Origin of the sequence: Pseudomonas sp. N-137 (genome assembly GCF_034555295.1) — a bacterium.
Taxonomy (GTDB): Bacteria; Pseudomonadota; Gammaproteobacteria; order Pseudomonadales; family Pseudomonadaceae; genus Aquipseudomonas; species Aquipseudomonas rhizophila.
In genome coordinates this window covers 513,293-569,147 of the sequence record NZ_JAXUDQ010000010.1, presented here as the reverse complement: position 1 = coordinate 569,147, position 55,855 = coordinate 513,293, and the positions used below count along the sequence as shown (strand labels likewise).

General features: G+C 61.0%; 51 protein-coding genes and 1 pseudogene (2 of these 52 cut by a window edge). 25 read left to right on the top strand and 27 right to left on the bottom strand.

All coding sequences use genetic code 11. From position 1 onward, the window contains the following. From recG to exbB, 5 genes are all read right to left on the bottom strand, one after another. Window positions 1–1,716, bottom strand: the 5' portion of a protein-coding gene (recG, locus tag T3A99_RS12160) for an ATP-dependent DNA helicase RecG (RefSeq protein ID WP_047226182.1). The gene continues 360 nt to the left of window position 1, outside the view; the window shows 1,716 of its 2,076 coding nt (coding positions 1–1,716); the start codon lies at window positions 1,714–1,716; the stop codon falls past the left edge of the window. Between the two features lie 9 nt (window positions 1,717–1,725). After that, a complete protein-coding gene (locus T3A99_RS12155) occupies window positions 1,726–2,646 on the bottom strand; it encodes a hydrogen peroxide-inducible genes activator (RefSeq protein ID WP_047226181.1) in 921 nt (306 codons plus the stop codon). Between the two features lie 295 nt (window positions 2,647–2,941). Further along, window positions 2,942–3,697 (bottom strand): energy transducer TonB family protein, encoded by a 756-nt coding sequence (locus T3A99_RS12150; protein WP_076383095.1) that lies wholly within the window; start codon window positions 3,695–3,697, stop codon window positions 2,942–2,944. Further along, window positions 3,694–4,122 (bottom strand): TonB system transport protein ExbD, encoded by a 429-nt coding sequence (gene exbD / locus T3A99_RS12145; RefSeq protein ID WP_047226179.1) that lies wholly within the window; start codon window positions 4,120–4,122, stop codon window positions 3,694–3,696. Before exbD ends, T3A99_RS12150 begins: the two co-directional genes overlap by 4 nt. A 6-nt stretch (window positions 4,123–4,128) precedes the next feature. Continuing rightward, the gene (gene exbB / locus T3A99_RS12140) at window positions 4,129–5,109 is read right to left on the bottom strand and encodes a tonB-system energizer ExbB (RefSeq protein WP_047226197.1); all 981 of its coding nucleotides are present in this window, start codon (window positions 5,107–5,109) and stop codon (window positions 4,129–4,131) included. 188 nt (window positions 5,110–5,297) lie between these two features. Here exbB and T3A99_RS12135 point away from each other — a divergent pair, with 188 nt between their 5' ends. Then, on the top strand, window positions 5,298–6,155 hold the full coding sequence (locus T3A99_RS12135; protein WP_274091376.1) for an SDR family oxidoreductase: 858 nt from the start codon (window positions 5,298–5,300) through the stop codon (window positions 6,153–6,155). A gap of 156 nt (window positions 6,156–6,311) precedes the next feature. On the opposite strand, the gene T3A99_RS12130 is transcribed toward T3A99_RS12135, so the two are convergent. The 6 genes from T3A99_RS12130 to T3A99_RS12105 all read right to left on the bottom strand — a co-directional run bounded on the left by T3A99_RS12130 (window position 6,312) and on the right by T3A99_RS12105 (window position 11,607). Beyond that, window positions 6,312–7,052: a hypothetical protein gene (locus tag T3A99_RS12130; RefSeq protein WP_076383093.1), complete on the bottom strand. Its 741-nt coding sequence runs from the start codon at window positions 7,050–7,052 to the stop codon at window positions 6,312–6,314. A gap of 54 nt (window positions 7,053–7,106) precedes the next feature. Beyond that, the gene (locus T3A99_RS12125; RefSeq protein WP_003229509.1) at window positions 7,107–7,487 is read right to left on the bottom strand and encodes a RidA family protein; all 381 of its coding nucleotides are present in this window, start codon (window positions 7,485–7,487) and stop codon (window positions 7,107–7,109) included. A 27-nt stretch (window positions 7,488–7,514) separates the two neighbouring features. Beyond that, window positions 7,515–9,620: a bifunctional GTP diphosphokinase/guanosine-3',5'-bis pyrophosphate 3'-pyrophosphohydrolase gene (spoT, locus tag T3A99_RS12120; RefSeq protein ID WP_047226172.1), complete on the bottom strand. Its 2,106-nt coding sequence runs from the start codon at window positions 9,618–9,620 to the stop codon at window positions 7,515–7,517. Between the two features lie 60 nt (window positions 9,621–9,680). After that, entirely contained in the window at window positions 9,681–9,944 is a 264-nt protein-coding gene (gene rpoZ, locus T3A99_RS12115; RefSeq protein ID WP_003177259.1) for a DNA-directed RNA polymerase subunit omega, read from the bottom strand. 166 nt (window positions 9,945–10,110) lie between these two features. Beyond that, window positions 10,111–10,731 (bottom strand): guanylate kinase, encoded by a 621-nt coding sequence (gene gmk / locus T3A99_RS12110; protein WP_047226171.1) that lies wholly within the window; start codon window positions 10,729–10,731, stop codon window positions 10,111–10,113. A 12-nt stretch (window positions 10,732–10,743) separates the two neighbouring features. Next, the gene (locus tag T3A99_RS12105; protein WP_047226170.1) at window positions 10,744–11,607 is read right to left on the bottom strand and encodes a YicC/YloC family endoribonuclease; all 864 of its coding nucleotides are present in this window, start codon (window positions 11,605–11,607) and stop codon (window positions 10,744–10,746) included. 280 nt (window positions 11,608–11,887) lie between these two features. Here T3A99_RS12105 and rph point away from each other — a divergent pair, with 280 nt between their 5' ends. Next, a complete protein-coding gene (gene rph / locus T3A99_RS12100) occupies window positions 11,888–12,610 on the top strand; it encodes a ribonuclease PH (protein ID WP_047226169.1) in 723 nt (240 codons plus the stop codon). Window positions 12,611–12,640: 30 nt separating this feature from the next. Next, complete coding sequence (locus T3A99_RS12095) at window positions 12,641–13,009, top strand: DUF4870 domain-containing protein (protein WP_047226168.1); 369 nt, start codon at window positions 12,641–12,643, stop codon at window positions 13,007–13,009. Between the two features lie 175 nt (window positions 13,010–13,184). On the opposite strand, the gene T3A99_RS12090 is transcribed toward T3A99_RS12095, so the two are convergent. Then, a complete protein-coding gene (locus T3A99_RS12090; protein ID WP_003177265.1) occupies window positions 13,185–13,964 on the bottom strand; it encodes an exodeoxyribonuclease III in 780 nt (259 codons plus the stop codon). 82 nt (window positions 13,965–14,046) lie between these two features. Here T3A99_RS12090 and pyrE point away from each other — a divergent pair, with 82 nt between their 5' ends. Then, the gene (gene pyrE, locus T3A99_RS12085; protein WP_322834324.1) at window positions 14,047–14,691 is read left to right on the top strand and encodes an orotate phosphoribosyltransferase; all 645 of its coding nucleotides are present in this window, start codon (window positions 14,047–14,049) and stop codon (window positions 14,689–14,691) included. Between the two features lie 158 nt (window positions 14,692–14,849). On the opposite strand, the gene argB is transcribed toward pyrE, so the two are convergent. The 4 genes and pseudogenes from argB to coaBC all read right to left on the bottom strand — a co-directional run bounded on the left by argB (window position 14,850) and on the right by coaBC (window position 19,106). Then, on the bottom strand, window positions 14,850–15,755 hold the full coding sequence (argB, locus tag T3A99_RS12080; protein WP_047226166.1) for an acetylglutamate kinase: 906 nt from the start codon (window positions 15,753–15,755) through the stop codon (window positions 14,850–14,852). 26 nt (window positions 15,756–15,781) lie between these two features. Continuing rightward, window positions 15,782–17,185 (bottom strand): annotated as a pseudogene (locus T3A99_RS12075) (phosphomannomutase/phosphoglucomutase); the annotation flags it as partial. 251 nt (window positions 17,186–17,436) lie between these two features. Then, window positions 17,437–17,892, bottom strand: coding sequence for a dUTP diphosphatase (dut, locus tag T3A99_RS12070; RefSeq protein ID WP_274091378.1), 456 nt, complete (start codon window positions 17,890–17,892; stop codon window positions 17,437–17,439). Between the two features lie 5 nt (window positions 17,893–17,897). Further along, on the bottom strand, window positions 17,898–19,106 hold the full coding sequence (gene coaBC, locus T3A99_RS12065; protein ID WP_047226163.1) for a bifunctional phosphopantothenoylcysteine decarboxylase/phosphopantothenate--cysteine ligase CoaBC: 1,209 nt from the start codon (window positions 19,104–19,106) through the stop codon (window positions 17,898–17,900). A 145-nt stretch (window positions 19,107–19,251) separates the two neighbouring features. Between coaBC and radC the strand changes: the two genes are divergently transcribed. Then, window positions 19,252–19,926: a RadC family protein gene (gene radC, locus T3A99_RS12060; RefSeq protein WP_047226162.1), complete on the top strand. Its 675-nt coding sequence runs from the start codon at window positions 19,252–19,254 to the stop codon at window positions 19,924–19,926. A gap of 133 nt (window positions 19,927–20,059) precedes the next feature. Here radC and T3A99_RS12055 read toward each other — a convergent pair whose 3' ends face one another. Further along, window positions 20,060–21,646: an ABC transporter substrate-binding protein gene (locus tag T3A99_RS12055; protein WP_322834323.1), complete on the bottom strand. Its 1,587-nt coding sequence runs from the start codon at window positions 21,644–21,646 to the stop codon at window positions 20,060–20,062. Window positions 21,647–22,083: 437 nt separating this feature from the next. On the opposite strand from T3A99_RS12055, the gene rpmB reads away from it, so the two are divergent. Both rpmB and rpmG read left to right on the top strand, forming a co-directional pair. Next, window positions 22,084–22,317, top strand: a complete 234-nt coding sequence (gene rpmB, locus T3A99_RS12050; protein ID WP_003229474.1) for a 50S ribosomal protein L28 — start codon at window positions 22,084–22,086, stop codon at window positions 22,315–22,317. An 11-nt stretch (window positions 22,318–22,328) separates the two neighbouring features. Next, window positions 22,329–22,484: a 50S ribosomal protein L33 gene (gene rpmG, locus T3A99_RS12045; RefSeq protein ID WP_003177274.1), complete on the top strand. Its 156-nt coding sequence runs from the start codon at window positions 22,329–22,331 to the stop codon at window positions 22,482–22,484. A 204-nt stretch (window positions 22,485–22,688) separates the two neighbouring features. Here rpmG and T3A99_RS12040 read toward each other — a convergent pair whose 3' ends face one another. Next, a complete protein-coding gene (locus T3A99_RS12040) occupies window positions 22,689–23,051 on the bottom strand; it encodes a cupin domain-containing protein (RefSeq protein ID WP_076383089.1) in 363 nt (120 codons plus the stop codon). Window positions 23,052–23,283: 232 nt separating this feature from the next. Here T3A99_RS12040 and T3A99_RS12035 point away from each other — a divergent pair, with 232 nt between their 5' ends. Both T3A99_RS12035 and T3A99_RS12030 read left to right on the top strand, forming a co-directional pair. After that, a complete protein-coding gene (locus tag T3A99_RS12035; RefSeq protein ID WP_047226159.1) occupies window positions 23,284–24,777 on the top strand; it encodes an aldehyde dehydrogenase in 1,494 nt (497 codons plus the stop codon). Between the two features lie 187 nt (window positions 24,778–24,964). Beyond that, entirely contained in the window at window positions 24,965–26,107 is a 1,143-nt protein-coding gene (locus T3A99_RS12030; protein ID WP_047226158.1) for an MFS transporter, read from the top strand. A 40-nt stretch (window positions 26,108–26,147) separates the two neighbouring features. Here the strand turns inward: T3A99_RS12030 and T3A99_RS12025 are convergent, their stop codons facing one another. Then, window positions 26,148–27,713, bottom strand: coding sequence for a phospholipase D family protein (locus T3A99_RS12025; RefSeq protein WP_047226157.1), 1,566 nt, complete (start codon window positions 27,711–27,713; stop codon window positions 26,148–26,150). Window positions 27,714–27,774: 61 nt separating this feature from the next. Further along, a complete protein-coding gene (locus T3A99_RS12020; RefSeq protein WP_047226156.1) occupies window positions 27,775–29,208 on the bottom strand; it encodes a PLP-dependent aminotransferase family protein in 1,434 nt (477 codons plus the stop codon). Window positions 29,209–29,387: 179 nt separating this feature from the next. On the opposite strand from T3A99_RS12020, the gene T3A99_RS12015 reads away from it, so the two are divergent. Then, on the top strand, window positions 29,388–29,633 hold the full coding sequence (locus tag T3A99_RS12015; RefSeq protein WP_047226155.1) for a DUF1127 domain-containing protein: 246 nt from the start codon (window positions 29,388–29,390) through the stop codon (window positions 29,631–29,633). 113 nt (window positions 29,634–29,746) lie between these two features. Here T3A99_RS12015 and T3A99_RS12010 read toward each other — a convergent pair whose 3' ends face one another. Beyond that, a complete protein-coding gene (locus tag T3A99_RS12010; RefSeq protein ID WP_047226154.1) occupies window positions 29,747–31,060 on the bottom strand; it encodes an NAD(P)/FAD-dependent oxidoreductase in 1,314 nt (437 codons plus the stop codon). 146 nt (window positions 31,061–31,206) lie between these two features. On the opposite strand from T3A99_RS12010, the gene T3A99_RS12005 reads away from it, so the two are divergent. Further along, window positions 31,207–31,560, top strand: coding sequence for a YkgJ family cysteine cluster protein (locus T3A99_RS12005; protein ID WP_003206850.1), 354 nt, complete (start codon window positions 31,207–31,209; stop codon window positions 31,558–31,560). Between the two features lie 13 nt (window positions 31,561–31,573). On the opposite strand, the gene T3A99_RS12000 is transcribed toward T3A99_RS12005, so the two are convergent. Beyond that, window positions 31,574–32,062, bottom strand: a complete 489-nt coding sequence (locus T3A99_RS12000; RefSeq protein WP_003206849.1) for an Lrp/AsnC ligand binding domain-containing protein — start codon at window positions 32,060–32,062, stop codon at window positions 31,574–31,576. Window positions 32,063–32,217: 155 nt separating this feature from the next. On the opposite strand from T3A99_RS12000, the gene dadA reads away from it, so the two are divergent. The 6 genes from dadA to T3A99_RS11970 all read left to right on the top strand — a co-directional run bounded on the left by dadA (window position 32,218) and on the right by T3A99_RS11970 (window position 38,345). Further along, window positions 32,218–33,522, top strand: coding sequence for a D-amino acid dehydrogenase (dadA, locus tag T3A99_RS11995; protein ID WP_047226153.1), 1,305 nt, complete (start codon window positions 32,218–32,220; stop codon window positions 33,520–33,522). Continuing rightward, window positions 33,494–33,847 carry a RidA family protein gene (locus T3A99_RS11990; protein WP_047226152.1) on the top strand — a complete coding sequence of 118 codons (354 nt, stop codon included), beginning with the start codon at window positions 33,494–33,496 and terminating at the stop codon, window positions 33,845–33,847. The genes dadA and T3A99_RS11990 overlap by 29 nt, the downstream gene beginning before the upstream one ends. Window positions 33,848–33,941: 94 nt before the next feature. Continuing rightward, complete coding sequence (gene alr, locus T3A99_RS11985) at window positions 33,942–35,015, top strand: alanine racemase (protein WP_139048882.1); 1,074 nt, start codon at window positions 33,942–33,944, stop codon at window positions 35,013–35,015. A gap of 128 nt (window positions 35,016–35,143) precedes the next feature. Next, window positions 35,144–35,692 (top strand): cupin domain-containing protein, encoded by a 549-nt coding sequence (locus T3A99_RS11980; RefSeq protein WP_047226150.1) that lies wholly within the window; start codon window positions 35,144–35,146, stop codon window positions 35,690–35,692. A 183-nt stretch (window positions 35,693–35,875) separates the two neighbouring features. Next, complete coding sequence (locus tag T3A99_RS11975; protein WP_047226149.1) at window positions 35,876–36,286, top strand: c-type cytochrome; 411 nt, start codon at window positions 35,876–35,878, stop codon at window positions 36,284–36,286. Window positions 36,287–36,422: 136 nt separating this feature from the next. Continuing rightward, window positions 36,423–38,345, top strand: a complete 1,923-nt coding sequence (locus T3A99_RS11970; protein WP_322834322.1) for an acetyl-CoA hydrolase/transferase C-terminal domain-containing protein — start codon at window positions 36,423–36,425, stop codon at window positions 38,343–38,345. 122 nt (window positions 38,346–38,467) lie between these two features. Here the strand turns inward: T3A99_RS11970 and T3A99_RS11965 are convergent, their stop codons facing one another. Both T3A99_RS11965 and rep read right to left on the bottom strand, forming a co-directional pair. Beyond that, entirely contained in the window at window positions 38,468–39,040 is a 573-nt protein-coding gene (locus T3A99_RS11965; protein WP_047226147.1) for a xanthine phosphoribosyltransferase, read from the bottom strand. A gap of 69 nt (window positions 39,041–39,109) precedes the next feature. Continuing rightward, window positions 39,110–41,119 carry a DNA helicase Rep gene (gene rep / locus T3A99_RS11960; protein ID WP_047226146.1) on the bottom strand — a complete coding sequence of 670 codons (2,010 nt, stop codon included), beginning with the start codon at window positions 41,117–41,119 and terminating at the stop codon, window positions 39,110–39,112. Between the two features lie 276 nt (window positions 41,120–41,395). On the opposite strand from rep, the gene T3A99_RS11955 reads away from it, so the two are divergent. Then, a complete protein-coding gene (locus T3A99_RS11955; protein WP_047226145.1) occupies window positions 41,396–43,066 on the top strand; it encodes a putative bifunctional diguanylate cyclase/phosphodiesterase in 1,671 nt (556 codons plus the stop codon). A gap of 41 nt (window positions 43,067–43,107) precedes the next feature. Here the strand turns inward: T3A99_RS11955 and T3A99_RS11950 are convergent, their stop codons facing one another. After that, a complete protein-coding gene (locus tag T3A99_RS11950; protein WP_047226196.1) occupies window positions 43,108–44,505 on the bottom strand; it encodes a NorM family multidrug efflux MATE transporter in 1,398 nt (465 codons plus the stop codon). Window positions 44,506–44,664: 159 nt separating this feature from the next. On the opposite strand from T3A99_RS11950, the gene T3A99_RS11945 reads away from it, so the two are divergent. The 3 genes from T3A99_RS11945 (at window position 44,665) to T3A99_RS11935 (ending at window position 49,744) form a co-directional block, all read left to right on the top strand. Further along, entirely contained in the window at window positions 44,665–45,585 is a 921-nt protein-coding gene (locus T3A99_RS11945; RefSeq protein WP_047226144.1) for a LysR substrate-binding domain-containing protein, read from the top strand. Window positions 45,586–45,773: 188 nt separating this feature from the next. Continuing rightward, window positions 45,774–47,750, top strand: a complete 1,977-nt coding sequence (locus tag T3A99_RS11940) for a methyl-accepting chemotaxis protein (RefSeq protein ID WP_322834321.1) — start codon at window positions 45,774–45,776, stop codon at window positions 47,748–47,750. A gap of 779 nt (window positions 47,751–48,529) precedes the next feature. Continuing rightward, entirely contained in the window at window positions 48,530–49,744 is a 1,215-nt protein-coding gene (locus T3A99_RS11935; protein ID WP_160893879.1) for an aldose 1-epimerase family protein, read from the top strand. A gap of 6 nt (window positions 49,745–49,750) precedes the next feature. Here the strand turns inward: T3A99_RS11935 and T3A99_RS11930 are convergent, their stop codons facing one another. After that, a complete protein-coding gene (locus T3A99_RS11930) occupies window positions 49,751–51,244 on the bottom strand; it encodes a YifB family Mg chelatase-like AAA ATPase (RefSeq protein ID WP_047226141.1) in 1,494 nt (497 codons plus the stop codon). 274 nt (window positions 51,245–51,518) lie between these two features. On the opposite strand from T3A99_RS11930, the gene T3A99_RS11925 reads away from it, so the two are divergent. Further along, a complete protein-coding gene (locus T3A99_RS11925) occupies window positions 51,519–52,796 on the top strand; it encodes a sensor histidine kinase (RefSeq protein WP_047226140.1) in 1,278 nt (425 codons plus the stop codon). Window positions 52,797–52,889: 93 nt separating this feature from the next. On the opposite strand, the gene T3A99_RS11920 is transcribed toward T3A99_RS11925, so the two are convergent. Beyond that, a complete protein-coding gene (locus T3A99_RS11920; RefSeq protein ID WP_047226139.1) occupies window positions 52,890–53,150 on the bottom strand; it encodes an accessory factor UbiK family protein in 261 nt (86 codons plus the stop codon). Window positions 53,151–53,562: 412 nt separating this feature from the next. Here T3A99_RS11920 and glnK point away from each other — a divergent pair, with 412 nt between their 5' ends. From glnK to T3A99_RS11905, 3 genes are all read left to right on the top strand, one after another. After that, complete coding sequence (glnK, locus tag T3A99_RS11915; protein WP_002555808.1) at window positions 53,563–53,901, top strand: P-II family nitrogen regulator; 339 nt, start codon at window positions 53,563–53,565, stop codon at window positions 53,899–53,901. Between the two features lie 33 nt (window positions 53,902–53,934). Continuing rightward, window positions 53,935–55,260 carry an ammonium transporter gene (locus T3A99_RS11910; RefSeq protein ID WP_047226138.1) on the top strand — a complete coding sequence of 442 codons (1,326 nt, stop codon included), beginning with the start codon at window positions 53,935–53,937 and terminating at the stop codon, window positions 55,258–55,260. Between the two features lie 212 nt (window positions 55,261–55,472). Then, on the top strand, window positions 55,473–55,855 hold the 5' portion of the coding sequence (locus T3A99_RS11905) for a secondary thiamine-phosphate synthase enzyme YjbQ (RefSeq protein WP_274091177.1). Its footprint extends 43 nt past the window's final position; the window shows 383 of its 426 coding nt (coding positions 1–383); its start codon is at window positions 55,473–55,475; the stop codon falls past the right edge of the window.

Genomic DNA, 55,855 nt, shown 5'->3' with positions numbered 1-55,855 from the left:
ACCCAGGCGCTCGGGGTTCTCGATGATCATCAAGCTGGCATTGGGCACATCGACCCCGACTTCGATCACCGTGGTGGCGACCAGCAATTGCAGCGCCCCGGCCTTGAATTCGGCCATGACGGCGGCTTTCTCGGCGGGTTTCATGCGCCCGTGGATCAGCCCGACTTTCAGTTCGCCGAGGGCGGCAGTGAGGTCTTCATAGGTGGTTTCGGCCGCCTGGCAGGTCAGCTCTTCCGACTCTTCGATCAACGTACATACCCAATAGGCCTGCCGCCCTTCGGCGCAGGCACCGCGCACGCGCTCGATCACTTCGACGCGCCGGGTGTCGGTGACCAGCACGGTATTGACTGGTGTGCGTCCGGGAGGCAGTTCGTCGAGGATCGAGGTGTCGAGGTCGGCATAGGCGCTCATGGCCAGGGTCCGCGGAATCGGCGTGGCGGTCATGATCAATTGGTGAGGGCACATCCGCCCGCCCACGCCTTTCTGCCGTAGCGCCAGGCGCTGCTGCACGCCGAAGCGGTGCTGTTCGTCGATGATCACCAGCGCCAGGTTCTTGAACTGCACTTCGTCCTGGAACAACGCATGGGTGCCGACCACCATCGGTGCACCTTCGGCGATCTGCGCCAGGGCGGCTGCGCGATTCTTGCCCTTTAGCTTGCCGGCCAGCCAGGCGACTTCGATCCCCAGGGGTTCGAGCCAGCGCTGGAAGGTGATGAAATGTTGTTCGGCGAGAATCTCGGTGGGCGCCATCAACGCCACTTGATAGCCGGCTTCCAGGGCCTGGAGCGCGGCGAGGGCGGCGACCACGGTCTTGCCGGCACCCACATCGCCCTGGATCAGCCGCAGCATCGGTTCGGGCTGGCTCAGGTCGTAGGCGATTTCGTTGCCGACCCGCTGCTGGGCCCCTGTGGGTTTAAAGCCGAGGTTAGCCAGGTAACGGGCGGGCAGATCCTTGGCCTTGGGCATGGCCGGGGCGCGCAGGGAACGCAGGCTTTCGCGCAGGCGTTGCTGGGACAGTTGATGGGTCAGCAGCTCTTCAAAGGCCAGCCGGTGCTGGGCCCAGTGATGCCCCAGGGCCAGTTCGTCGACATCGGCATCGGCCGGCGGATGGTGCAGGTAGCGAATCGCATCCGCCAGCGGCGCCAGTTGATAATCCCGGGCCAGTTCGTTGGGCAGCCAGTCGGGCAGGCTGCTGGGGCCGAGCAGGGTCAGGGTTTGCTGGCAGAGCTGGCGCAGACGCTGTTGGGTCAGGCCTTCGGTGAGCGGGTAGACCGGGGTCAGGGTTTCATCCACCGGGGGCGGCTCGTCGCCGGTGATGGCGCGGTATTCCGGGTGATAGATCTCCAGCCCGGACGCACCGGGCCGCGCTTCACCGTAGCAACGCACGCGGGTGCCACGCTTGAGGCCCTCCTTTTGCGCATTGCTGAAGTGATAGAAGCGCAGGCTCAGCCCGCCGGTGCCGTCCTGCAGGCGCACCACCAGGCTACGGCGCCGCCCCATGACCACATCGGCGCCGCTGACGGTGCCTTCGATCACGGCGTCCTGGCCCGGACGTAAATGCCCGATGGGCACGACGCGGGTGCGGTCCTGGTAACGCAGCGGCAGGTGGAACAGCACGTCCTGAAGGTTTTCCAGGCCAACCTTGGCCAGCTTCTCGGCCATGGCTTCACCGACACCCTTGAGTGCCGTGACCGGCACTTTCGACAGCTCAGTCATGGCCGGGGCTTACTTGGCAGTGGGCGGCTTGGCCACGGAACACAGGCGGATCGAGTCAGCGAGGATCTCGATGGCCTTGGGTCGCGGAAAGCTGGCGCGCCAGGCGATGGCAACGGTGCGGAACGGCACGGGCGGCGTCAGTGGGCGAACCTCGATCACGCCAGGGGCGTAATGATGGCTGTCCACCGCCGAGAGCGGCAAAATCGAAATGCCCAGGCCCGAGGCGACCATGTGGCGAATGGTTTCCAGGGAGCTGGATTCCACCGTGGTGTGCTTGGCGCCTTCGCTGCCTTTGGTCAGGGTCGGGCAGGCTTCCAGCACCTGGTCGCGGAAGCAGTGGCCTTCGCCGAGCAGCAGCAGGCTCTTGTCGTTGAGCAGGCCGGCGTCGATGGATTTTTTCTGGGTCCACGGATGCTGGGCCGGCATCAACACGTAGAACGGCTCGTCGTAGAGCGGCAGGGTCAGGACATCGGCTTCGTTAAACGGCAGGGCGATGATGATCGCGTCCAGTTCGCCGTTGCGCAGTTTGTCGCGCAGCACATGGGTGAAGTTTTCTTCGATGTACAACGGCATCTGCGGGGCGACCCGGTGCAGTTGCGGAATCAGGTGCGGGAACAGGTACGGGCCGACGGTGTAGATGGCGCCGACTTTCAGTGGGGCGGTCAGCTGGTTTTTGCCGGCCTGGGCCAGTTCACGGATGCCCTGAGCCTGTTCCAGGACTTTCTGTGCCTGGGCAACGATGCCTTCGCCCACTGGGGTCAGGCGCACGGCGCTTTTGCTGCGCTCGAAAATCAGCACGCCGAGCTCGTCTTCAAGCTTTTTCACGCCCACCGAAAGCGTCGGCTGGCTGACATGGCAACGCTCGGCGGCGTGGCCGAAATGTTGCTCCTGGGCGAGGGTGACGATGTAGCGTAATTCTGTGAGGGTCATGGCGAGCGTCCGTGAAGTTGCGAGCCAAGCATACCGGCTGCAATCGATAGACGCACGTTATCAGACTGGGGGTGCGGTGTGACACTGCCTAATGTGGGTATGGTGAGGGGATTTAACGACGCATATGGATTATTTGTGGGAGCAAGGCTTGCCCGCGATGAAGCGAGCGCGGTCCTCTCCGGAACCGAGGTGCCTGTATCGCGAGCAAGTTTTGCTCACACAGGCCCCCTTGCTCTACAGATACATTCCCTTCACCAGAAACAATAAGCCCCTGTAACAGGGGCTTGCCAATGGGTTAACGCCGACGCTTGTCGATGGAGTACACGAACGGCGCGACGATTTCGATGGAGCCGTTAACTAGCATGTCGGCCGGAGGCTTGGGCAGCGGTTGGGCGCGGCGAATCATTTCCAGGGTCGCCCGGTCCAGGGCGGCGTTGCCGGATTTGCTCACCAGCTCGAAGGACAACACATTGCCTTCGGCGTCCACCACGAACCGTAAACGGTTCAAGCCTTCCTTGCCGCGCGACTGGGCGCTGGCGGGGTATTTCTTGTACTTGCCCAAGTGCGCAAGCAAGGTGCCTTGCCAACTGGCCTTGGCCGCCATTTGCGCGGGGGATGGGCCAGGCGCCGGTTGCGCGGATTTCTCGGTCGGAGCCTTGGTCGGTTGAGTATCGCTGGGCTTTTGCTCCGACGGTTCTTCCTTGGGCGGTTCCGGTTTTTTCTCCACGGGCTTGGGTTTGGGCTTGGGCGGTTTAGGCTTGGGCTTGACCGGCTTGGGCACCGAAATCTCCGGTTTCTCGGCTTCGGCGATTTTAGGCAGCGGCAGTTCTTCGACCGGCTCCGGAGGCTGCGGTGGCGTGACGACTTTAGGCGGTGCGGGCGGTGGTGGGGCCGGAACCGGCGCCAGCTCGACCATCATTGCCTGGGGCGGCAATTCAATGGGCGGGTTTGACGTCCAGTTCAGGGCCAGGGCAATGGCGAGCGCATGCACGCCCAGCACCACGGCCAGGCTACCGCTGTAACGCGTCAGCTTTTGGCGCGTCGTGATCATTTCTTGGGCGCCGTCTCAAGTCCGACCAGGCCGACCTTCAGGTATCCGGCGGCGCGCAGGGCGTCCATCACGCTCATCAAGTCGCCGTAATCCACGCCTTTATCCGCCTGGAAGAAGATCGTCGTGTCCTTTTTGCCTTGGGTCTTGGCGTCGAGGGTCGCGCCGAGGCTATCGGCCTTGACCTCGTCTTCGCCCAAGAACAGGCGTTGGTCAGCCTTGACGCTGAGGAATACCGGTTTTTCCGGCCGCGGCGAAGGCTTGGCCGTCGAAGCCGGAAGGTCGACCTTGATGTCCACGGTGGCGAGCGGAGCGGCCACCATGAAGATGATCAACAGCACCAGCATCACGTCGATGAACGGCGTGACGTTGATTTCGTGGTTCTCGGCCAGATCGTCGTCTGCGCCTTCTTTCAAATGCAGGCCCATGGCCGATTACCCCACTTTCACCATGTGCGGTTGCGAGCCACGCTCGGGTGGCAGGTGGTCGAGGTCGCGGCTGACCAGCAACAGGACTTCGGCCGAAGCGTCCGAGACCTGGGCCTTGTAACCGGCAATGGAGCGGGCGAACACGTTGTAGATGACCACCGCCGGGATCGCCGCGACCAGACCCAGAGCCGTCGCGAGCAGGGCTTCGGCGATGCCAGGCGCCACGACAGCGAGGTTGGTGGTCTGGGTCTTGGCGATGCCGATGAAGCTGTTCATGATGCCCCACACGGTGCCGAACAGGCCGACGAACGGCGCGGTGGAACCGATAGTGGCGAGCACGCCGGTGCCGCTGCTCATGTTGCGACCGCAGGCTGCGACCAGGCGCTCGAGGCGGAAACTCACGCGCTCCTTGATGCCTTCCTTCTCACGACTGTTGGCCGACAGGCGCATCTCTTCGAGGGCGTCGTGAACCAGCAGATTGGCCAGGGTGCCCTCTTTGGCCGCAGAGGCGCTGGCCTCTTTGAGGGTGGTGGCTTTTTTCAGGTTGGCGATTTCACCGCGCAAGCGGCGCTTGGCGCCCATCAGCTCGAAGCCCTTGGCGATCCAGATGGTCCAGGTGATGATCGAGGCGATGGCCAGGCCGATCATGACGATTTTCACGATAATGTCGGCGTTCTGGTACATGCCCCATGGCGACAGATCGTGGGCCATGCCCAAGGTATTGTCGGCTTCGAGCATTTGAGGTGCGTCTGCGGCGTCGGCTTCGACGGCCTGGGCCGGCTCGCTGGCCTGAGGAGCCGCTACAGGCTCGGCTGCATCGACCGGCGCCTGGCTGGCGGCGGGTGCGGTGGCCGGGGTCGTGGCTGGCGCTTGGGCATCGGCGAACGCGGCGGCGGGTGCTAGCAGCAGGCTGAGCAGCAGGGCTGCCATGGCACTCCAGGCGCGAGGTCGGTTGGTTGGCGAAGCGGAGGGGAGATAGCGTGTCATGCTGGCCGGACCTGAGAGAAAAAGAAGGTTGATGTTCTTCCAGGCCTCGTGGGCCGAGAACAAAACTGGCTCGCATTATTGCAAGTAATTCTTGTTAACAAAAGTAATACAGTATCTTTTTTTTCCTGCATTGCTAGCCGCTCGTCCCCTCTGGCAGCTAGTCTGCGGCTTTACGAGAGGAGATTTTGATGTCCGCGCCTTCTGTTTTGATCGCCGGCTGCGGTGATATCGGTGGCCGCCTGGCGAGTCAGTTGCGGGCCGAGCAGTGGCAGGTCTACGGCTTGCGCCGTACGGTTTCGCAGCTGCCGGCCGGGGTTGTCGGGGTAGCGGGGGACTTGTTCAACGAGCAATGTCCCGCTGATTGGCCCACCGGTCCACTGGATTACGTGGTGTACAGCGTCGCCGCCACCGAGCATGACGAGGCGGGTTACCGCGCGGCTTATGTCCAAGGCTTACAGCATGTGTTGAGCTGGCTGAAGCAGCATGGACAGCAGCCAAAACGACTGCTTTTTGTCTCCAGCAGCAGCGTCTACGGACAGAAGGGTGGCGAGTGGGTCGATGAAACCTCGCCCACCGTGGCCGGTGGCTATTCCGGTCGACTGATGCTCGAAGCGGAACAGGTGGCGCTCGACAGCAGCATCCCGGCCAGCCGCGTGCGTCTGACCGGTATCTATGGTCCGGGCCGTGAATGGTTGCTGAGCCAGGTGCGCCAGGGCTATAGCGTGGTGGAAGACCCGCCCCTGTACGCCAACCGCATCCATGCCGACGACGCCGCGGGCCTGCTGGCCTTCCTGCTGGAAGCCGACCGCCAGGGCAAGCCCCTGGAAGACTGCTACATCGGCGTCGACGACACTCCCGCCGCGCTGGCCGAGGTGGTGGGTTGGCTGCGTGATTACATGGGCGTCACCCAATGGGCCGAAAACGCCAGCGTCCGCCGCGCCGGCAGCAAGCGCTGCAGCAATGCACGGGCGAAGGCCCTGGGCTGGACACCGAGGTATCCGAGTTTTCGTGAGGGGTATGCGGCGATTCTGGAGGGGCGCTGCTGATCTTTTAAACACCCCAAAAACAAACGGTGGGAGCGGGCTTGTGGGAGCAAATCTTGCTCGCGATAGCGGTTTTACAGCCAACAGAGGTGTTGTCTGTGACGACGTCATCGCGAGCAAGCTTTGCTCCCACAGGCTCGCTCCCACAGGGAGTCCGACTTACTGCTTCTCCAACACCCACTGCCGGTCACCCGGCGTGAACGAAGGCATTTCATCCGCCAGTGCCGCATTCACGGTCTGGAAAATTTCCAGCTTCTTGCCGTCGCGAGAGAAGATCCAGGTATTGCCCTGGCCGTTCTGTTGCAGCCAGATGTTGTCGTTGCCGCCGCTCATGGACGCGCAGTCGCCGGCCAGGCACAGGGCGTAGCGGTCGGCGCCTGGTAGTCCGCTGACCTGGCCGTCGGGTTGGAACTGCACGCTGGCGCCCTGGCCAGGGCCGTTGACGATGTTCCAGGTGCCGCCCAGATAAGCGGTATACAGCGCCCGTTCGAAACTGGCGCCCAGCGGCGCCCCCTCGGGCACCTGGACCTGGGCGCGCTCGAACACTTGCTGCGGCTCGTTCTCGGTGGCGGATTGGTTCAACTGGTCGCCGTCGCGTTGCAGTTCGCTGGCGGAGCTGCCGTAGAAATCGACTTTCCACGCACCGTCTTCTTCGCCCAGCAGCTTGCCTTCGACATTCTCGAAACCGTTGGTGTAACGCGCCTGGCCGGCCCGGGTGTTGACGTCCCATTCCAGGTTCGGGCCATAGGCCTGCAGCGCCTCGCGCAGCGGGCCGCCCTTGGCGGCGGCGTCGATTGCCGCCTGGTTGATCCAGGTGCCGCTGATATCACGGTCGGCAGGGTCGCTGGCGCAGCCGCCCAACAGCAGGGCAGCCAGCGAAAGAGCAAGCGCTTTGCGCATGGTGGAATCCTTAAACGAAAACGGCGCAGCCGGGGGGAGGCTGCGCCGGGCGTGTTACTCGATGACCAGGATGGCGTCCATCTCAACCTGCGAACCCTTCGGCAGGGCTGCTACGCCGATGGCGGCGCGGGCAGGGTAAGGCTGGTCGAAGTACTTGCCCATGATCTCGTTGACCTTGGCGAAGTGGCTCAGGTCGGTGAGGAAGATGTTGAGCTTGACGATGTCCTTGAACGAACCGCCGGCAGCCTCGGCCACGGCCTTGAGGTTCTCGAACACCTGCACGGTCTGGGCTTCGAAGCCTTCTACCAGTTCCATGGTTTTCGGGTCCAGCGGGATCTGGCCCGACATGTACACGGTGTTGCCCGCCTTGATTGCCTGGGAATACGTACCGATGGCGGCCGGGGCTTTGTCGCTGGTGATAACGGTCTTGGTCATTTATGACTCCTTGTAATGGATGGGGAGCTATGCACGCATACGAGTGATACGGATGACGCCAGTCAGGGCGCGCAGCTTCTTGATCACGCGGGCCAGGTGCACGCGGTCGTGCACGCTGACCACCAGTTGGACGACGCTGATGCGGCCATCGCGCTCGTCCATGCTGATTTTTTCGATATTGCCGTCGGCGGCGTTGACGCTGCTGGCCAGCAAGGCGATCAGGCCACGCTGGTGCTCCAGTTCGACCCGCAGCTCGACATTGAATTCGCCGGTGACATCCTTGGCCCAGGAGAGCTGGATGCATTTTTCCGGGTTGTGGCGGATTTCGCTGATGTTGCGGCAGTTATCCAGGTGCACCACCATCCCTTTGCCTGCGGACAGATGGCCGACAATCGGATCGCCAGGAATCGGCGTGCAGCACTTGGCATAGCTGAGCACCAGGCCTTCGGTACCACGAATGGCCAGGGGACCTTCGGGGCTAGGCAGCTGTTCGCCTTCGCCGAGCAGGCGGCGGGCGACGACGTAGGCCATGCGATTGCCCAGGCCGATGTCTTCCAGCAGGTCTTCGATCAGTTCCAGGCGGTACTCGCTGAGCATGATCTGCACGCGTTCAGCCGGGATCTTGTCCAGGGAGCTGTCGAAACCGTTGAGGACTTTGTTGAGCAAGCGTTCGCCCAGGCTGATGGATTCAGAGCGGCGTTGTAGCTTCAAGGCGTGGCGGATGTGTGTGCGGGCTTTGCCGGTGACCACGAAATTGAGCCATGCCGGATTTGGCCGCGCGCCGGCGGCGCTGACGATTTCCACCGTGGAGCCGCTTTGCAGCGGTTCGGACAACGGCGCCAGGCGGCGGTTGATCCGGCACGCGATGCAGCTGTTGCCGACGTCGGTGTGTACTGCATAGGCAAAGTCCACCGCCGTGGAGCCTTTGGGCAGCTCCATGATCCGGCCTTTGGGCGTGAAAACGTAGACCTCGTCCGGAAACAGGTCGATCTTCACGCTTTCGATGAATTCCAGGGAGTTGCCGGCCCGCTGCTGCATTTCCAGCACGCCTTTGACCCACTGGCGGGCCCGGGCGTGGGTGCTCTTGGGTTGTTCGTCGCCGCTGGACTTGTACAGCCAGTGCGCAGCGATGCCATTATTGGCCATCTCTTCCATTTCACGGGTGCGGATCTGGATTTCGATCGGTACGCCGTGCATGCCGAAGAGCGTGGTGTGCAGCGACTGGTAGCCGTTGGCCTTGGGAATCGCGATGTAGTCCTTGAAGCGCCCAGGCAATGGCTTGTACAAATTATGTACAGCGCCCAGTACGCGGTAGCAGGTATCGACCTTGTCGACGATGATCCGGAACGCGTAGACGTCCATGATCTCGTTGAAGGCCCGACGCTTGCCGCGCATCTTCTTGTAGATGCCGTAGAGGTGTTTCTGTCGGCCGCTGACCTCGCCTTCGATGCCGTCGATGGTCAGGCAATGGCTCAAGGATTCTTCGATCTTGTTGACGATTTCCTTGCGGTTGCCCCGGGCGCGCTTGACGGCCTGGTTGATCCGCGCCGAACGCATCGGGTGCATGGCCTTGAAACCGAGGTCTTCGAACTCGATGCGGATCGCGTGCATACCCAGGCGATTGGCGATGGGCGCATAGATTTCCAGGGTTTCCTTGGCGATTCGCCGGCGTTTTTCACCGGACAACACTTCCAGGGTTCGCATGTTGTGCAGGCGGTCGGCGAGCTTGACCAGGATCACGCGAATGTCGCGCGCCATGGCCATGGCCATTTTCTGGAAGTTTTCGGCCTGGGCCTCGGCCTTGGTCTCGAAGTTCATCTGGGTCAGTTTGCTGACCCCGTCGACCAGTTCGGCCACGGTTTCGCCGAACTGCGCCTGCAGCGCTTCCTTGGCGATGCCGGTGTCTTCGATCACGTCATGCAGCATCGCCGCCATCAGGCTCTGATGGTCCATGTGCATGTCGGCAAGAATGTTCGCCACCGCAAGCGGGTGCGTGACGTACGCCTCGCCGCTGCGGCGGCGCTGGCCGTCGTGGGCTTGTTCGGCGTAGAAATAGGCTCGGCGGACCAGGTTGACCTGGTCCGTGCCGAGGTAGGCCGATAAGCGATCGGCGAGGGCGTCTATGCTCGGCATGATAATGACTCCTGCCGTTTGCTGTGACCCCGCGCCGTGCTACGTCGACCAGGCATAGGCTTAGACCGCCTCGTTGGACTCGTCCTCGAACGCTGCGAACAGCGGTTCGTCTTCAACGATTTCAGCGTTGGCGATGAACTCGTAGCTCATCAGGCCTTCGGCGATTTCACGCAGCGCTACCACGGTAGGCTTGTCGTTTTCCCACTGGACCAACGGCTCTTTGCCACCGGTGGCCAGTTGACGGGCACGCTTGGTAGAGAGCATGACCAGCTCAAAGCGGTTTTCCACGTGTTCTAGGCAGTCTTCAACGGTTACGCGGGCCATGGTATTCCTCGGAGCGAATGCAATATGCGCGCTGCCCGGTTGGGCGAGCGGACTCAACAGTTTAAAAAAACGCCAGCGTTTAGGGAAGCGCTGATTTTTTGACCAGCCCCTCGACCCGCTACAAGCTCCAATGTAAAGCCGTCGCAGCGGTTTTGGGAAGGGCTGTTCAGCCCAGCAGTTCGGCCAATAATTTACCGAAACGTTGCTGCTGGCGTTTCTGCTGCAGCTGGCTGGCGCGGAAAATCGCCTTCAGATCGTCTAGCGCATGGGCGAAATCGTCGTTGATGATCAGGTAATCGTAGTCGACGTAGTGGCTCATTTCGCTGACCGCTTCGCGCATCCGGCCTTCGATGATGTCGTCGCTGTCCTGTCCGCGATTGGTCAGGCGCTGGCGCAAGGCCTGCTGGCTCGGTGGCAGGATAAAGATCGAACGGGCCTGGGGCATCAGCTTGCGGACCTGCTCGGCACCCTGCCAGTCGATTTCCAGGATCAGGTCGTGGCCTTCGTCCAGGGTTTGCTGCAGATAGCTTTGCGAGGTGCCATAGAGGTTGCCGAAGACTTCGGCGCGCTCGAGGAAGTCCCCGTGCTCGGCCATTTTCACGAACTGTTCGCGGTCGACGAAGTGATAGTTCACCCCGTCCACTTCGCCCGGGCGCATGGCGCGGGTGGTGTGCGAGACCGAGACGCGGATCTGCGGCTCGGCGTCGATCAGCGCCTTGACCAGGCTGGTCTTGCCGGCGCCAGAGGGCGCGGAAATGATGTAGAGAGTGCCGGTGCTGTGGGTCATGTCGGGTTAGCCTTACTCAATGTTCTGCACTTGTTCGCGCATTTGCTCGATCAACACCTTGAGGTTGACCGCAGCCTGGGTGCTGCGCGGGTCGAAGGCTTTGGAGCCCAGTGTGTTGGCTTCGCGGTTGAGTTCCTGCATCAGGAAGTCCAGGCGGCGACCGGCCGCACCACCGGATTTGAGTACCCGGCGAACTTCAATGATGTGGGTGCTCAGGCGATCCAGTTCTTCGGCCACGTCGCTTTTTTGCGCGAGCATGACCATTTCCTGTTCCAGGCGCTGCGGGTCCAGCTCGGCCTTCATGTCGACGAAGCGGTCGAGCACTTTCTGACGTTGGGTGGCGAGCATTTGCGGGACCAGTTCGCGCAGGGTGACGACGTCTTCCTCTATGGAAGTCAGGCGCTCGTCGATCAACCGGGCCAGTTCCGCGCCTTCGCGCTCGCGACCGGCCTTGAGTTCTTTCAGGCCTTGATTGAACAACGCCAGCGCTTCGGCATTCAGGGCCTGCGGGTCGCTCGCATCACCTACCAGCACGCCGGGCCAGGCCAGGACTTCCAGCGGGTTCAGAGGCGCGGGGTGCTTGATCAGGCTGGCGACGGTTTCGGCGGCAGCCACCAGTTGCGCGGCGCGCTCGCGGTCCACCTGCAAGGCCTTGCCGGTGCTTTCTTCGGTGAAGCGCAGGGTGCATTCCAGCTTGCCCCGGGACAGGCCCTGGCGCAGGGCCTCACGCACGCTGCCTTCAAGGTCGCGAAAGGATTCGGGCAGGCGCAGGTGCGGCTCCAGGTAGCGGCTGTTGACCGAGCGCAGTTCCCAGCTCAGCGTGCCTTGGATGCCGGCTTTCTCGACGCGGGCGAAGGCGGTCATGCTGTGCACCATGGAGATTCCTCGCAATGCAGGCGGACGCAACGGGTAGTCGTAGCGCCTGGTATCTGTGGATAAAAGCCGAAGGGCAGCAAAGGCGCAGGATTGTAGCGCAGTGAGGTGCATGCCCCCAAACCGTGCATGTGACAAAGCGCTGCGGCTCGTCGGTCAGAGGTCAAGGGGGCTTGGCTCGTTGCAGCGGTTTTTTGGAACCGCGCGACGTTTAAACTGCCCTATGGCGGCCCACGGCTCTATAATGCTCGGCAGTTTTCCGTCCTCTGTACAGGTGTTCCCTATGAAACGTCCAAGTGGTCGCGCTGCCGATCAGCTTCGCTCGATCCGCATTACCCGCAACTACACCAAACACGCCGAGGGATCTGTACTGGTCGAATTCGGTGATACCAAAGTCATCTGCACCGTCAGCGTCGAAAACGGTGTGCCACGGTTCCTCAAGGGCCAGGGTCAAGGCTGGCTGACCGCCGAATACGGCATGCTGCCGCGCTCCACTGGTGAGCGCAACCAGCGTGAAGCCAGCCGCGGCAAGCAGGGCGGACGTACCCTGGAAATCCAGCGTCTGATTGGCCGTTCGCTGCGCGCCGCGCTGGACATGTCCAAGCTCGGTGACGTGACGTTGTATGTCGATTGCGACGTGATCCAGGCTGACGGCGGCACTCGCACCGCGTCCATCACCGGCGCCATGGTCGCACTGGCCGATGCCTTGAAAGTGATCAAGAAGCGTGGCGGCCTCAAGGGCGGCGATCCGCTCAAGCAGATGATCGCTGCGGTCTCCGTGGGCATGTACCAGGGCGAGCCGGTGCTGGACCTGGACTACCTGGAAGACTCCGCCGCCGAGACCGACCTGAACGTGGTCATGACCAGCGCCGGCGGCTTCATCGAAATCCAGGGCACCGCCGAAGGCGCGCCGTTCCAGCCGGAAGAATTGAGCGCTATGCTGGAATTGGCAAAGAAAGGCATGAACGAGATTTTCGAACTGCAAAAAGCCGCACTGGCTGACTGATCGTTTCGCGCTTCAGACAAGGAGAACGTCATGAGTGATGAGCAAACCCTACTGCCCCAGCCCAGCAAGGAGGCGCGCCAATGGGCGATGTTCTGTCACTTGTCCGCCTTGTTGGGCATCTGGATTCCGTTCGGTACGCTGATCGGTCCGTTGGTGCTCTGGCAGCTCAAGCGCGAGACTGACCCGTTCATCGATGCACAAGGCAAGGAAGCGCTGAACTTCCAGATCACTGTGGCAATTGCCTCGGCGATCAGCCTGCTCCTGATGATCGTGGTGATCGGCTTCTTCCTGTTCGGGCTGGTGGCTATCGGTGCGCTGGTGCTGACCATCATCGGTGGGGTGAAGGCCAATGAGGGGCAGCCGTATCGGTATCCGTTTACCTGGCGGCTGGTCAAATAACGATCAACGAGTAACCACTTGTGGGAGCGAGCCTGCTCGCGATAGCGGTTCATCATTCAACACAAATGTTGGCTGACCCACCGCCATCGCGAGCAGGCTCGCTCCCACAGTAGAAAGGGTTGCTCACAAAAAAACCGACATGGCTGTCGGTTTTTTTGTGGCTGCGAAACGACACTCAGATCGTCAGCGTCCAGTCGTAATCCACGATCAGTGGCGCATGCTGCGAGAAGCGTGGCTGGCGCGGCAGGCGAGCGCTGCGCACGAAGCGGCGCAGACCAGGCGTCAGCAACTGGTAGTCGAAACGCCAGCCGAGGTTGAGCATCTCGGCCTGTTCGTTGTCTGGCCACCAGCTGTATTGGTCGCCTTCACGGCTGACTTCCCGCAGGGCGTCAACATAGCCCATGTTGCCGACAATCTCGTCCATCCAGGCCCGTTCCGGCGCCAGGAAACCCGGGGATTGCTGGCTGTCGCGCCAGTTCTTGATATCCAGCTTCTGTTGCGCCACGTACAGCGAGCCACAATAGATGTACTCGCGACGTTTGCGCCGCTGTTTATCCAGATAACGGGCGAAGTCGTCCATCAACTTGAATTTCTGATTCAAATCTTCATCGCCGTTCTGCCCCGAAGGGAGCAGTAAGGTCGCGATGCTGACCTTGTCGAAATCGGCCTGCAGGTAGCGCCCGTAGCGGTCCGCCGTCTCGAAACCGAGACCGTTGATGACAGCCTTCGGTTGCAGCCGCGAGTACAAAGCCACGCCACCCTGGGCGGGGACTTCGGCATCGCAGGCATAAAGGAAGTAACCATCCAGTTGGAAGGCTGCATCGTCCAGTTCAAAGGCGGAGGCGCGGGTGTCCTGCAGGCAGATGACGTCGGCATTCTGTGCTTGCAGCCAACTGAGCAACCCTCGCTCCACTGCAGCCTGAATACCATTGACGTTCACACTGATGATCCGCATAAATGGCCCCAAAAATCACGTGCGTGTATGATACACGGCGTGTACCTATTTAGCTAAATCCGTGGTATTTGGGGCTTTTTTCATGCAGGCGTATCAGCGCGATTTCATTCGTTTTGCCATCGATCGCGGCGTTTTGCGCTTCGGTGAGTTCACCCTCAAGTCCGGCCGCACGAGCCCGTACTTCTTCAATGCCGGCCTGTTCAACACCGGTACCGCCCTGGCGCAACTGGGCCGTTTCTATGCGGCGGCCATTGTCGAGAGCGGCATTCCGTTCGACGTGCTGTTCGGCCCGGCCTACAAAGGCATTCCTCTGGCCGCCACCACTGCGGTCGCCCTGGCCGAACACCACGGCCGCGACCTGCCCTGGTGCTTCAACCGCAAGGAAGCCAAGGCTCATGGTGAAGGGGGCAGCCTGGTGGGCGCGCCGCTGACCGGTGAAGTGCTGATCATCGACGACGTGATCACCGCCGGCACCGCCATTCGTGAAGTGATGCAGATCATCGGTTCCCAGGAAGGCGCCAAGGCCGCCGGTGTGCTGATCGCCCTGAATCGCCAAGAGCGCGGCAACGGTGAGTTGTCTGCGATCCAGGAAGTGGAGCGTGACTTCAACATTCCGGTGGTCAGCATCGTGTCGCTGACCCAGGTGCTGGAGTTTTTGGCCGACGACCCGCAGCTCAAGCAGCATTTGCCGGCGGTTGAGGCTTATCGGGCGCAGTTCGGCGTTTAAAGATTTGCACATTCCCTGGTGGGAGCGAGCCTGCTCGCGATAGCCATTCAACATTCATGTTGGCTGAATCACCGCTATCGCGAGCAAGCTCGCTCCTACAGTGCGTAAAAAAAGACCCCGCTCAGTCTGGCTGAGCGGGGTCTTTTTATGGGTGTCGCTTACGGACGCTTGCGATTGCTGATCAACGTGCCCACGCCGGTATCGGTGAAGATCTCCAGCAGGATCGCATTCGGTACCCGGCCGTCGATGATCAAGGAGCTGCCAACGCCGCCCTGGACCGCTTCCAGTGCGCAGCGGATCTTCGGCAGCATGCCGCCGTAGATGGTGCCGTCGGCGATCAGTTCATCGACCTGTTGAGTCGACAATCCGGTCAGGACCTTGCCGGTCTTGTCCATCAGGCCGGCGATGTTGGTCAGCAGCATCAGCTTTTCCGCTTTCAGTGCTTCGGCAACCTTGCCTGCCACCAGGTCGGCGTTGATGTTGTAGGACTCACCGTTGGCGCCGACGCCGATGGGCGCGATTACCGGGATGAAGTCGCCCTTGACCAGCAGGTTCAGCAAGTCGGTGTTGATGCCGACCACTTCGCCCACATGGCCGATGTCGATGATTTCCGGCTGGGTCATCTCCGGCGTCTGGCGGGTGACGGTGAGTTTCTTCGCCCGGATCAGCTCGGCGTCTTTACCTGTCAGGCCGATGGCGCTGCCGCCATGCCGGTTGATCAGGTTGACGATGTCCTTGTTGACCTGGCCGCCGAGGACCATCTCCACCACATCCATGGTCTGCGCGTCGGTGACGCGCATGCCGTCGATGAAGTGGCTCTCGATCGACAGGCGCTTGAGCAGGTCGCCGATCTGCGGGCCACCACCGTGAACGACCACCGGGTTGATGCCCACAGCCTTCATCAGCACGATGTCGCGAGCGAAGCCGGTTTTCAGCTCCTCGCTTTCCATCGCGTTGCCGCCGTATTTGATCACCAGGGTCTTGCCGACATAGCGTCGGATATAAGGCAACGCTTCGGACAGGACCTTGGCGGTATTGGCGGCGGCTTCGCGTTCGAGGGTCATTCAGGGCTCCGGTGGTGCTTCAAAAATCAGAACGGTAGTTGAAGATCAGGTGCAACACGTTTGAGTTGGGTGTGGAACACATCCTTGATGCGCTGCAGTTCGGCTTCGTTGTCGGCTTCGAAACGCAGCACCAGCACCGGCGTGGTGTTGGATGCGCGAACCAGGCCCCAGCCTTGGGGATAGTCGACCCGCACACCATCGATGGTGGTCAGTTCGGCCCCTTCGCCCCATTGAGCGTCGTGCAGTGCATCAATGATGCTGAATTTGCTCTCTTCGGTCACATGGATATTGATTTCCGGCGTAGAAATATCGTTCGGGAAGGTCGCGAAGAGCTCTTCGGCCGTGGATTTCTCTTTGCTGAGGATCTCCAGCAGGCGTGCGGCGCTGTAGATGCCGTCGTCGAAACCGAACCAGCGCTCCTTGAAGAAGATGTGGCCGCTCATTTCGCCGGCCAGCAGGGCGCCACTCTCTTTCATTTTCTTCTTGATCAACGAGTGGCCGGTTTTCCACATCAGTGGGCGACCGCCGTATTCCTTGATCAGCGGCACCAGGCGGCGGGTGCATTTAACGTCGAAAATGATTTCGGCGTTCGGATTGCGCGCCACCACGTCACGGGCGAACAGCATCAGCAGACGGTCCGGGAACACGACGCTGCCGGTGTTGGTGACCACGCCCACGCGGTCGCCGTCGCCGTCGAAGGCCAGGCCCAGGTCGGCGTTGGTTTCCTCGACCTTGGCGATCAGGTCTTGCAGGTTTTCCAGCTTGCCCGGGTCCGGGTGATGGTTGGGGAAGTTGCCGTCCACTTCGCAGAACAGCGGGATGACTTCGCAGTTCAGGGCTTCAATCAGTTGTGGGGCGATCACGCCGGCCGCGCCGTTGCCGCAATCGACCACCACTTTCAGGCGGCGGGCGAGCTTCACATCCTTGACGATTTCATCGTTGTAGCGCTCCAGGATGTCCACCTTGGTGACGCTGCCCTGGCCGCTGCTCAGGTCATTGGTCTTGAGGCGGGTGTGCAAGGCCTGGATCTGCTCGTTGGCGAGGGTGTCGCCGGCGATGACGATCTTGAAGCCGTTGTAGTTCGACGGGTTGTGGCTGCCAGTGAGCATCACGCCGGATTTACCGGCCAGCACGTTGGCGGCGTAGTACAGCGCTGGCGTCGGCACCAGGCCCACGTCGCTGACATGGCAACCACTGTCGGCAACCCCTTTGATCAATTGTTCAACCAGCTCGGGGCCGGACAAGCGACCATCGCGACCGACGCACACGTTCGGTTCACCCTGGGCCAGGCTCTGGGAGCCGATGGCGCGGCCGATCCAATAGGCGGTTTCGGCGGTGAGGGTCTCCGGTACCACGCCACGGATGTCGTAGGCGCGGAAGATGCTGTCAGGAAAAATTGGGGCGATTGCGGCTGGGGTGTTCATGGGCGGGGCGCTCTATCAGGAAGATGACTGGACAGGCCGACGGTTCGCGTCGGCAGGCTCAAACTGAAGGGTATGACGGCGTTTTTGGCAGAGAGTTCGTGGTGGGAAAGTGCCATGAGACAGCGTTACCTCGCCTCTATCGCCTAATACATTGATTCCAAGTGGGAAACCTTGTAGCCAGCCTGTGGGCATTTTTCGTCCTGAAACAGAAGCTTAATAAAGGGGCCGGGCAAGGCGCCCGGCCTGAAACAGCTGGATCAGTGGCTGCCGGAATGCCCGAAGCCACCAGCGCCGCGCTGGCTCTCGTCGAATTCTTCCACCAGTTCGAAGTGCGCCTGGACCACCGGTACCAGCACCAGTTGGGCGATGCGCTCGCCCACGGCGATGTTGAATGCCGTTTGACCACGGTTCCAGCACGACACCATCAGTTCGCCTTGGTAATCGGAGTCGATCAGGCCCACCAGGTTGCCCAGTACGATGCCATGCTTATGGCCCAGGCCCGAGCGCGGCAGGATCAACGCAGCCAGGCCCGGGTCGCCGATGTACACCGACAGGCCGGTTGGGATCAGCAGGGTCTGGCCGGGCTCCAGGACGGTGTCCTGCTTGAGCATGGCCCGCAGGTCGAGGCCGGCGGAACCCGGTGTGGCGTATTGCGGCAGCGGGAATTCGGCGCCGATGCGAGGGTCAAGGATCTTGGCTTGTAGAGCGTGCATGTCAATTAAACCTGGTTCAGCCGTTCGGCGATAAAAGTGATCAGCTGGCGGGCAATCTTGCTCTTGCTGGTCTGGGCGAAAAGGGTGGCGTGCAACTGGCGGTCGATCACGCTGCAGGCGTTTTCCTCGCTGTTGAAGCCAATGCTCGGGTTGGCGACGTCGTTGGCGACGATCAAGTCCAGGTTCTTGTCCTTGAGCTTGCGCGCGGCGTAGTCGAGCAGGTGCTCGGTTTCGGCGGCGAAGCCGACACTGAACGGACGGTCCGGGCGGGTGGCGATGGTCGCGAGGATGTCCGGGTTGCGCACCATTTGTAGTAGCAGGCCGTCGCCGCTCGTAGGGTCTTTCTTAAGTTTTTGCGGGGCGACTACTTCGGGGCGGTAGTCCGCCACCGCCGCCGAGGCGATGAACAGGTCGCACGGGATAGCCGCTTCGCAGGCCGCCAGCATGTCCCGGGCGCTGACCACGTCGATGCGGGTCACCCGATCAGGGGTCGGCAAATGCACGGGGCCGGTGATCAGCGTGACCCGGGCGCCGGCTTCCACGGCGGCTTCGGCCAGGGCGAAGCCCATTTTCCCGGAGCTGTGGTTGGTGATGTAGCGCACCGGGTCGATGTTTTCCTGGGTCGGTCCGGCGGTGATCAGCACATGCTTGCCGGTCAGTGCCTGGCGCTGGAAGCAGTCGGCGGCGCACTGGGCCAGGTCGTTGGCTTCGAGCATGCGTCCCATGCCGACATCGCCGCAGGCCTGGCTGCCGGAAGCCGGGCCAAAGACTTTCAGGTCGCGGCTTTGGAGCAATTGCAGATTGGCCTGGGTGGCCGGATCGCGCCACATGGCCTGGTTCATGGCTGGCGCGAGGGCAACCACGGCGTCGGTGGCGAGCACCAGGGTGGTCAGCAAATCATCGGCGATGCCTTGGGCCAGGCGGGCGATCAGGTCGGCCGTGGCTGGGGCGATCAGCACCAGGTCGGCCCACTTGGCCAGTTCGATATGACCCATGGCGGCTTCGGCCGCCGGGTCGAGCAGATCCAGGTGGACCGGGTGCCCGGACAGGGCCTGCATGGTCAGCGGGGTGATGAATTCACTGCCGCCGCGAGTCATGACGACCCGTACTTCCGCGCCCTGGTCGATAAGCCTGCGGACCAGCTCGGCGCTCTTGTAGGCGGCAATGCCGCCGCCGACGCCCAGAACGATGCGTTTCCGATACAGCCGCTGCATAGGCCTGCCTTTCGATTTCAATGGTCAGTGCAGGACGAACCCCACGGCAGCAGCCTGCCTGGGTGCAAATCGCCTGCAAAAAAGATGGGCTACGATATCACAGCGACCGCTACGGAACAGCGGCGCCCACAATCAGGGAGATGCTATGAGTATTCGCGACTGGCCGGTGGCCGAGCGGCCACGGGAGAGGTTACTGGAGTTGGGATCGGCGAGTCTTTCGGACGCCGAGCTTTTGGCGATTTTCTTGCGCACGGGTGTGTCGGGTAAAAGCGCCGTGGACCTGGCGCGACATCTGCTGCATCAATTTGGTGGCCTGCGGGTTTTGCTCGAGGCTGATCTGCGTACCTTCAACGCACATCTGGGGCTGGGCCCGGCGAAATTCGCGCAGTTGCAGGCCGTGCTGGAGATGGGGCGTCGGCATCTGGCCGAAAATTTGCGGCGGGAATCGGTGCTGGAGAGCCCGCTGGCCGTGCGGGACTACCTCAAGGCCATGTTGCGTCACGAGCCTCATGAAGTGTTTGGATGTCTGTTCCTCGATTCCCGGCATCGGGTGTTGGCGTATGAGGCGCTGTTTCGCGGTTCCATCGACAGTGCGAGTGTCTATCCCCGGCAGGTGGTCAAGCGCGCCCTGGCCCATAACGCCGCAGCGTTGATCCTGTGCCACAACCACCCCTCCGGCAACACCGAGCCCAGCCAGGCCGACCGGGTACTCACTGAGCGGCTTCAGGAAGCACTGGAGTTGATCGATGTGCGGGTGCTCGACCACTTCATCGTCGGCGATGGTGAGCCGCTGTCCATGGCGGAGTATGGGTGGATGTAGCCACGGTCAGGCTTGAATAATCCCTTGTGGGAGCAAGCTTGCTCGCGATAGCGGTTTTACAGCCAACGGAAGTGTTGTATGTAACGACGTCATCGCGAGCAAGCTTTGCTCCCACAGGGGGGGCTGGCAGTGGTTACTTGATACTGACCTTGGAGTAATCCTGCCGCCCAAACGGGCTGACCGAGTAACCCTGCACATCCTTGCGGGTCAGGGCGAACGCGGTCGGGTGCGCCAGGGGCAGCCACAGGGCCTGTTGCTGGATCTGCGCCTGGGCCTGCTCATAGAGTTTGGTGCGCACGCCCTGCTCGCTCGTGGTTTTGCCGGCACTGATCACTTTATCCAGGTCCGGGTTGCAATAACGGGCGAAGTTGGTGCCGGACTTGAGTGCCGCGCAGGAAAACTGCGGCGTGAGGAAGTTGTCCGGGTCACCGTTGTCACCGGCCCAGCCCATGAACAGCAAGTCATGTTCGCCGGCCTTGGCGCGACGGATCAGTTCGCCCCATTCGATCACGCGAATCTCGGCCTGAATGCCGATCTGCGCCAGGTCGGCCTGCAGCAACTGCGCGCCCAGGCTGGGGTTGGGGTTCAGCAGGCTGCCGGAAGGGCGGGTCCAGATGGTGGTCTGAAAGCCGTCCTTCAAACCGGCCCTGGCCATAAGATCACGGGCCTTGGCCGGGTCATGGGCGTAACCGGGCAAGTTTTTGGCGTAGCTCCAGGTGTTCGGAGGGTAGGGGCCCTTGGCCGCTTCGGCGGTGCCCTCGAAAACGGCCTTGAGGTAGCTGGCCTTGTCGAAGGCCAGGTTGACGGCTTGTCGAACCTCGGGCTTGTCGAAGGGCGGGTGCTGGCTGTTGATCGCCACGAACGCGGTCATGAAGGCGTCGGTCTGCGCCACTTTCAACGTCGGCTCCTGCCTGGCGGCCTGGACGTCCTGCGGCTTGGGTGACAGGGCGATCTGGCATTCGTTGCGCCGCAGTTTTTGCAGGCGCACATTCGCGTCCGGCGTGATGGCGAAGATCAGCGGATCCACCTGGGGCTTGCCGGCGAAATAGTCGTGGTTGGCCTTGTAGCGAATCGAAGCGTCTTTCTGGAACCGGTTGAAAATGAACGGGCCTGTGCCGATGGGCTGATTGTTGAGTGCTTCTGGCGTGCCGGCTTTCATCAGCTGATCGGCGTATTCGGCCGAATAGATGGAGGCAAAGCCCATGCTCAAGGTGGCCAGGAAGGTCGAATCCGCATGATCGAGGATGAAGCGCACGGTCAGCGGGTCCAGCGCGTCGATTTTCTTGATCAGGCTCGGTAGCTGCATGGACTGGGCGTGGGGGAAACCGCTCTGGGCGATTTTGTGCCAAGGGTTTGCCGGGTCAAGCATGCGTTCGAAGCTGAACTTGACGTCCTCGGCGGTCAGATCGCGGCGCGGCGTGAAGTATTCGGTCCGGTGGAATTTGACCTGGGGGCGCAGCTTGAACACGTAGGTCAGTCCATCGGACGAGACTTCCCAGCTCTCGGCGAGGCTGGGGATGACCTTGCCGCTGGCGGTGTCGAAATCCACCAGGCGATTCATCAGCACGTCGGCGGATGCGTTGGTGGTGGTCAGCGAATTGTATTGAACGACATCGAACCCTTCCGGGCTGGCCTCGGTACAAACGCTCAGGGCGGCGGCCTGAGCCAGCGGGCTGATCAGCAGAGGGGCGAGCAACAGTGGGAGGGCAGCGAGGCGCATGGTCGGTTTCCTGTGCAAGTCGAAGGCCCATCTGCATGTGCAGTCTGGAAAAGACCTACCCTAGTGGCCTCGTTGGAAAATAACTATCCCCTTTTTGCATTTTCCGGCACCCTGCGGCGCTGTATTAGCGGCTCAAGCTCGGCATCGGTTAAAAAAAACCGGCCTGCAGCGACGAGCGGTCAAAGGCGGCGCCAGCCTGTGCCCCAGCCGTTCGGGGGCGTTACGCGTCGCTTTCCAACGAAGACAAATCACACCGGCAGTTGTTGCACTGTGGTCTTTCTGGTATAAAGCAGCGCTCTTTTCTAGGGGCCCGGTTCCTTCACTGTAGGTGTAGCCGGTAAGACCCTTAAAGAAACGCGGCGCCTGGCGCCAAATGACTGAGAGATTAAGCGGCCAACCCATGCCGGGTTGGGCATGTGGTTTTAGAGGGCTGAGGCATGTCGAGAGTCTGTCAAGTTACCGGTAAGGGTCCGGTGACTGGGAATAACATTTCCCACGCAAACAACAAAACCCGTCGTCGTTTCCTGCCGAACCTGCAGCATCACCGCTTCTGGGTTGAAGAAGAGAAACGTTTTGTGCGTCTGCGCGTATCTGCCAAAGGCATGCGTATCATCGACAAGCGTGGCATCAGTGTCGTGCTCGCCGAACTTCGCCGCGATGGCAAGATTTAAGGGAGCTAATCATGCGTGAATTGATTCGTTTGATCTCGAGCGCCGGTACTGGTCACTTCTACACTACCGACAAGAACAAGCGTACTACCCCGGACAAAATCGAGATCAAGAAATATGATCCGGTTGTTCGCAAGCACGTGATCTACAAGGAAGGCAAAATCAAGTAATTGATTTTTCCCTTCTTACGAAAAAGGCCCGTATCGCAAGATACGGGCCTTTTTTGTTGCCGGATTTTTGTTGCCTGTCGGGGCCTCATCGCGAGCAGGCTCGCTCCCACAGGGCATTGTGCTTGCCTGAAACTCAGGCATTACACAGCGCCAATGTGGGAGCGAGCCTGCTCGCGATGAGGCCAGGTCTAACGATGCAAATCCTTAGACCTTCTGTTCAAACACCACATAAATCTTGCGGCACGCCTCCAACACTTCCCAAGTGCCCGTGAACCCCGCCGGGATCACGAAGCGGTCGCCGGCCCGCAGGGTCTTGGCATTGCCATCATTGTCCCGCAACACGGAAACGCCCTGGACGATCTCGCAGTATTCATGTTCGGTGTAGTTGACCGTCCACTGGCCGACCGCGCCTTCCCACACGCCTGCATTCATTTGCCCGCAAGGGCTGCTGTAGTGGTTGAACACCGTTTGTTCGGGATCACCCTTGAGTACCTTGGCTGCGTCCGGGCGATAGCGTTCGGCGGTGGTACTGGCCTGACTGAAATCGACGATGTCCTGGATGCTCATGCGGCAATTCTCCGGTAATGACGGCGCGAATGGCTGGAAGAGCCAAAGTCTATGTTTATTAAAACGAACATCGCAAGGCCGTTTGCCAGTGTTGTGTCAAATATATTGAAACATTACCAGCCGCTGGTTTAGGGTGGCGGGTGCCCCGCGCCGAAAACAGGCCGGCTGGGCAGAATTCGTGGAGCGCTGCGCATCGCGTGGCGTTCGTACTCAATAAGAGGAGGACACTCGCATGACCACCCTGACTCGTGCCGACTGGGAACAACGCGCCCGCGACCTGACCATCGAAGGCCGTGCCTTCATCAACGGCGAATACACCGATGCGGTGTCCGGCGAAACCTTTGACTGCCTCAGCCCGGTGGATGGCCGTGTGCTGGGCAAGATCGCCAGTTGCGACGTCGCCGACGCCCAACGTGCCGTCGAAAACGCCCGCGCCACCTTCAACTCCGGTGTCTGGTCGCGCCTGGCGCCGAGCAAGCGTAAAGCGACCATGATTCGCTTTGCCGGCCTGCTCAAGCAGAACGCCGAAGAACTGGCGCTGCTCGAAACCCTGGACATGGGCAAGCCGATCAGCGACTCCTTGAATATCGATGTTCCCGGTGCAGCTCAAGCGTTGAGCTGGAGCGGTGAAGCCATCGACAAGATTTACGATGAAGTGGCCGCGACCCCCCACGATCAGTTGGGCCTGGTGACCCGTGAACCGGTGGGCGTCGTAGGCGCTATCGTGCCGTGGAATTTCCCACTGATGATGGCCTGCTGGAAGCTCGGCCCGGCGCTGTCCACCGGTAACTCGGTGGTGCTCAAGCCCTCTGAAAAGTCCCCACTGACCGCCATCCGCATTGCCGCACTGGCGATTGAGGCCGGCATTCCGAAAGGCGTGCTGAACGTGCTGCCGGGCTACGGCCACACGGTTGGCAAGGCCCTGGCCCTGCACATGGACGTCGATACCCTGGTGTTCACCGGTTCCACCAAAATCGCCAAGCAACTGATGGTTTACTCGGGCGAGTCCAACATGAAGCGTGTCTGGCTGGAAGCCGGCGGCAAGAGCCCGAACATCGTGTTCGCCGATGCCCCGGACCTGCAAGCCGCCGCCGAGTCCGCCGCCAGCGCCATTGCCTTCAACCAGGGCGAAGTCTGCACCGCCGGCTCGCGACTGTTGGTGGAGCGTTCCATCAAGGACACCTTCCTGCCGCTGGTGATTGAAGCGCTCAAGGGCTGGAAACCTGGCAACCCCCTGGACCCGGCCACCAATGTCGGCGCCCTGGTGGATACCCAGCAGATGAACACCGTGCTGTCCTACATCGAGGCCGGTCACAGCGACGGCGCCAAGCTGGTGGCCGGCGGCAAGCGGATCCTCGAAGAAACCGGCGGCACCTATGTCGAGCCGACGATTTTCGACGGGGTGAGCAACGCCATGAAAATCGCCCAGGAAGAGATTTTCGGTCCGGTGTTGTCGGTCATCGCTTTCGATACCGCCGAGGAGGCCATCCAGATAGCCAACGACACGCCGTACGGCCTGGCCGCGGCGGTATGGACCAAGGACATTTCCAAGGCTCACCTGACCGCCAAGGCGCTGCGTGCTGGCAGCGTTTGGGTCAATCAGTATGACGGCGGCGACATGACCGCACCGTTCGGCGGCTTCAAGCAGTCGGGTAACGGCCGCGACAAGTCGCTGCATGCGTTCGACAAGTACACCGAGCTGAAGGCGACCTGGATCAAGCTCTGACAGGGGCGGCCCCGGATCCTGTTCGGGGCTGCATGCAGTGCTGGTCCCCTGTGGGAGCGAGCCTGCTCGCGATAGCGGTATAACAGTCGACGACTCTGTTGAATGTTGCGCCGCTATCGCGAGCAGGCTCGCTCCCACAGTGTTTTGTGGGGCCTGAAAATCGATAACTATCCACAGGAGCGTGGAAATGCGTTGGGCGACCTATTTCGCCGTGTTGGCATCTGTCCTGAGTGTCGGCTTGGCGCTGGGCGTGAGCATGCCGCTGGTGTCGCTGCGTCTGGAAGGCTGGGGTTATGGTTCGTTTGCCATCGGGGTGATGGCCGCCATGCCGGCCGTTGGGGTGCTGGTCGGGGCCAAGGTGTCGAGTCGGCTTGCGGCGCGGTTCGGCACGGCGGCGTTGATGCGCTTGTGCCTATGGGGTGGGGCGGTGTCCATCGGGTTGCTGGCGCTGTTGCCCAGTTATCCGGTCTGGTTGGTGCTGCGGCTGATGATCGGCGTCGTCCTGACCCTGGTGTTCATTCTGGGTGAAAGCTGGATCAACCAACTGGTGATCGAACAATGGCGCGGACGGTTGGTGGCGTTGTACGGCAGCAGTTACGCCCTGAGTCAGTTGTCTGGTCCGTTGCTGCTGGGTGCGCTGGGGACTGATCACGATTATGGCTTTTGGGTGGGTGTCGGTCTTTTGCTGGTTTCGCCGTTGCTGTTGCTGGGACGCAGCGGTGCGCCCAGCAGTGAAGCCTGCAGCGTCACTTTCAAGGATCTATGGGCGTTTTGTCGTGGGTTGCCGGCAATCGCCTGGGCGGTGTCGTTGTTCGCGGCGTTCGAGGCAATGATCCTGACTCTGCTGCCGGTTTACTGTTTGCGTCAGGGCTTCAGCGCCGACATTGCGCTGGCGATGGTCAGCACGGTAGTGGTCGGTGATGCCTTGTTGCAGTTGCCCATTGGCGCTCTTGCGGACCGCCTGTCGCGCCGGTCGTTGTTCACTGGCTGTGCGGTGGCGCTGATGCTGTCGAGCCTGGCGGTTCCACTGCTGATCGATACCTTGCTGATCTGGCCACTGTGGGTGCTGTTTGGCGCCAGCGCAGGCGGGTTGTTCACCTTGTCACTGATCCTGATCGGCGAGCGTTATCGCGACGATGCACTGGTGCGGGCCAACGCCCATATTGCCCAGTTGTGGGGGATCGGTTGCCTGATTGGCCCACTGGCGGCGGGGGCGGGCAGTCAATGGATCAGTGGGCATGCGCTGCCCTTGTTCATGGCCGCGGGAGCGTTCGGCTTGGTGGTTCTGTTGTTGCGCCAAGGGGCGTTTGGCGCCACGCAACCTGCCTGAACAAAGTGAAGCCTTGGGAAACGTGCTGAACCCGGGGCTTCTACAGCATTCGCTCCAGCCCAACGGTGGTGGCGAACCAGGCGTTGAAGCGGCGCCACCAACTGCCGGGTTCGCGGTCCAGGTCATGCAGTTGGCCGTTGTCTTCGGTGGTCCATATCAGCTTCCCGTCCTTCAGGCGGGCCTGGTAACTCAGGGCCGGTGCCATGCCCTGCAAGGCCAGTTCGCGCACTTGGCCGGCGAGTTCGGGACTGTCGACCAAGACCCCCACTTCGGTGTTCCACAGCACTGAACGCGGATCGAAATTGAACGAGCCGATGAAGGATTTCTTCCGGTCGAAGATGATCGCCTTGCTATGCAGGCTGGAGTCCGATTCGCCGTAGGACTTGCTGTAGAACAAATGGGGGCTGCCACCCGTGTCCCCGGGCTGGCGACGCAATTCGTACAGCCGCACCCCATGTTGCAGCAAAGCCCTGCGATACGGCGCGTAACCGCCGTGCACCGCCGGTACGTCGGTGGCCTCCAGGGAGTTGGTCAAAAGACTCACCGCCACTCCGGCATCGGCGCGGCTGGTCAGGTAGACCAACCCTGGCTGGCCGGGTACAAAGTAGGCCGAAATCATGATCAGTTCTTCACTGACCCCCGTCAGCTCCGGGCCCAATTGCGTGGTCAGCAACAACTGCGGGTCAGGCTCATCCCTGGCCAGTACTTTGCTGGGTGCATCCCACAGCGCCTGGTTCCAGGCCCAGATCAATTGCCTGCGCCAGATGTCCAGGCGCGGTTGGGTCCGGTAGGAGGTCAACTGCTGGTAAAGCGCGTGATTTTCCTTGTGCGTCTGCTCCAGTGACTCTTGCAGGCGTAGGCGGCTGTTGGCCAGATCCTTGGGGGTTGGCCGACGGGACAGGAATTGTTCGATGGGTTTGCTCAGGGCGCTGTTCCAGTATTGGTCGAAGCTGTGCCCCAATTGTTCGGCCACCGGCCCAACGCCAAGCAGGTCGATGTCGGTGAAGTTCAGGTTGGGTTCGGCGTCGAAATATTCATCCCCCAGATTGCGACCGCCGACGATGGCCATGCTGTTGTCCGCCAGCCAGAGCTTGTTGTGCATGCGCCGGTGTTGCAATGAGAGGTTGAGCAGCCGCCCGAGGCTGCGGGTTACCCCGGTGGCGCGCCCCAGATGAAGTGGGTTGAACAGGCGTATCTGGATCCGCGGATGAGCGGCGAGGGTCGCGATGATCTGATCCTGGCCATCGCTGGTGGTGTCATCCAGCAGGATGCGCACGCGTACGCCGCGGTCGGCGGCTTTGAGCAATTCATCCACCAGCATTCGCGTGCTGATGCCGTCATGAACGATGTAGTACTGCAAATCCAGGCTGCTTTGGGCGTTGCGGATCAACTCGGCCCGGGCGGAGAAGGCGTCGGTACTGTCAGATAGCAGGCGGAAACCCGAGCGTCCCTCGTGTGGAGCGGCCTGGGCCTGTACCGAGCGTCCGAACGAAGATTCGGTTGCCGGGAGCGCCTGGGAAGGTTCGCGGGTGATGTCAAAACTGGCACAGCCGCCCAGCAGCGAGGCGACTAGCAGGAGCACAGGCAGGATGGGTCTGGGTCTCACGTAGGCTCGTTCCGCTTGTTTGCGTTGATCGGCTTGTGGGTGCTGCTTCCCTGAGTAAAGCTCAGACGGCGTCGAGTCGGGTTTCGTTCAACAACGCAATGGCCGCGGCGCCGACCTTGCGGACGGCGTCCTCGATCTGTGCCGTTGGTTTGGCAGCGTAGTTCATGCGCAGGCAATTGCGGTACTTGCCCGAGGCGGAAAATATGCTGCCGACCGCCACCTGCACGCCCTGGTCATGCAGGACCCGATTAAGCTTGAGTGTATCGAAGCCTTCGGGGAGTTCGACCCAGAGCATAAAGCTGCCGCGCGGGCGGCTGGCGCGAGTACCCGCTGGAAAATAGCGGCTGACCCAGTCGATCATGACGTCGCGATTGCGTTGGTATTGGCTGCGCATCCGCCGCAAATGCGGTTCGAAGTGCCCGCCCTTGAGAAACTCCGCAATGGCTATCTGCGGTTGCGGTGCGGTGGAGCCGGTGCTGATGTATTTCATGTGCAGTACCCGTTCCAGATAGCGGCCGGGTGCGACCCAGCCCACTCGCAAACCCGGTGCCAGTGTCTTGGAAAAAGAACTGCAGAGCAGGACGCGGCCATCGTCGTCGAAGGATTTGATCGTGCGGGGCCGCGGGTAGGTGTAGGCCAGTTCTCCATACACATCGTCCTCGATAATCGCCACGTCGAAGCGCTGCGCCAAGGTCAGCAACGCGCGTTTGTTGGCCTCGGGCATGATGTAGCCCAGCGGGTTGTTACAACTGGGCGTCAACTGTATGGCCTTGATGGGCCACTGTTCCAGCGCCAGCTCCAGGGCCTCCAGGCTGATGCCGGTCAGCGGATCGGTGGGGATTTCCAGGGCCTTCATGCCCAGGCCCTTGAGGGTTTGCATGGCGCCGTGAAAGCTGGGGGAGTCCACCGCGACGATATCGCCTTGTTCACAGGTGGCGCGGATGCTGACCGACAGCGCTTCGTGACAGCCCGTGGTGACGATCAGGTCGCCGGCTCCCAGTTTGCAACCCGAGTCCAGCGACAGGCGAGCGATCTGTTCGCGCAGCGCGAGGTTGCCGTAGATGTTGTCGTAATACAGGCCCGGCATGTCTTGCCGGCGGCTGATCTGCGCAAGGCTGCGCAACAGCGGTTTCATGGTCGGCGAGTTGATATCCGGCATGCCTCGGCCCAGTTGCACCACGTCTTTGCGTGGTACCGAGCGTATCAGCTCCAGCACCTGGTCCCATTGGGAGATGTCCACCGGTCGTTGGGCTGGGCGACCCACTACCGGCAGGTCCGGCAGTTCACGGCTGGCCGGTACGAAATACCCTGATTTGGGTTTTGGCATCGCCAGCCCGCTGTCCTCCAACACGCGATAGGCCTGCTGCACCGTACTCAGGCTGACACCGTGCTCCATGCTCAGCGCGCGCACTGACGGCAGCCGGTCGCCGGGACGGTAGAAGCCCTGTTCGATGCGGGTGCCGAGCAATTCGGCGAGGTTCACATAAAGGGTCATGGCGCGCTCTCGATGAAGTGGACAACGGTAACCAATACAGTTGCGGCGGAAAAAGACAATTCAGTGTCGAAAAGCCGCAATCTGTATGCATGGAAAACACATTGTTTGAATCTGTATTGATTATGGCCGTCCGCGCATCATGAAAGCTCTGGCTACCCAAGTAAACAGGAGCGATCAAAATGAACGGCTTGAGCGATGTGCGGCTGACGTTACACAGCCAGGAACTGGCGGCGGGGCAGGAAAAGGAGCTACGCAATGCGATGTTGCACAGTGCCCCGTCCAGCCTGAGCCGCTGGGCCCTGTTCTGGCGTCGTCTGCATACACGCAAGGCCTTGTTGGAGCTCACACCGGAACAGTTGCGTGATATCGGGCTGAGCCGAGAGCAGGCGCGGGAGGAGGGCTTGAAGCCGTTCTGGCGGCTTTGAAGCGGTACCGGGCCTGAAACTGCTATCGCGGGCACGCCTTGCTCTTACAGCCCTCTTTCAATCTGTGCGAGCAAGGCGTGCCCGCGATAGCGTCACCAGTAGCGCTGGGCGCTTTAAACCAACTCTTTCAACCGATGCCACAGCATCCCCAGTGCCAACAGTGGCGAGCGCAGATGCTTTCCGCCCGGGAAGGTCATGTGCGGCACCTGGGCGAACAGATCGAAACCACCACTCTGTTGCCCACTGATGGCTTCGGCCAACAGCTTGCCGGCCAGGTGCGTGGCATTCACTCCGTGGCCGGAGTAGGCCTGGGCGTAGTACACGTTGGGCTGATCCTTGAGTCGACCGATCTGCGGCAAGCGGTTGGCGCCGATGCCGATCATCCCGCCCCATTGAAAGTCGATTTTCACCTGCGCCAGTTGCGGGAACACCTTGAGCATTTTCGGACGCATGTACGCGCCAATGTCTTGCGGGTCACGACCCGAGTAATGGCAGGCTCCGCCGAACAGTAAGCGTCGATCCGCGGAAAGCCGGTAGTAATCCAGCGCCACCCGTTGATCACAGACCGCCATGTTCTGCGGCAACAACGCCTGGGCCTGAGCCTCGCTCAAAGGTTCAGTGGCGATGATGTAGCTGCCGGCGGGCAGCACTTTGCCGCTGAGTTCCGGGTTGAGCCCATTGAGGTAGGCGTTGCAGCCCAGCACCAGGGTCTTGGCCCGGACCGCGCCCTGTTGGGTATGCACCTTCACTTCCGGGCCGTAATCAATGCGCGTGACCGCCGATTGCTCGAACAGCCGGACCCCCAGTTGCTGCGCGGCGCAGGCTTCGCCCAAGGCCAGGTTCAGCGGATGCAAATGGCCCGAGCCCATGTCGATCAGGCCGCCGACGTAGCGATCCGAACCCACCACACTGTGCATTTCGTGGGCTTGCAGCAGCCGGGTCTGATGGTGATACCCCAGGCTGCGCAGCTCTTCAGCGTCCTCAGCGAAACCTTCCAGATCGCTTGGCTTGTTGGCGAGGTCGCAATAACCCCAGGTGAGGTCGCAGTGGATCTGAAAGCGCTCGACCCGTTGACGGACGATTTCCACCGCCTCAAGGCCCATGAGCTTCATCTGGCGTACGCCGTCGGCACCGATGACCGGGGCGAACTGATCGAGGCCATGACCGACGCCGCGAATCAGTTGACCGCCGTTGCGCCCGCTGGCCCCCCAGCCGATCTTGTGCGCTTCCAGCAGCACTACGCTCATGCCGCGCTCGGCCAGTTCGATCGCTGTGTTCAACCCCGAGAACCCACCGCCTACCACGCAGACATCCGCCACCAGCTCGCCCTGCAGCAGCGGATGATCCGGTTGCGGCAAGCTGCTGGCGGCGTAGTAAGAGGCGGCGTGCGAATGGCTCGGGACAGGTTGCTGAACACGGGCGTTCATGTGCGTAATCCTGATTATTGTGTTTGAGAAATTTTACGGAGCATAAGCCGGGGATTCGTCCATGGGCAACACCGGTCGGTTGGCGCTGTCTGGGACAGGGCTTTTCGTGCAAAATCCTGCCTTGTCCCGTCTCGGTAGCCGCTTCGATGAGCTGCAACAGTCAAAAAATCCGCACGCTGCGCCAACAGATTCCCTCGTTCGAGTGCGTACCGGGCTGCCATGACTGCTGCGGGCCAGTGACCACCTCGCCCGAGGAAATGGCCCGCTTGCCACGCAAGACTCGCGCCGAACAGGACGCGGCCATGGAAGCGCTCGACTGCGTGCACTTGGGACCCAATGGCTGCACGGTCTATGACGAGCGGCCGCTGATCTGCCGGTTGTTCGGCACCACGGCGACCTTGCCGTGTCCCAATGGCCGGCGGCCGGTGGAACTGATTCATCCGCGGGTCGAGAAGCAGATTCACGAATATATGGCCAGCACCCGGCAGGTATTGGTGTAGCCAAGAACGCCCCTCAATCCGGAATCGGCAGGTTCAAGCTCTCCTTCACTTCTTCCATCACGATGTAGCTCTTGGATTCGCGCACGTGGGGCAGCTTGAGCAGGATGTCGCCCAGCAGCTTGCGGTACGAAGCCATCTCGGAAATCCGCGCTTTCACCAGATAGTCAAAGTCGCCTGACACCAGATGGCATTCGAGCACGTGAGGCAATTTCAGCACCGCGCGCCGGAATTCTTCAAAGGTGTCGCCGGATTTGTAGTCGAGGCTGATTTCGACGAACACCAGCAGACTGCCCTTCAGATGCTGCGGATTGAGCCGGGCGTTGTAGCCCATGATGATTCCCTCGCGCTCCAGGCGACGAACCCGCTCGGTGCAGGGGGTGGTGGAGAGGCCGACCTTTTCCCCAAGCTCCGTAAAGGAAATCCGTCCATCCGCCTGGAGGATGCGCAGGATGTTGCGGTCGATCTTGTCCAGCTCACGTTTGGTCTGAGTGTTGGTCCGCACAGGTGATGCTCCTCCATGAAAAGGGTTTTTGCCGAGAATTCTCGCCAAATATAGGCATTTATATAGTGAAAAGCACTGCCTGATCTTTTCTAAACTGCGCACATTACGGTCTGTACAACAAAACGTCAGCGGTTATCCGCGATGAGGGCTTCAACATGCGCGTTCTGGTTTTAGGTAGCGGCGTCATCGGTACCGTCAGTGCTTACTACCTGGCCCGTGCCGGGTTTGAAGTCGTGGTGGTTGATCGTCAGCCGGCGCCAGCCATGGAAACCAGTTTTGCCAATGCCGGCCAGGTGTCGCCGGGTTATGCCTCGCCGTGGGCCGCACCAGGTGTGCCACTCAAGGCCATCAAGTGGCTGTTGCAGCGCCACGCACCGCTGGCGATCAAAGCCACCGCTGACATCGACCAGTACCTGTGGATGGCGCAGATGCTGCGTAACTGCACTGCCAATCGTTATGCCGTGAACAAGGAGCGCATGGTGCGTCTGTCCGAGTACAGCCGCGACTGCCTCGACGAACTGCGCGCCGAAACCGGGATTGCCTACGAAGGCCGCAGTCTGGGGACCACTCAATTGTTCCGTACCCAGGCTCAGGTTGATGGTGCGGCCAAAGACATCGCCGTGCTGAAAGAGTCCGGTGTGCCCTTCGAAGTGCTGGACCGTGAAGGCATTGCCCGCGTCGAGCCGGCATTGGCCAATGTCACCGACATCCTGGCGGGTGCCTTGCGTCTGCCCAATGACCAGACTGGCGACTGTCAGATGTTTACCACGCGTCTGGCGCAAATGGCCGTAAAACTGGGTGTGGAATTCCGCTTTGGCCAGGACATCCAGCGCCTGGACTACGCCGGTGATCGCATCAACGGCGTCTGGATCGACGGCAAGCTGGAAACCGCTGACCGCTACGTCCTGGCCCTGGGCAGTTATTCACCGCAATTGCTCAAACCGCTGGGCATTCGTGCGCCGGTGTATCCGCTCAAGGGTTATTCCCTGACGGTGCCGATCACCAATCCGGCGATGGCTCCGACCTCGACCATTCTCGACGAAACCTACAAGGTCGCGATTACCCGGTTCGATAACCGCATCCGTGTGGGCGGCATGGCGGAAATCGCCGGTTTTGACCTGTCTCTCAACCCGCGTCGGCGTGAAACCCTGGAGATGATCGTCAACGACCTTTATCCTCAGGGCGGCGATCTGGCCCAGGCCAGTTTCTGGACCGGTCTGCGTCCGACCACTCCGGATGGCACACCGATCGTGGGCGCCACCCCGTTCAAGAACCTGTTCCTGAACACCGGCCATGGCACCCTCGGTTGGACCATGGCCTGTGGTTCCGGGCGCTTGCTAGCGGACCTGATGGCGAAGAAAAAACCACAGATCAGCGCCGAAGGCCTCGATATTTCCCGTTATGGCAGTAAACACCAGGAGTCTGCAAAACATGTCAATCCAGCGCCAGCTCACCAATGACCGCATGAGTCAGGTCGTCCTGCACAACGGCACTGTTTACCTGGCCGGGCAGGTTGGTGACGACATGAGTGCCGGTATCGAACAGCAGACCCGTGAAACCCTGGCCAATATCGAGCGTTTGCTGGACCTGGCCGGGACCGACAAAAATCATCTGTTGTCGGTGACGATTTACCTGAAAGACATCGACGCCCATTTCGAAGGCATGAACGCGATCTGGGACAAATGGCTGCCCAAGGGCGTCGCGCCGGCCCGGGCCACTGTGCAAGCCAAACTGTGCGAACCGGAAATCCTGGTGGAGCTGTCCGTCGTGGCAGCGCTGCCCTAAACCCGGAAAACGATCCCTCTTGCGGTGCTGTTGGTGGTTCATGCCGTCAGCCAGCGCCGTTTTTTTTACCTAGTCCGCCTAGAAGCCTGCCGCCATGCGTCCTGCCCGTGCTCTGATCGACCTTCAAGCCTTACGTCACAACTACCAATTGGCCCGCGAAGTGACGGGGGCCAAAGCTCTTGCGGTGATCAAGGCCGATGCCTATGGGCACGGCGCAGTGCGCTGCGCCGAGGCTTTGCAGGACACGGCCGACGGGTTTGCCGTGGCTTGTATCGAAGAAGCGCTGGAACTGCGGGCCGGCGGGATTCGTGGGCCGGTCTTGCTGCTGGAAGGGTTCTTCGAGGCCGATGAACTGCCGCTGATCGTCGAACACGATTTCTGGTGTGTGGTGCATTCGTTGTGGCAGCTCGAAGCGATTGAAAACGCGACCCTGAGCAAGCCGATTACGGTCTGGCTCAAGCTCGACTCGGGGATGCATCGGGTGGGGCTGCATCCGGCGGATTATCAGGCGGCCTATCGTCGACTGCTGGCCAGCGGCAAGGTGGCGAAGATCGTGTTGATGAGCCATTTCGCCCGCGCCGATGAACTGCACGATCCCAGCAGCACCGAGCAACTGGCCGTGTTCGAGGCGGCCCGCCAGGGGCTGGCGGCGCAGATCAGTTTGCGCAACTCCCCGGCAGTGCTGGGTTGGCCGCAGATACCAAGCGACTGGGTGCGGCCAGGCATCATGCTGTACGGTGCGACCCCCTTCGAGGAAGCCAACGCCGTCGCCGCGCGGCTGCAGCCGGTCATGACTCTGGAGTCCAAGATCATCAGCGTGCGTGAATTGCCCGCCGGCGAGCCGGTGGGGTATGGCGCCCGTTTTGTCACCGCGCAACCGACGCGGGTCGGCGTGGTTGCCATGGGATACGCCGACGGTTACCCGCGCCAGGCGCCGAACGGTACGCCGGTGCTGGTGCACGGGCAGCCTAGTCAACTGGTCGGTCGGGTCTCCATGGACATGCTGTGTGTCGACTTGACGAATATCCCCAACGCCGGGCTCGGTTCGACCGTGGAGCTGTGGGGCAAGACTATCCTGGCCAGTGATGTCGCGAAGGCGGCCGGCACGATTCCTTATCAGATTTTCTGCAACCTGCGCCGGGTTCCACGGCTCTATTCCGGGGGCTGACGCAAAGCGCAATCTACCGAAAGTCGCTTCACCGCACGGGATTGAGGTCAAAGTGTTGTAAATACTGAACGCTGTCGCCATGATAACGCTCACTTTCCACACAACCTGATTCCCTGGAGGCTCCAGCATTGGACGTCGGTGAACGACTGCAATCCATTCGTAAACTCAAAGGCCTTTCCCAGCGTGAACTCGCCAAGCGCGCGGGCGTCACCAACAGCACCATTTCGATGATCGAGAAAAACAGCGTCAGCCCCTCGATCAGCTCGCTGCGTAAGGTCCTTGGCGGGATTCCCATGTCCATGGTCGAGTTTTTCTCCGAAGAAATTCTGCAGGAGAAACCGACTCAGATCGTCTACAAAGCCAATGAACTGATCGACATTTCCGACGGTGCCGTCACCATGAAACTGGTGGGCCGGGCGCACCCCAGCCGGGCGATTGCCTTTCTCAACGAGATCTACCCGCCTGGCGCCGATACCGGTGACGAGATGCTTACCCATGAGGGCGAAGAGACCGGGATTCTGGTGGAAGGGCGGCTGGAGTTGGTGGTCGGCGCCGAAACCTTCGTACTCGAAGCGGGCGATAGCTACTATTTCGAGAGCACCAAGCCACACCGTTTCCGTAATCCGTTCGATGCGCCGGCGCGACTGATCAGCGCAGCCACACCGGCCAATTTCTAGGTAAAGAGGCGCCGTGCCCGGACGGCAAAGGCGCCCGAAGGATGAGCTGTCATGACAAACAAGACCCTTGCGACTTTGGGGTTGTTTCAGTGTGACGGCCTTCCCGCTATACTTGCGCCCGCCTGCAAACCGTGGCCGCAGGCGTGACTAGCCACCATTGAGGGTGTACGCGTGAATCTAATTATGAAAATGCTGGCTGCACCAGCAACCGTATTGGCCCTATGGGCAGCCAGTGTCCAAGCAGCGCCCAACGACGAAATCGCCAAGCGCCTTGAACCGGTCGGCCAGGTCTGCGTTCAGGGGCAGGAATGCAAGGGCATGGAGGTCGTGGCTTCGGCTGGCGGCGGTGGAGCCAAGACGCCGAAGGATGTTATTGCAAAACACTGCAATGCTTGCCACGGCACCGGCCTGCTGGGCGCTCCGAAAATCGGCGACACGGCTGCCTGGAAAGAGCGCGCCGATCATCAGGGCGGCCTCGACGGCATCCTGGCCAAGGCGATCACTGGCATCAACGCCATGCCGCCTAAAGGCACCTGCGCCGATTGCTCGGATGAAGAGCTCATGGGCGCGATCAAAGAGATGTCGGGTCTGTAATAGCCAGCATCTTCCGCAAGAAAGCCGCTTACGAGCGGCTTTTTTGTGCCCGGTGGTTTTACAAAGGCTGTTCATCGCAACCAAGACCCGGCAAGCTCGGTCCAACCCACATTCATGGAATGTCCCGGAGGGTCGGATGGTGCAGTTGTGTTCAATCGAACAGGCGGTGGATGACGTACTCGCGCGCCTGCCAGCGCACATTCATCTGGGCATGCCCCTGGGGTTGGGCAAACCCAATCTGTTCGCCAACGCCCTGTACCGGCGTATCGCGCAACTGCCTGAGCGACAACTGACCATCTACACCGCTCTGAGCCTGGGCCGACCCAATCTGGGCGATGGTTTGCAGAAGCGCTTTCTCGAGCCCTTTATCGAACGGGTCTTTGGCGATTATCCGGAACTGGATTACCTGGCCGATCTGCACCGTGACAGCCTGCCGGCCAACATCCACGTCCAGCAATTCTTCCTGCAACCGGGCAGCCTGTTGCACAGCGCGTCGGCCCAGCAGGATTACGTCAGCAGCAACTACAGCCACGCCGCGCGGGACATCAATGCCGCTGGCTTGAACCTGATCGCGCAACTGGTGGCCAGTGATGCGCAGCATCCTGACCGCCTGAGCTTGAGTTGCAACCCGGACATCACCCTCGACCTGCTGCCGATGGTCACCAAGCGGCGTGCGGCGGGGGAGACCATCCTCATGGTGGGCCAGGTTCACAGTGATCTGCCCTACATGCCCGGTGATGCGGAAGTCGGCATCGACACGTTCGACCTGTTGATCGACGAAAAGGACAGCCACACGCTGTTTTCCACGCCGAACATGCCGGTGGGGTTTCAGGATCATATGATCGGCCTGCACGCCAGTGCCCTGGTGCGTGACGGCGGTACGTTGCAGATCGGCATCGGCTCCATGGGCGATGCGTTGACGGCGGCGCTGCTGGCGCGTCAAGCCGACAATGCCGCTTACCAGGCGTTGCTGGCGGAGCTGAATCTCAGCCAGTGGGCGCAGTTGATCGAGCGTGAGGGCGGGGTCGAACCCTTTGCCAAAGGGTTGTACGGTTGCAGCGAAATGTTCGTCAACGGCTTGCTGGTGCTGGCAGAGGCCGGAATTATCCGGCGCAGGGTCTATCCCGACGAGCCGACCCAGGAACGAGCCAACGCCGGCACCCTCGACGAGGCGGCGCAACCCGATGGCATCTGCATCCATGGCGGATTCTTCCTCGGCCCTCGCAGTTTTTACGAACGCTTGCGCGAGTTGCCCCAGAGTCGGCGCCTCGAATTCAACATGACCCGCATCAGTTACATCAACGAGCTGTACGGCCAGGAAAGACTCAAGCGCCTGCAGCGACTCGATGCACGTTTTATCAACACGGTTTTCACCATGACCTTGCTGGGCGCCGGGGTGGCGGACCAACTGGAAGATGGTCGCGTACTCAGCGGCGTCGGCGGGCAGTACAACTTCGTTGCCCAGGGCCATGCGCTGGAGGGCGGGCGCTCCATTCTGCTTCTGCGCAGTTGGCGCGAGGCGGGGGGCGAGATCAGTTCGAACATCGTCTGGGAATACGGCCATTGCACCATTCCCCGACACTTGCGAGACATCGTGGTGACTGAATACGGTATCGCTGACCTGCGGGGCAAGACTGATGCCGCGGTGATCGAGGCGCTGCTGAACATCAGCGACTCACGCTTCCAGCCGGAGTTGATCGAGCAGGCGCAAAATGCCGGCAAGTTGCCGAAGGATTTTCGCCTCGATCCGCGCTTCGCCGAGAACACCTCGGAACGCTTGCAGGCCATCCAGGCACGGCATCCGAATTTGTTCCCGGAGTATCCGCTGGGCAGCGATTTCGACGGGGTGGAGCGGGACCTGTTGCGGGCGCTGAACTGGCTCAAGAGCAAGTTCAAACTCACCGAAATGCTGGAGCTGGGCAAGGCTGCACTGGATGCGCCGCCGCCGTCGGAGTTTCCCGAGCATTTGGAGCGGATGCAGTTGGCGAGCCCCGAAGGGCTGAAAGAAGAGCTGGGTCAGCGCTTGTTGCTCGCTGGTCTCAAGATCACCGCGCCTTAACGGCCACTTCAAAGCCCCTGTGGGAGCGAGCCTGCTCGCGATAGCGGACTGTCAGTCAACATTGGTGTTGGATGTGCCGGCCTCATCGCGAGCAGGCTCGCTCCCACAGGGACGCAGGGCGATTATTCGATAAAGGTCACGACACCACCGGCCAGCGATTGCACCCGGGCCAACGATTCAACGCGATAGCCTTGGGCATCCAGCTCCGCACGGCCACCCTGGAACGATTTCTCGATCACGATCCCCAAGCCTGCCACGGTGGCGCCGGCCTGCTTGATGATGGAGATCAGCGCCTGGGAGGCTTTGCCGTTGGCCAGGAAGTCATCAATGATCAGTACCCGGTCGCTGCTGGTCAGGTGGCGCGGGCTGATGGCCACGGTGCTTTCGGTCTTTTTGGTGAACGAATACACGGTCGCGGACAACAGGTTCTCCGTCAGGGTCAGAGAGTGTTGCTTGCGGGCGAAAATCACCGGAACGCCCAGGTTCAGGCCGGTCATGATCGCCGGAGCAATGCCCGAGGCTTCGATGGTAACGATTTTAGTGATGCCCGAGTCCTTGAACAGCGCGGCAAATTCGTCGCCGATCAGCTTCATCAATTGCGGGTCGATCTGGTGGTTCAGAAAAGCATCGACTTTCAGAACCTGATCGGAAAGTACGATGCCGTGTTCACGAATTTTCTGGTGCAGGGCTTCCATCAAGCCTCCTTTAATGACGCCTTCGGCGCCCCTGGATTTGGTAAAAAGTTCGGTAAAAAGTAGTCGATTCTAGCGCTTGAGCATCGCTCGTATATCGGCCAGGGCGCTATTGCCGCGAACGGCCTTGACCTCGGTCGGTGTGTCGTCATTGCCTTCCCAGGCCAAGTCGTCCGGCGGCAGCTCATCGAGGAAGCGGCTCGGGGCGCAGTCGATCACCTCGCCGTATTGCTTGCGCTTGGCGGCGAAGGTAAAGGCCAGCGTCTGACGTGCGCGGGTAATACCGACGTAGGCCAGGCGCCGTTCTTCTTCGATGGTGTCGGCTTCGATGCTGGAGCGGTGGGGCAGGATTTCTTCTTCCATGCCCATGATGAACACGTAGGGGAATTCCAGGCCCTTGGAGGCGTGAAGGGTCATCATCTGCACGCCTTCGGCGCCGTCTTCCTCTTCCTGCTGGCGCTCGAGCATGTCTCGCAGCACGAGTTTGCCGATGGCGTCCTCGACGGTCATGTCGCCGTCTTCGTCCTTTTCCAGAGTGTTTTTCAACGCCTCGATCAAGAACCAGACGTTGCCCATGCGGTAGTCCGCGGCCTTGTCACTGGAGCTGTTGGTACGCAGCCAGTTCTCGTAGTCGATGTCCATGACCATGCTGCGCAGCGCCGAGATCGGGTCTTCGCCGGCGCACTGTTCGCGCACCTTGTCCATGAAGCGCTTGAAGCGCGCCAGACGGTCGGTGAAGCGGCTGTCCAGATGCTCGCCCAGGCCGATTTCGTCGGTGGCGGCGTACATCGAGATCTTGCGCTCGGTGGCGTAGTTGCCGAGTTTTTCCAGGGTGGTCGAGCCGATTTCCCGGCGCGGGACGTTGATCACTCGCAAGAAGGCGTTGTCGTCGTCCGGGTTCACGATCAGGCGGAAATAAGCCATCAGGTCCTTCACTTCCTGACGGCCGAAGAAGCTGTTGCCCCCCGAAAGGCGATAGGGGATCTGGTGATGCTGCAATTTCAGCTCGATCAGCTTGGCCTGGTAGTTACCGCGATACAGGATGGCGAAGTCGCTGTACGGTCGGTCGGTGCGCAGGTGCAGGCTGAGGATTTCCATGGCCACGCGCTCGGCTTCGGCGTCTTCGTTGCGGCAGCGAATCACGCGGATCTCGTCGCCGTGGCCCATCTCGCTCCACAGTTGCTTTTCGAACTCGTGGGGGTTGTTGGAGATCAGCACGTTGGCGCAGCGCAGGATGCGGCTGGTGGAGCGGTAGTTCTGCTCCAGCATCACCACTTTGAGCGACGGGTAGTCTTCCTTGAGCAACATCAGGTTTTCCGGCCGCGCACCACGCCAGGCGTAGATCGACTGGTCGTCGTCGCCCACCACGGTGAACTGGTTGCGGATGCCGATCAGCAGCTTCACCAGCAGATACTGGCTGGCATTGGTGTCCTGGTATTCATCCACCAGCAGGTAGCGGACCTTGTTCTGCCATTTCTCGAGGATGTCGGCGTGGTCCTGGAACAGCTTGACCGGCAGCAGGATCAGGTCGTCGAAGTCCACCGCGTTGAACGCCTTGAGCGTGCGCTGGTAATGGGCGTACACGATGGCGGCGGTCTGTTCCTTGGGATTGCGGGCGTTTTCCAGGGCTTGGGGCGGCAGGATCAGGTCGTTTTTCCAGGCGCCGATCATGTTCTTGATCTCGTCCACGCCGTCGTCGCCCGAATATTCCTTTTGCATGATGTCGGTCATCAGCGCCTTGACATCGGTCTCGTCGAAAATCGAGAAACCCGGCTTGTAGCCCAGCCGTGCATGTTCCTTGCGGATGATGTTCAGGCCCAGGTTGTGGAAAGTGCAGACCGTCAGGCCGCGGCCTTCACCAGCGCGCAGCAGGCCGCCAACCCGCTCTTTCATTTCCCGGGCGGCTTTGTTGGTGAAGGTCATGGCGACGATGTACTGGGCGCGGATACCGCAGTTCTGGATCAGGTGCGCGATCTTGCGGGTGATCACACTGGTCTTGCCGGAGCCTGCACCGGCGAGCACCAAAAGAGGGCCGCCGACATAGTTCACGGCTTCTTGCTGCCGGGGATTGAGTCGGGACATGACAGGGTCAGGGAGTCGTTTGCGAAATGGGCCGGCATTTTAACAGGCTCACAGAATTGTGCTGCTCTGTCCGACTTGTGACGCAACACTGCATTGTCATTTGCCGCTTTTGTTACTTTCACGCAGGATGTGGGGCGAATGGGCGTCCAGCGTTCGGCTTCGAGGGTAAGAAAAGCCGTCTGAAGCAAGTGTTTGAGAACCATTGGCATTGGTCATTAGCGGTCAGCAGGTCATAATGCCCTGCGCCTATTACCTTGCAGAGTCTAGGGAGTCAGCTTGTCAACGTCTGTCGAACCCTTGCGTTTGCTGCTATTGGCCGAAGAGCCGGTATGGTCAGCGATTTTGCGCGAGTGCCTGGCCCCCATGGGGCCGTCGGTCGTGTTGATCAGTGCTCCGAGCTGGGAGTCGGTCAGCAGCCTGTTCGAAGACAACCACAACGCGGTGCTGCTGACCGTCGCGGCGTTGCAGCCGGCACCCGGTCGTTGCCGTTTGCCGACGGTCCTGTTGCTCGAGCACGAGCCCACCACTGCACCTGATGGTGTCAGCGATTGGCTGGTACGTGATGTGCTCGATGGCGCCACTCTGCGCCGTTGCCTGCGCCATGTGCGCGAGCGCGGAGTGCTGGAAAACACGCTGCAGCGGCTTGCCGAACAGGATCCGCTGACCGGCATCGCCAATCGCCAGGGCTTCCAGACCCTGCTGGCGGCGCGCCTGGCGGAAAACGAAGGCCGTGGCCTGGCGCTCGGTCATCTGGATCTGGATAACTTCCGTCATGCCAACGATGCCCTCGGCCACCAGGCCGGTGACCGTTTGATCCTGCAAGTAGTGTCGAGGCTCAAAGGTTCGCTTGAAGCCGGCGATCAACTGGCGCGCTTGGGCAGCGACGAATTTGCGCTGCTGATCGACACCCGCCGGGCGCCTCAGCGGGCTGAGTGGATGGCCGAGCGCATCACCGAAGCCATGGCCGAACCCTACTGGGTCGATGGCGAAAGCCTGCTGATCGGTTGCAGCCTGGGGATCGCCCACGCTCGCGCCCAGGCCGGCGCGGACCCGCTGATGTGGCACGCCCATATCGCCATGCAGCAGGCCAAGAGCACCCAGGGCTGCACCTTTCATATCTTCAACGAACGCATCAATCGTAACGCCCGCAGCCTCGCCGACCTAGAGAGCGAGTTGCGGCGGGCGCTGCGGCGCGACGAGCTGGAGTTGCATTACCAACCCCGGCTGAGCCTCGATGGCGGCACCATCGTCGGCCTCGAAGCCCTGGTGCGCTGGCGTCATAACGAACGCGGGCTATTGCCTCCCAGTGAGTTCGTGCCACTGGCCGAACAGAGCGGGCTGATCGTACCGCTGGGCTACTGGGTGATTTCCCGGGCATTGCGGGACATGCAGGCGCTGCGTGAAAGGGGACTGGCGCCCCTGCACATGGCGGTCAACCTGTCGTTCCGGCAGTTCCAGGACAGCCAGTTGCTGCCGACCCTGAGCCGCCTGATCGCCGAACGCGGTGTCGAGGCGCAGTGGTTGGAATTCGAACTCACGGAAACCGCCGTCATGCGCCGCAGCGAACTGGTCAAGCAGACCATGGACGCCCTGGGTCGCCTGGGGGTGCGCTTTTCCCTGGACGATTTCGGCACCGGCTTCTCCTCGTTCGTGCACCTCAACAGCCTGCCCATCGCCTTGCTCAAGATCGACAAGAGCTTCGTGGGTGGCATGGAGCAGCGCGAGGAAAATCGCAAATTGGTCCATGCGATGATCAACCTGGCCCACAACCTCAACCTGGAAGTGGTGGCCGAGGGCGTGGAAACCCGGGAGCAACTGGATTTGCTGCGCGGTTACGGCTGCGACCAGGTGCAGGGCTTTTTGATCAGCAAGCCGTTGCCCCTGGCGGAACTGGTGGAATACCTGACGTTTGACGGCAGCCAGCAGTCGGTGCTGGAAATCGGCTGACACCAAGCCTTGTGGGAGCGAGCCTGCTCCCGCATGGGATTTCAGTCGGCCTGGACAGTTTCAAAGCCCTGGTGCCGCAGAGGCTCACTGCGGATCATTCGCTTCATCTTCCACTCAAATGCCAGGGTCAGGCTCACCGCCGCGCAGGCCAGACCAAGGGCCAGGCCCCACCAGACGCCGGTCGGGCCCCAGTGCAGATGGAAGGCCATCCACCATGCCGCCGGTGCGCCAATCAGCCAATAACAGCCCAGGCCCACCAGGAAGGTGGTCTTGGCGTCCTTGAGCCCACGGATACAGCCCATGGCAATGGTTTGCGCACCGTCGAACAGCTCGAACCACGCCGCTACCGCCAACAGGCTCACCGCCAGCTCGATTACTCCGCGAAACGCCGGATCGTCGTGGTCCAGGAACAAGCCGACCAATGGGTTTGGCAGCAACCAGAACACCATCGCGAACGCCAGCATGACCGCTGCGCCGAAGCCAATTCCGACCCGACCGGCCAGCCGTGCCATCAGCAGTTGCCCGGCGCCATAGTGCTGGCCGATGCGCATGGTGATCGCATATGACATTCCCGCCGGGACCATGAATGCCACCGAGACAATCTGCAGAGCGATCTGGTGCGCTGCCAATGGCGTGCTGCCCATGGTGCCGATGCACAGCGCGGCGAACGCGAACAGCCCGACTTCCACTGCGTAAGTGCCGCCAATGGGCAGACCCAGGCGCCACAGTTCCTTGAGGTACTGGCGATTGGGCCGCGACAGACCATTGAGCAACGGATAAGCGCGGTAGGCTTGATGCCGGTGAATATGCCAGGCCAGGGCCAGAGCCATACAGTTGGCGACGATGGCGGTGACCAGGCCGATTCCCATCAGGCCCAGTTTTGGCAGGCCGAACATGCCGGTGATCAGTGCGTAATTGAGCAGGAAGTTGGCCACCGTGCCGCCGAGACTGATCACCATCACTGGGGTAGCCCGGCCAATGGCGCTGGTAAAGCCGCGCAGGGCCATGAAACTCAGATAGCCGGGCAGGGCGAATGGCAGCACCAGCAGGAACTGGCCGGCGGCCAGGACGTTGGTTTCGGTCTGGCCGAACAGCAACAGTACCGGCTTGAGGTTCCACAACAGGAGCCCGGCCACCAACCCCATCAACCAGGCCAGCCACAACCCGGCCTGAGTCAGTCGGGTGGCGCCTTCGACATCACCGGCACCCTGCCGAATCGCCACCAATGTGCCCACTGCGGCGATCACACCGATGCAGAAAATCGACACGAATGAATAGGTCGCCGCTCCGAGCCCGCCGCCTGCCAGGGCCTCGGGACTCAGGCGCGCCATCATCAGGGTGTCGGTCAGGACCATCAGCATGTGCGCCAACTGCGAGGCAATCAACGGCCCTGCCAGCCGCAGGATAGCCCACAGTTCGATTCGCACCGGATGCCGCATGATCATCACACTCCATGTTCAAACAAGGCTGTAAAACGGCGATTCTCGGCGCTCTCAGCGGTTTGCACAAAAGGATAAAAGCGATCACTGGCATGATTAAAACTCATGCTGATAACTTTCTGATAGGGTGCGTAAATATCGCCATAGGAGCTTTTCCCGATGTCTCGTCGTCTCCCTCCTCTTTATGCGTTACGGGCATTCGAAGCGGCGGCGCGATACAGCTCGTTCACCCGGGCGGCTGAAGAACTATCGATTACTCAAAGTGCCGTCAGCCGGCATATTCGTACACTCGAAGAGCACTTTGCCTGTCGGCTGTTCCAGCGCAGTGGCCGCAACCTGCAGTTGACCGAAGCGGCGCGGTTGTTGCTACCGGGCGTGCGTGAGGGTTTCATGGCGCTGGAACGGGCCTGTCACACCTTGCATGGCGAAGATGGCATCCTGCGCATGAAGGCGCCGTCTACGCTGACCATGCGTTGGCTGTTGGCGCGCCTGAGCCGCTTCCGGCATCTTCAGCCCGGCAATGAAGTGCAACTGACCAGCGCCTGGATGGACGTCGACTCAGTGGACTTCAACACCGAGCCTTTCGATTGCGCGGTATTGCTGGGCAACGGGCATTTTCCTAGCGACTGGGAGGCAAGCTTGCTGTTTCCCGAGGAGCTGATCCCGGTAGGTGCACCGAACCTGTTGAACGACCAGCCCTGGGATGTGGCGCGGTTGGCCAGCGCAGAATTGCTGCATCCCACGCCGGACCGTCGTGATTGGCGCAACTGGCTTTCGCGCATGGGTCTGTCCGATCAGGTCTCGCTCAAGGGCGGGCAGGTGTTCGATACGCTGGAACTGGGCATGATCGCGGCGGCGCGCGGCTACGGCGTGTCCATGGGTGATCTGTTGATGGTGGCCGAGGACGTGGCCCAAGGGCGCTTGAGCCTGCCATGGCCTACCGCCGTCGCCAGCGGCGAGCACTATTACCTCGTCTGGCCGAAAACCCGTCCAGGAGGTGAACGTTTGCGCCGTCTGAGCGATTTTCTCCAGGGCGAAGTGAAGGCCATGCAATTACCCGACGTAAAGCGTCTGGGCTGAATCGATGAAGCTCCCGTGCTAGCCACTTGGCATTATTCCTTCCAAAGCGCTCAAGTATTCGGTTTCGCCGCCGAATGTGTGGAAGTAGTACTTTCGTATTAGAAAGGGACTGCCTACATATCACCCGAATAAAATTGCCGAGTGTGCGACGTGATCAGGATGATCCGGTCACTTGGCTAGGAGCCGTCATGTCTCAACCTCGTGCCCGAATCGCCTCACAGCTGGGCCTAGCCCTTGCCGTGATACTGGCGATCGTGATCTCCGGCAGCACCGTCTTTGCCCTGCGCTCGCTGGACTCCGCCAACCTCGCGACCCGTGAAGAACACCTGGCCAGCGAAGCGCGCCTGATGGCCGACCAGCTCAATACGTTCCATGGCACCCTGCGTGAAAGCACGCAGCGATTGAGCGGGCTGTTCGATAAACGTTTCAGCGCAGGCCTGAGCGTGCACCCGGATGAGCCGGTCGCGGTGGCAGGCGTGCAGGCTCCAACCCTGAGACTGGGCAGCGAAGTGCTGAACAACAACTTCAAGGAAGTTGATGAGTTCAGGCAGACGACCGCCGGAGTGGCGACAGTGTTCGTGCGCAGCGGCGACGATTTCATCCGCGTGAGCACTTCCTTGACCAAGCAGGACGGTACGCGGGCCATCGGCACCTTGCTCGACCGTGCCGGCCCGGCTTATGCCCCGGTCATGAGTGGGCAGAGCTACATTGGTCGGGCCCTGCTTTTCGGGCGCTTCTACATGTCGCAGTACACCCCCGTACGCGATAGCAGCGGTAAGATCATTGCCGTGTTGTATGTGGGATTCGATTACACCGACGCACAGAACGCCCAGTTCGAGAACCTCAAGCGCTTCCGTATCGGTCAGACCGGTTCGCTGGCGGTACTGGATGAGCAAAACAAATGGTTGGTTCCGCCAGCGGGTGTGCAGGCGCTGGAGCAGGCGACCGGAACCATCAAGGAGTTGGTCAAGAAGCCGGGCAAAGGTGTGTTCTGGAGCGATACCGCTGAAGATTTCTACAGCGTTGCCGTGCCGTTCGAGGGCGGTCCGTGGGCGGTGGTGGCGAGCATGCCGAAAGCCGAGATTCGCGCCGTGACCTGGAGTGTCGGTACGCAACTGGCTATCGGCAGCTTGCTGGCCATGTTGCTGGCCGTGGGCTCGGCGGTGTGGCTGCTGCGCAGCAAACTGGCCCCGCTGGGCGATCTGGTGCGTCAGGCCGAGGCGCTGGGCGCCGGCGACCTGAGCGTGCGTCTGAATGTGTCGAGCCACGACGAAATCGGTCAGTTGGCCCGTGCCTTCAACCAGATGAGCCAGGCCCTGTCGACCATGGTCGAACATATCCGCAAGGCCTCGCAAGAGGTCAACAGCCGCGCCCAGGCCCTGTCCGGGTTGTCCAGCGGGGCCTATGAGGGCATGGAGCAGCAGTCCGGCGAAATCACCAGCATGGCTGGCGCAGTGGAAGAGTTCAGCGCGACCTCGTTGAACATCGCCGATAACATGGGCAATACCGAACGCCTGGCCCAGGATAACGCCCAGCAAACCCGCATCGGTCGTACGTCGATGGATGAAGCATCCTCGTCGCTGGAGCAAATTGCTGGCGCACTGAACAGCACTGCCACGGTCATCAACACCTTGGGCCAGCGCTCCCAGGAAATCGGCGGCATCGTCGGGGTGATCACCTCGATCGCCGAGCAGACCAACCTGCTGGCGCTCAACGCGGCCATCGAAGCCGCCCGTGCGGGTGAGCAGGGTCGGGGCTTTGCCGTAGTGGCTGACGAAGTTCGTAGCCTGGCGTCCCGTACCCGTCAGGCCACTGACGAAATTTCCGGCATGATCAATAGCATCCAGCAGGAAACCGGTAACGCCATCAGTACGATGGAAAAAGGCAACTTGTTGATGCAAGAAGGCTTGTCGCGCAATGCCAATGTGGCCTCGGCCCTGGCGCGCATCGACGAGCAAAGCCGTTCGGCAGGCCAGCAATTCGCGGCGATCACCACCGCCACTCAGGAGCAAAGCAGCACCGCGACCCTGCTTAGCAGCAACCTGCAAAGCATCGCCATGGCCAACAGCGAACAGCGCGAAGTGGTCTCGAACCTGGCGATCACCGCCAAGGAACTGGAAAAACTGGCGCAGGACCTGCGCAAAGAGGTTGACCGGTTCCGCTGAGGCGTCCTGCAGACCCATCGCGAGCAAGTTCACCCCAGATCCCTCTGGGAGCGAGCTTGCTCGCGAAGGCGTCGGCATAGCCAACATCCCCGCCACTGACCCACCGCTATCGCGAACAGGCTCGCTCCCACAGGGACTTGGTGGCGAACGAAGATTTTGCGGCCATCCCCGACCAGTGTGGGAGCGGGCTTGCTCGCGAAGGCGTCGGCATAGCCAACATCCCCGCCACTGACCCACCGCTATCGCGAGCAGGCTCGCTCCCACAGAAGCTGGCGGCGAACGAAGATTTTGCGGCCATCCCCGACCAGTGTGGGAGCGAGCCTGCTCGCGAAGGCGTCGGCATAGCCGACATCCCCGCCACTGACCCACCGCTATCGCGAGCAGCTCGCTTCCACAGGGACTTGGCGGCGAACGAACATTTTGTGGGCCATCCCGATCAGTGTGGGAGCGAGCTTGCTCGCGAAGGCGTCGGCATAGCCGACATCCCCGCCACTGACCCACCGCTATCGCGAGCAGGCTCGCTCCCACAGGGACTTGGCGGCGAACGAAGATTTTGCGGCCAGCCCCCGATCAGTGTGGGAGCGAGCTTGCTCGCGAAGGCGTCGGCATAGCCGACATTCCCGCCACTGACCCACCGCTATCGCGAGCAGGCTCGCTCCCACAGAGGCTTGGCGGCGAACGGGCGTTTGCGGTTTTCAAGGTTATCGCTGTTTTTAAGCTTGCTGAAACGTTTCTTCAAGTCTATAAAAACCGCACAACTCCAAGAAAAGGCTGCCCTTATGACTCCGCTCAAACTTGTCATTGCCCTCAGCGCCCTGGGCGCTACGTCCCACGCCATGGCCTGGGATTACGTCCTGCTCGACACCGATAAAGCCGCTCAGCCCTGGAAAATCACCAGCCAGCAGCTAGGCGTGAAAACCGACAAGCCGTTTTCCGTGACAATGCGCACCCTGCATGGCGGTCGGCAGGAAGGCGTCAGCATCGTCGATATCGACAACGGCACGATGAAGCTCTCGGTCGTCCCAACACGGGGCATGAACGTGCTGCAGGCCTCGGTCGGTGAAGTGCGTATGGGCTGGGATTCGCCGGTCAAGGAAGTGGTCAATCCGTCGTTCATCGAACTCAATGGTCGCGGTGGACTGGGCTGGCTCGAAGGCTTCAACGAGCTGGTGACCCGCTGTGGCTACGAATGGGTCGGCCATCCCGGCATGGACAACGGCGAGCTGCTGACGCTGCATGGCCGCGCCGCCAACATCCCGGCCAACAAAGTGACGCTGCACATCGATGAAAAACCGCCCTATGCGATTACTCTGCGGGGCGAGCTGAAGGAACAAGCCTTCAAGAAAGTCGATTTCTCGGTACAAACCGAACTGCTGACCGAGCCCGGCAGCGTGAGCTTCGCACTCAAGGACACGCTGACCAACAACGGCGACTATCCGAAGGAATACCAAGCGCTTTACCACAGCAATTTCAGTACACCGTTCCTGGAGCAGGGGGCTCGCTTCGCGGCGCCGGTCAAGCAGGTCTCGCCGTTCAACGACAAGGCCAAGAGCGATCTGGCGGATTGGCAAACCTACCGAGGGCCAACCAAGGACTACGACGAAACCGTCTACAACGTCGTGCCTTATGCCGATGCCAAGGGCGACACCCTCACCGTGCTGCACAACAAGGCCGGTAGCCTCGGTGTATCAGTGGGCTTCAACACCGGCACGCTCCCCGTGTTCTCCTTGTGGAAAAACACTGATACCCAAGGTCAGGGTTACGTGACCGGGCTGGAGCCGGGCACCAGTTTTTCCTATAACCGCCGGTATCAACGGCCACTGGGCCTGGTGCCCACCATCGCGCCAAAAGAGCAGAAGCAGTTCCAGATCCACTACAGCCTGTTGGCGGACAAAGGTGCCGTGGATAAAGCCCTCAAACGTATCGATGAAATCCAGGGCGCCCAGGAAACCGAAGTACGAAATACGCCGCTGGTGGACCTGAGCAAGCCATGATGCCCATCAGGGCGTGGCGGGCCGGTACTGCAATGCTTCGGCCAAGTGCTCCCGACTGATTCGATCCGCTTGCTCGAGGTCCGCTAGCGTACGGGCGACCTTGAGCAGGCGGTGGGCGGCTCGCAGCGACAGGGTCAGTCGTTCGCAGGCGGTTTCCAGCCAGGTTTCATCGGTTGTGGATAACTTGCAATGCCGACGCAAACCCGGCAGATCCAGGAACGCGTTGGCACAGCCCTGGCGCTTTTGCTGGCGTTCGCGGGCCTCGGCCACTTGCTCGGCTACGGTAGCCGTATCCGCACCGGATTCGCTTTTGGGGCTCAACGCCGTGGCTTCCCGGGCGACGGTCAGGTGCAGGTCGATGCGGTCCAGTAAGGGGCCGGAGAGTTTATTGCGGTAGCGCTGCACCATGTCCGGCGTACACGAGCATCGGCCACTGGTCTCGCCAAGGTATCCACAGGGGCAGGGATTCATCGCCGCCACCAACTGGAAACGCGCCGGAAAGCGCACCCGGTCACGAGCGCGCGAAACCACGATGTGGCCCGATTCCAGCGGCTCCCTCAAGACCTCAAGAACCTTGCGGTCGAACTCCGGCAGTTCATCGAGAAACAGCACGCCATGGTGGGCGAGGGTGATCTCTCCCGGTTGCGGCTTTGAGCCGCCACCCACCAGCGCCGGGCCGGACGCCGAGTGATGCGGTTGACGAAACGGGCGCTGCGGCCAATGGCTCAACGGTACGCAACTGGCGACCGACTGAATCGCGGCGACCTCCAGGGCTTCACTTTCAGCCAGTGGCGGCAACAACCCCGGTAAACGGCTTGCGAGCAGTGTCTTGCCGGTGCCTGGTGGTCCGCTGAACAACAGGTTATGGGCTCCCGCAGCGGCGATCAGCAATGCGCGCTTGGCCCCGACCTGGCCTTGTACTTCATTCAGGTCAGGATAGGGCTTGCTCGCCGAGAGTAGCCCGTTGGAAACATAAGGCACCACCGGGGTATGGCCATTGAAGTGGGCTACCGCTTCGAGCAGATGATCCACCGCGATCACCTTCAGCCCCGATGCCAGACAGGCTTCCTCGGCATTCGCTCGCGGCACCAGCAGCGTACGCCCGGCCTTGCGCGCCGCCAGCGCCGCGGGCAACACACCGCGCACCGGGCGCACCGCGCCGGACAACGCCAACTCCCCGAGACATTCCACATCGTCCAGCATCAGGGTTGGCACCTGTACGCTGGCCGCCAGGATCCCCAGGGCAATCGCCAGGTCGAACCGCCCGCCGTCCTTGGGCAGATCCGCCGGCGCCAGGTTCAGCGTGATGCGCCGCGCCGGGAAATTCAGGCCCGAATTGATGATCGCGCTGCGTACCCTGTCCTTGCTTTCCTTCACCGCCGCTTCAGGCAAGCCGACCATCGTCAGTGATGGCAAGCCATTGGCCAGATGGACTTCAACGGTAACGGCAGGAGCCTCCACCCCCACCTGGGCGCGGCTATGGACAATGGCGAGCGACATGCAATCGTTCCTTGAGTGAATAAGGGGCCGCGTCCTGCGGCTCTTGAAGGTTAGTCGTGGGACAGGCTTTCGGTGGGGCAATCGAAGGCGAAAATTTTGCCAGGATGTTGCGGTTGCGAATGGCCGATCCCCCCGCGAGCACGATGGCGATGGGCGCGCGTTCGTTCAGCAGGGCTCTGCGGTCGTTTCACGGAGCCTTCGAAATGACCGCTCCACGCCCTGCTAGACTCCGATTTGTCCAATCGGCATCTACGGCACAGGGAGTGAGTGGCCCATGAACGATCTGCTGGCTCTGTTAACCGACAAACGGTTCATACCCCACGGGCATTGCTATATGTGGCGACCGGATTTGCTGTGGACCAATGTCATTGCCGATGGCTTGATCACCCTGTCCTACATCTCCATTCCCTTCACCCTTCTGTACTTTATCCACAAGCGCAAAGACGTGCCTTTTGACTGGATGCTGACGGCTTTTGGTGTGTTCATCCTGGCCTGCGGGACCAGCCATGTGATGGAAATCCTGACTATCTGGCAGCCCTACTATTGGCTGTCGGCGCTGGTTAAGGTAATCACTGCTATCGCCTCGGTGATTACTGCCATCCTGCTGGTTCGGCTAGTGCCTGCGGCCCTTAAGATCCCCAGCCCGCAGCAACTGGCCAGGGTCAATGACGAGTTGCGTGAGGCGCAGGCCGAACTGGTCACTACCGCGCGCCGGGCCGGTATGGCGGAAATCGCCACCAATGTGCTGCACAACGTGGGCAATGTACTCAATAGCGTCAATGTGTCAGCCCGACTCTTGTACGAGAAAGTGCACGCATCCAAGGGGCAGGGGGTGATCAGGGTTGCTGAATTGATGAAGGAGCATTCCGATGATCTCGGCGCCTTTATCAGCAGCGATCCGAAAGGTCGCGCGCTACCCGGCTATCTTGGCAAGTTGGCCGAAGCCCTGGCAGCCGAGCAGCGGAGCATGATCGATGAGTTGGTGCAGCTGACCAAGAGCATCGACCATATCAAGGAAATCGTCGCCACCCAGCAGTCCTATGCCGGTAACTCCAGCGTGCTGGAGCCGGGTTCGCTGCGAGAGCTGATCGAGGATGTGGTGCGCATCTGCGATGTGTCCCTGGCGCGTCATCATGTGACGCTGATCAAGGAGCTCGCCGATATTCCGATGATGTCGCTGGACAAGCACAAGGTGCTGCAAATACTGATCAATCTAATCAACAACGCCAAGCAGGCGCTTGATTCGGTGGCGGATCGACCGTCGCGCATTACCCTGCGTCTGAAGGCCACTGACGACAAGCATGTGCGGATCGAGGTCGAGGACAACGGCGAGGGTATCTCCAGGGACAATCTCACCCGGGTGTTCGAGCATGGTTTTACGACGCGCGCCGACGGTCACGGCTTTGGCCTGCACAGTTGTATTCTGGCTGCGCACGAGATGGGCGGCGAGCTGACGGTGCAGAGCGCGGGGCCGGGTAAGGGCGCGCTCTTTACCCTGGAGTTGCCGCTGGCGCTGGCCCAAGGTCAATCCCAGCGAGCCGCGTGTGGCTGACCTAGTCGGCTTGAGGCCTCGGCAAGAAAGCGTTGCAGGGGCAGGGGAGCGAGACAAAAAATCGCAGCCTTCAGCAGCTCCTGCTGGGGGATTTTATTCGGTAGGAGGATTTATCTTCGTCTCCAACTCCGCCACCTTCGCCTCCAGGCTCTCCAACCGCGCCCGGGTCCGGGCCAGTACGACCATCTGGCTGTCGAATTCTTCCCGGCTGACCAGATCCAGCTTGCTGAACCCGCTTTGTAGCAGGGCCTTGAACTGGCTTTCGATTTCGCTTTTGGGCAGGGGTGTGTCGCCGCTCAAGAGGCGGGAAGCGTGGCCGCTCAGGGCGTCGAGGAGGTCTTTGGGCGCAAGCATGGCAGGTGTCCTGAAAACGATGAGGGCAGTGTATCACGCAGCGTCTATATTCATTTGGCGAGCAAGGAGTGCACGCTTTTCGCGCACTGGACCGGGCATCGTCGCACTGATGTTGTGCGTATTGTTCCGGTTCGGGGTGCGGCGCGAGCCGGCACAGTGGGTAAGAGACTGAAATCAGAAGGTTTGGGCACAGATGGCAAGGTTTCTGCTTAGTGGCTGATGACCCATGCACTGATGCAGTCGCTGTGACGAATGCAGTGCAGCCGGCGAGGCGGGGAGCTTCGTCAGAGTGGTTAGCTGGCACCGGTCGGGCAACTTGGGCCGACGATGCGTTACAAAGCCAGGCACTGCGCTTAGACTTGAGTCGGGTTTGTTTTCCTGGGGCAAGTCCACCAATTCGGGAGAAAGTTTCATGAAGCTAGTCACTGCCATCATCAAGCCGTTCAAGTTGGACGACGTGCGCGAGTCGCTGTCCGAAATCGGCGTGCAGGGCATTACCGTTACTGAGGTCAAAGGCTTCGGTCGGCAGAAAGGTCACACCGAGCTGTATCGCGGCGCGGAATACGTGGTTGATTTCCTGCCCAAGGTGAAGATCGATGTCGCCATTGACGACAAGGATCTGGACCGGGTTATCGAGGCGATCACCAAGGCCGCCAATACCGGCAAGATTGGTGACGGCAAGATATTTGTGGTCAATCTGGAACAGGCTATTCGCATCCGTACCGGCGAAACCGATACCGACGCTATCTAAGCCGCCAAACCCAACGCCCCAGGAGAAAACAATATGACTCTGCGTAAATTCGCAGGGCTAGGAGCCCTGTTGTCCTTCGTAACGCCTGGCCTGGCCATGGCAGAAGAAGCGGCAGCCCCAGTCCTGAACTCCGGCGACACTGCCTGGATGCTCACTGCCACAATTCTTGTACTGTTCATGACTATTCCCGGCCTGGCGCTGTTCTACGGCGGTATGGTTCGGTCGAAAAACATTCTTTCCGTGATGATGCAATGCTTTGCCATTACCGGTCTGATCAGCATCCTGTGGGTCATTTATGGCTACAGCATTGCGTTCGACACCACGGGGATGGAGCAGGGCGTCGTCAACTTCAATTCGTTCGTCGGCGGTCTGAACAAGGCATTCCTGGCGGGCCTCACGCCTAGTAGCCTGACTGGCCTGTTCCCTGAAGCGGTGTTCATCACCTTCCAGATGACGTTCGCCATCATCACCCCGGCCCTGATCGTCGGCGCGTTCGCCGAGCGGATGAAGTTCTCCGCCATGCTGATCTTCATGGCCGTGTGGTTCACCCTGGTGTATGCACCGATTGCGCACATGGTCTGGTCCGGCAACGGCGGCCTGATGTGGGACTGGGGTGTGCTGGACTTCGCTGGCGGCACCGTGGTGCACATCAACGCCGGTATTGCTGGCCTGGTGGCGTGCCTGGTACTGGGTAAGCGCAAGGGCTTCCCGACTACCCCGATGGCACCGCATAACCTGGGTTACACCTTGATGGGTGCGGCCATGCTGTGGGTAGGCTGGTTCGGCTTCAACGCCGGTTCCGCCATCGCGGCCAACGGCACCGCCGGTATGGCAATGCTGGTTACCCAGATTGCAACCGCTGCTGCGGCGTTGGGCTGGATGTTCGCCGAGTGGATCACCCACGGTAAGCCAAGCGCACTGGGCATTGCCTCGGGTGTGGTGGCGGGTCTGGTGGCGATTACTCCGGCTGCCGGCACCGTGGGCCCGATGGGCGCCCTGGTCATCGGCTTGGCGGCGGGTGTGGTGTGCTTCTTCTGCGCCACTACCCTCAAGCGCAAAATGGGCTATGACGACTCCCTGGACGCCTTCGGCGTGCACGGCATTGGCGGTATCCTGGGCGCGATCCTGACCGGTGTGTTCGCAGCGCCGGCCCTGGGTGGCTTCGGCACCGTGACTGATATCGGCGCGCAAGTGTGGATTCAGCTCAAGGGTGTAGGCTTCACGGTGATCTACACCGCGATCGTCACCTTCATCATTCTCAAGGTCCTGGACGCCGTCATGGGTCTGCGTGTCTCCGAGGAAGAAGAAGCGGTCGGCCTGGACCTGGCCCAGCACAACGAGCGTGGCTACAATCTGTAAGTACACGCAATAAAAAATGCCCGGTTCGCCGGGCATTTTTTTGTCTGGAGTTTGTCATTGCTCACAGGATGTGTCGGTTTTTCCGACGTCTTTTGTTATGTACGCGACATGGGTTTTTCTACCGCCATCGGCTTACACCAAAGCAGGCGTATTAGGCCCTTTGTTTTTTCCCAGAGCGCGCTAGAATGCGCGCCGAACGTGCGGAGATCTGTATGTGGCAACAGACGCTGATAACCCTGCGGGCAAGGCCTCGGGGCTTTCATCTGGTAACGGACGAGTTGCTCGCCGGCCTGCCTGAACTCCGGGCATGTCGTGTCGGTCTGTTGCATCTGTGGCTGCAGCATACCTCGGCCTCGTTGACCATCAACGAGAACGCCGATCCGGCGGTGCGTCGAGACTTCGAACGATTTTTCAATCGGCTGATCCCACAAGGAACCGCCGATTATGAGCACAACGACGAAGGCCTGGACGACCTCCCGGCGCACTTCAAGGCCAGCGTGCTGGGGTGTCAGCTTAGTCTGCCGGTCAGGGCGGGACGGTTGGCATTGGGTACCTGGCAAGGTGTTTATCTGGGCGAGCACCGTGATCATGGCGG

Coding starts and splice junctions, on each gene's coding strand:
- dadA (WP_047226153.1), top strand. CDS start 32,218: ATGCGCGTTCTGGTTTTAGGTAGCGGCGTCATCGGTACCGTCAGTGCT.
- exbD (WP_047226179.1), bottom strand. CDS start 4,122: ATGGGCCTGCATTTGAAAGAAGGCGCAGACGACGATCTGGCCGAGAAC.
- rep (WP_047226146.1), bottom strand. CDS start 41,119: ATGTCCCGACTCAATCCCCGGCAGCAAGAAGCCGTGAACTATGTCGGC.
- rpmG (WP_003177274.1), top strand. CDS start 22,329: ATGCGTGAATTGATTCGTTTGATCTCGAGCGCCGGTACTGGTCACTTC.
- coaBC (WP_047226163.1), bottom strand. CDS start 19,106: ATGCAGCGGCTGTATCGGAAACGCATCGTTCTGGGCGTCGGCGGCGGC.
- alr (WP_139048882.1), top strand. CDS start 33,942: ATGCGTCCTGCCCGTGCTCTGATCGACCTTCAAGCCTTACGTCACAAC.
- pyrE (WP_322834324.1), top strand. CDS start 14,047: ATGCAGGCGTATCAGCGCGATTTCATTCGTTTTGCCATCGATCGCGGC.
- T3A99_RS12155 (WP_047226181.1), bottom strand. CDS start 2,646: ATGACCCTCACAGAATTACGCTACATCGTCACCCTCGCCCAGGAGCAA.
- rpoZ (WP_003177259.1), bottom strand. CDS start 9,944: ATGGCCCGCGTAACCGTTGAAGACTGCCTAGAACACGTGGAAAACCGC.
- T3A99_RS12015 (WP_047226155.1), top strand. CDS start 29,388: ATGAACGGCTTGAGCGATGTGCGGCTGACGTTACACAGCCAGGAACTG.
- T3A99_RS12135 (WP_274091376.1), top strand. CDS start 5,298: ATGTCCGCGCCTTCTGTTTTGATCGCCGGCTGCGGTGATATCGGTGGC.
- T3A99_RS11970 (WP_322834322.1), top strand. CDS start 36,423: ATGGTGCAGTTGTGTTCAATCGAACAGGCGGTGGATGACGTACTCGCG.
- T3A99_RS12020 (WP_047226156.1), bottom strand. CDS start 29,208: ATGACCCTTTATGTGAACCTCGCCGAATTGCTCGGCACCCGCATCGAA.
- T3A99_RS11920 (WP_047226139.1), bottom strand. CDS start 53,150: ATGCTTGCGCCCAAAGACCTCCTCGACGCCCTGAGCGGCCACGCTTCC.
- rpmB (WP_003229474.1), top strand. CDS start 22,084: ATGTCGAGAGTCTGTCAAGTTACCGGTAAGGGTCCGGTGACTGGGAAT.
- T3A99_RS12055 (WP_322834323.1), bottom strand. CDS start 21,646: ATGCGCCTCGCTGCCCTCCCACTGTTGCTCGCCCCTCTGCTGATCAGC.
- T3A99_RS12125 (WP_003229509.1), bottom strand. CDS start 7,487: ATGACCAAGACCGTTATCACCAGCGACAAAGCCCCGGCCGCCATCGGT.
- glnK (WP_002555808.1), top strand. CDS start 53,563: ATGAAGCTAGTCACTGCCATCATCAAGCCGTTCAAGTTGGACGACGTG.
- T3A99_RS12010 (WP_047226154.1), bottom strand. CDS start 31,060: ATGAACGCCCGTGTTCAGCAACCTGTCCCGAGCCATTCGCACGCCGCC.
- T3A99_RS11975 (WP_047226149.1), top strand. CDS start 35,876: ATGAAAATGCTGGCTGCACCAGCAACCGTATTGGCCCTATGGGCAGCC.
- T3A99_RS12150 (WP_076383095.1), bottom strand. CDS start 3,697: ATGATCACGACGCGCCAAAAGCTGACGCGTTACAGCGGTAGCCTGGCC.
- T3A99_RS11940 (WP_322834321.1), top strand. CDS start 45,774: ATGTCTCAACCTCGTGCCCGAATCGCCTCACAGCTGGGCCTAGCCCTT.
- T3A99_RS11990 (WP_047226152.1), top strand. CDS start 33,494: ATGTCAATCCAGCGCCAGCTCACCAATGACCGCATGAGTCAGGTCGTC.
- rph (WP_047226169.1), top strand. CDS start 11,888: ATGAAACGTCCAAGTGGTCGCGCTGCCGATCAGCTTCGCTCGATCCGC.
- exbB (WP_047226197.1), bottom strand. CDS start 5,109: ATGACACGCTATCTCCCCTCCGCTTCGCCAACCAACCGACCTCGCGCC.
- argB (WP_047226166.1), bottom strand. CDS start 15,755: ATGACCCTCGAACGCGAAGCCGCCGCCAATACCGCCAAGGTCCTGTCC.
- radC (WP_047226162.1), top strand. CDS start 19,252: ATGAGTATTCGCGACTGGCCGGTGGCCGAGCGGCCACGGGAGAGGTTA.
- T3A99_RS12040 (WP_076383089.1), bottom strand. CDS start 23,051: ATGAGCATCCAGGACATCGTCGATTTCAGTCAGGCCAGTACCACCGCC.
- T3A99_RS12130 (WP_076383093.1), bottom strand. CDS start 7,052: ATGCGCAAAGCGCTTGCTCTTTCGCTGGCTGCCCTGCTGTTGGGCGGC.
- T3A99_RS11965 (WP_047226147.1), bottom strand. CDS start 39,040: ATGGAAGCCCTGCACCAGAAAATTCGTGAACACGGCATCGTACTTTCC.
- T3A99_RS12005 (WP_003206850.1), top strand. CDS start 31,207: ATGAGCTGCAACAGTCAAAAAATCCGCACGCTGCGCCAACAGATTCCC.
- T3A99_RS11925 (WP_047226140.1), top strand. CDS start 51,519: ATGAACGATCTGCTGGCTCTGTTAACCGACAAACGGTTCATACCCCAC.
- gmk (WP_047226171.1), bottom strand. CDS start 10,731: ATGACCCACAGCACCGGCACTCTCTACATCATTTCCGCGCCCTCTGGC.
- T3A99_RS11945 (WP_047226144.1), top strand. CDS start 44,665: ATGTCTCGTCGTCTCCCTCCTCTTTATGCGTTACGGGCATTCGAAGCG.
- dut (WP_274091378.1), bottom strand. CDS start 17,892: ATGCACGCTCTACAAGCCAAGATCCTTGACCCTCGCATCGGCGCCGAA.
- T3A99_RS12095 (WP_047226168.1), top strand. CDS start 12,641: ATGAGTGATGAGCAAACCCTACTGCCCCAGCCCAGCAAGGAGGCGCGC.
- T3A99_RS12105 (WP_047226170.1), bottom strand. CDS start 11,607: ATGGTGCACAGCATGACCGCCTTCGCCCGCGTCGAGAAAGCCGGCATC.
- T3A99_RS11935 (WP_160893879.1), top strand. CDS start 48,530: ATGACTCCGCTCAAACTTGTCATTGCCCTCAGCGCCCTGGGCGCTACG.
- T3A99_RS11950 (WP_047226196.1), bottom strand. CDS start 44,505: ATGCGGCATCCGGTGCGAATCGAACTGTGGGCTATCCTGCGGCTGGCA.
- T3A99_RS11930 (WP_047226141.1), bottom strand. CDS start 51,244: ATGTCGCTCGCCATTGTCCATAGCCGCGCCCAGGTGGGGGTGGAGGCT.
- T3A99_RS11910 (WP_047226138.1), top strand. CDS start 53,935: ATGACTCTGCGTAAATTCGCAGGGCTAGGAGCCCTGTTGTCCTTCGTA.
- T3A99_RS12035 (WP_047226159.1), top strand. CDS start 23,284: ATGACCACCCTGACTCGTGCCGACTGGGAACAACGCGCCCGCGACCTG.
- T3A99_RS12030 (WP_047226158.1), top strand. CDS start 24,965: ATGCGTTGGGCGACCTATTTCGCCGTGTTGGCATCTGTCCTGAGTGTC.
- spoT (WP_047226172.1), bottom strand. CDS start 9,620: ATGCCGAGCATAGACGCCCTCGCCGATCGCTTATCGGCCTACCTCGGC.
- T3A99_RS12090 (WP_003177265.1), bottom strand. CDS start 13,964: ATGCGGATCATCAGTGTGAACGTCAATGGTATTCAGGCTGCAGTGGAG.